We start from the raw sequence: 53,805 nt of genomic DNA, 5'->3' as shown, positions 1-53,805 counted from the left end.
TACGGCTTTGCCACGGCCGAGGAGCGCCAGGCCTTTCGCGAGCTGATCAAGATCTCGGGCGTGGGCCCGCGCACGGCGCTGTCCATCCTGAGCGGCATGGGCGTAGGCGACCTGGCCCAGGCCATCACGCTGCAGGAGGCGGGGCGCCTGGTCAAGGTGCCCGGCATCGGCAAGAAGACCGCCGAGCGCCTGCTGCTGGAGCTCAAGGGCAAGCTGGGTGCCGACATGGGCAGCGCGCACAGCCACGCCACCAGCGACGCGCAGGCCGACATCCTGCAGGCGCTGCTGGCCCTGGGTTACAACGACAAGGAAGCGGCCGCCGCATTGAAGGCGCTGCCGGCCGACGTGGGCGTGAGCGACGGCATCAAGCTGGCGCTCAAATCGCTGGCCAAATAGTTACTGGGCTTCGCGCACCAGGCGGCCGTTGGTGGCCTGCACGGGGCGCGCGTTGGGGGGCGACACGCGCTGCAGCAGGCGCAGCTGTTCGAGCCCCACGCTCACCGGGGTCTTCATCACGATGCGCAGCACGCCCTCGGTGCAGGGCGGCGTGCTCAGCGAGCCCGCGTACTGGTAGTAGCGCCGGTCCTGCGGCAGCAGCTCGCCCACCGAGAGCACCGGCAGCGGCAGGCGCACGCGGTCCTGGGCATCCAGCGGCATGTGCGTCCAGATGCGGGTGATGAAGGCATTCGGGCTGCCGATCTGCATGGGCACGCTCACCACGGCCATCTGGCCGTTCGGGCCCTGGTACACCATTTCGGTGGCCATGGGGTAGTTCTGCAGGTGCACGCGCTCCTCCGCCGGGTGGCGGAACTGCAGGCGCACCAGGCGCCAGGGGGCTCCGCGCAGGGGCAGGATGCTGGCGCCCTCCACCTCCAGCACCAGGCCGTGCCCCGTGTCCCCCAGCGTGCCGCCGAAGAATTGGTTGCCGAAGGGCAAGGGATCGGCCGGGCCGAGCGCCACGTCCTGGTTCGTGATGTGGATCGGCGATTGCCGCGTGCCCTGGCTGCAGGCCGAAAAATCCGGGTGCAGGCTGCCCCAGGCCTGTGGTCCCTTGTCGCCGCTGGCATGGTCCCAGCGCACCGTGCGCGGGTCGGCGGGTGGTGGCGCGGGGGCCGGCGGCGCGGCGGCTGCCAGCTCGGCCGCCCGCGTCTGGATGTAGCGGCGGCTGGCGCCAGGGTCCTGCACGGCTGGCCGGGGCGGTGCGGGATGGGGCGCTTCGGCCTTGGCCGGCTTGTGCGGGCGTTCCGGTGGTATGCGCACTTCCACGCTGGGCAGCGGCTCGGCCTTCCTGCGCGCGCCCGGCGTGGCGGGGGCGTCATTCCTGGCCTTGGCGCGCTGGATGGCCTCGTCGATCCGGGTGGCCAGGGTGGCCTTGTCCTGCGGGTTCTCGATGCGGATGGTGCCGCTGGCGGCCCGGGAAGGCGGGGGCGGCGTGGTCTGGGCGGTCGCGTCAAAGGCGGCGCCGCCGCAGATGGCCAGCGCGGCCAACAGGGGCAGCGGCCTTGGCAGGCGGGTGGGCGCGGGCATCATCTGTTTCATGGTGTGCGTCATGTATCGGCACAGTACCCACTTACTTTACCCCTGCGGCGTCGCCCGGGCGATATAGTTCCTGTCGGCCCGCCCGCGCGGGCATTCGACCCCGGACAAAACCACCGTGACCATCCAGACCGACGACTTTGCCCCCGTACCGCCGCCCAAGCGCGTCGTGTCCGCCGCGCCCGCCTCCCCGCAGGAAGAGGCCATCGAGCGCGCCCTGCGCCCCAAGCTGCTGCAGGAGTACGTGGGCCAGGCCAAGGCGCGCGAGCAGCTGGAGATCTTCATCGGAGCGGCGCGCAAGCGCGGGGAGGCGCTGGACCACGTGCTGCTGTTCGGCCCACCCGGCCTGGGCAAGACCACGCTGAGCCACATCATCGCGGCCGAGCTCGGGGTGAACCTGCGCCAGACCAGCGGCCCGGTGCTCGAAAAGCCCAAGGACCTGGCCGCGCTGCTGACCAACCTGGAAAAGAACGACGTCCTGTTCATCGACGAGATCCACCGCCTGTCGCCCGTGGTCGAGGAAATCCTCTACCCCGCGCTGGAGGACTACCAGATCGACATCATGATCGGCGAAGGGCCGGCGGCGCGCAGCATCAAGCTCGACCTGCAGCCCTTCACCCTGGTGGGGGCCACCACGCGCGCCGGCATGCTCACCAACCCGCTGCGCGACCGCTTCGGCATCGTTGCGCGGCTGGAGTTCTACACCGCGCAGGAGCTGGCGCGCATCGTGCAGCGCAGCGCCGGCCTGCTCAATGCGCCCATGGACGAGGCCGGCGGCTTCGAGATCGCGCGCCGCTCGCGCGGCACGCCGCGCATCGCCAACCGCCTGCTGCGCCGCGTGCGCGACTATGCCGATGTCAAGGGCGATGGCCGCATCACCCTGGATATCGCCAACCGCGCCCTGGCCATGCTCGACGTGGACCCGCAGGGCTTCGACGTGATGGACCGCAAGCTGCTCGAGGCCGTGGTGCACCGCTTTGACGGGGGCCCCGTGGGCCTGGACAACATCGCCGCCAGCATCGGTGAGGAGGCGGGCACCATCGAGGACGTGATCGAGCCCTACCTGATCCAGCAGGGCTTCTTGCAGCGCACCACGCGCGGCCGCGTGGCCACGCTGGCCGCCTACCGGCACCTGGGCGTGACGCCGCCCAAGACCGGCGGGCAGGACCTGTTCGAAAGCTGAAGGCCGGCGGGGGCTGTTCGTCCATGGCACGCTCCAGCAAACGCCGCAAGCAGCTGCGCGAAAGCGCCACCAAGGCGGCGCCCGTGCGCCGGAGCCCTGGGATGCCCTGGACGCCGGCCTTGCGGGCCCTGTGGGATGCCCTCGCGCCAGGGCGCAGGTACATGGGTTCCGGCGGCCTGGCCCTGGTCGTGGGCACCATGCTGCTCTACGGATTGGGCGGGGTGGTCTATGGCCAGCTCACGGTGTTCATGTTCGAGGGCTTCGAGGACCTGCCCGGCTGGGTGGCTGTGGGGGGCACAGCCAGCGCGTGGTGCCTGGCGGCAGCGTGGTCCAGCTACCTGGCGGGGCGCCACTGGCCCGCCATGGCGTCCGAGCGTTGCCAACGCTGGCGGCTAAGGGCCTACGCGGCCACGGCCGTGCTGGCGGGTATCACCTTGCTGCTGTGGCTGCTGAGCGCGCCGGGCATGTGGGGCGCCCTGGGGGCCTGGCCCGGGTTGGCGCCGCAATCCGAGTGGCTGCTGGCCCCGCTGCCCTGGGCATGGGAATGGGTGCTGCCTCTGGCGCGCGATGACCTGCAGCCCTGGTGGACGGGCACGGCCGTGGTGGTGGGCGGTCTGTCGGCATGGTTCTTCTTTGTGGGGCACCGACCGCGCGCCGGGCTGGCCTGCATGGGCCTGGCGCTGATGTTCGTCGGCATGTGGGCGCTGGGCGGCGCGGTCTACCACTACGTGGCGGGCCGGGGGCTCGCCGGGGTGCTCGAAGAGGTGGCGGCGCTGAACCTGCAGTCTCACCCGGGCCAGCGCAATGCCGATACCTTCCTGTGGTTGCTGATGGCCTGGTTCCTGCTGGCCCTGGGGGCCTTGCTCATGGCCTGGGCGTCGCATATCCCGTCGGCGGCACTGCAGCGCTCGCAGCAGGACCTTCCTCGCCGACCGGGTTGCGGCGGGGGCCGCCGGCCCCGTCCAGCATGCCAGCCACGATCAGCACCTGCGCGATGTAGTAGGTGGCCAGCACCCACAGCTGGGCCAGCGGCAGGGGCTGCACAAAGCGGTTGGTGGCCAGCGTGGCGTCGCTGAGCATGAAGAAGCCCGCGCCGATGGCGACCAGCCAGGCCCCGCGCCCGCCGAGCACGGAGGCACGACCAATGGCCTGGGCGGCCATGAGCGCGATCACCAGCACATAGGCCGCCACGGGCCCGCGCAGGGCCACCGGCAGGCCACCGAGCCACAGGAAGGCATACATGCCTACGCCGATGGCCAGCGTGACCAGCAGCGCGCCGCGCCGCGCGAACCACGGCACGCCCTTGCGGAACAGCACGATGTAGCACAAGTGGGCGAGCAGAAAGCTCACCAGCCCGGGGATGAAGAAGCCGCCGAACATCAGGAACACATCGCCCGCGAGCGAGCCGGCCAGCGCGGCGATGAGCCAGCGGCCCTCGGCCCGGTCGAGTCCGCCACCCGGGACGACTGCGCGCAGATGCCCGGCGACCACGGCGATGGCGATCACCATGGTCAGCGGCTTGAAGAGCCAGTGCCATTCCTGCAGCCCGAGCACGCTGGTGGCCGTGGCCAGCGCCGCCGATTCGATCACGAGCGCCATCCCCATGCCGATGCGCCCCTGTACCGCTGCACCCAGCGCCCACTGCGTGGCCAGCAGCGTGGTAAACCAGACCGCGTTGTCCACCAGCGGCGCCGTATCGGCCTGCCACAGGAAGGCGGCCACGCCTGCCAGCATCAGCGCGAACTGCACGCCCGCAAACCATTGCAGCGCGCGCGACATGGGCGGGTGGTACAGCGGCATCCGGGCGATGTCGAAGGCAGGCTTGGGAAAGCGCTCGGCCACGTCGGCCGGGCGCCAGCCCGGGGGCTTGATCCAGACCCTGAGCTTGTCGGCGCAGCTGCGCGCATGCCAGCTGTCGTGCGCCAGGCCCGCGTACACCTGGGCATTGGCCCACAGCGGGTCCCAGCTGTTGAGCAGGCCGCGCGTGCCGTAGACGCACTTCTCCCGGTCATCCTCGTCCTTGAAGGTGCCGAACATCCGGTCCCACAGGACCAGGATGCCGCCGTAGTTCTTGTCCAGGTAGACGTCGTTCACCGCATGGTGCACGCGGTGGTTGCTGGGGCTGCAGAACCAGCGGTCGAACCATCCCAGGCGCCCCACCTGCTCGGTGTGCACCCAGAACTGGTAGAGCAGGTCCACCAGCGCCACGATGGCAAACACCAGCGGCGGCACGCCCGCCAATGCCATGGGCACATAGAACACCCAGCCCAGCAGCGCACCGGAGCTGGTCTGGCGCAGCGCGGTCGAGAGGTTGTAGTCCTGGCTCTGGTGGTGCACCGCGTGCGCGGCCCAGAGCACGGCCGATTCGTGGCCCATGCGGTGCAGCCAGTAGTAGCAGAAGTCGTAGAACACCAGGGCCAGCAGCCAGCCCGGCACACTCAGCCAGAAGGCATCATTGCGCCACAACGCTACATGCTCGAACACGGCGGTGTAGATGCCGATGCGCAACAGCCGGGTGAACACCGCGCTGGTCTGGCTCAGCATCCCGAGGCTGATGCTGCTGATGGCATCGGCCATGCGGTAGGTCACGCGCTGGCGCTTGTAGCCCACCGCCAGTTCTATGGCGATCAGAACGAAGAAGACGGGTGTGGCAAGGACGATGATCTGGCTGGGGCTCATGGGGCGAATGCAGTGTTTCGCCGATTCTTGCCCCAATCAGGTCAGCGCGCCTCTGGCATCAACCCTGATGATGCGCTCCACCGTGCCCAGGGCCAGCCCTCCGCGCACGCCGATCAGGTGGTCGTGCAGGTTCACCGTGGGGTCGCAGTGGCCGGGGATGAGCCACAGCATGCGGCCCAGGGCCGGCAGCCGCGCCTTGGGCGATTCGGTGAAAAGCAGGCCATGCTCGTCGCCGCCGTTGCCGTAGCGCAGCGCGCGTTCGACCGGCAGCATCGCCACCACGGGCAGGCCCGAGTCGATGGCGTGGCTCTTGTGCCCGGCATCGCACACCGCATGCGTGTCGCGCACGGAGATCACCTGGGTCTTGAGGAACAGCGCGTGCTCGAAGCTGGGCTGCGCAGGCTCACGCTCGTTGCGCGCGTAGTCGGCATCCATGAACAGGAACGAGCCGGCCTGCAGCTCACCATAGACCCCACTGGCCGCCTCGTGCACTAGGGTGCCCGTGCCCGACCCGGTGACGAGGGGCACGGGAATGCCCGCTGCCTCGATGCGGTGGCGGGTGTAGGCGGCTGCGCGCACCACGCCGGCAATGGTCTCGCGCCGCTCGGCCATGCCCGGCAGGTGCTGGGCGCGGCCGTGGTAGGCCTGCAGCCCGGCAAAGCGCAGGCGGGGGGCGTGGCGCACGATGGCCTGGGCCAGCGGCACGGCCTCGTCACCCGGCGGTACTCCGCAGCGGCCCTGGCCCACGTCGATTTCCACGAACACGTCGATGCCGGCCTCGCTGCCCGCCAGCGCCATGGCCTCGGCCAGGCGTTCGATGCCCTCGGGGTGGTCCACCGCCAGCGCCAGGCGCCCGCCGCGTGCCGCCAGCTGGGCGGCCAGCCGTGCCACGCGCAGCAGCTTGGGGCCGGCCACGACCTGGTTGCTGATGTAGATGTCGTTCACGCCGCCAGCGGCCAGGGCTTCGGCCTCGGCCACCTTCTGCACGCACACGCCCTGAGCGCCGGCCTGTTGCATGAGCAGGGCGAGCTCGGCGCTCTTGTGCATCTTGGCGTGCGGGCGCCAGCGCACCCGGTGCTTGCGCGCGAACTCGGCCATGCGCTGGATGTTGCGCTCCATCGCGTCGAGGTCCACCACCAGCGCCGGGGTGTCGATCAGGTCCACCCGCATGCCGATGCTGGCCCGCAGGGCTTCAAGTAAAGGTTTCATCGCGGGCCGCGTTGTCCAGGTGTTGGGTATCGGCCCAACCGACCAGCGTCAGGCCGTCGGGGGTCCACAGCAGGCGGTTGATGGCCGCGTTGGACAGCTGCCAGGTGCGCGGCGCCTGGATCTCCTGGCGCGTGGCCAGGCGGTAGAGCACGTCGAGCACGCCACCGTGCGCCACCATCAGCACCTGCTCGCCAGGGTGCCTTTCCGCCAGCGCGAACACCGTGCGCTCGATGCGCTCACGCAGCATCACTAGCGACTCCCCGCCCTCGGGCGTGTAGTGCGGGTCGCGCTTGCGCCAGCGCCGTGCGTCCTCGGGCAGCTCGGCCTCGATCTCGGCGAAGGTGCGGCCCTGGAAGTGGCCGAAGCTGCGCTCGCGCAGCCCGGTCTCGGGCGTGATGGGTGCGCCTGTGGCGTCGGCCACGGCCTGGGCCGTGGCAAAGGCGCGCTGCAGGTCGCTGGCGTAGATGGCGTCAATGGCCTCGCCGGCCAGCGCCTGCGCCAGTTGCCGGGCCTGCCACTGGCCGGTCTCGTTCAGGGGGATGTCCAGGTGGCCCTGGATGCGGGTGTCGACGTTCCAGGCAGTTTCGCCATGGCGTACGGCAATGATGCGGGTGGCTTGCATTCAGGTGGGATCAGGGTGGGGGCGGCAAGGGAATGCGCACCTGGCGGGGGCCGCCGGAGGGTTTGGGAAAGCCGGTGAGCGCCGCGTCGAAGAGGATGCCGAACACGGCGGGGTCGGCCACCCAGATGTCCTCGTGCACGGCCGAGGTTTCATAGACACTGGCCTGCGTGGTCGCATCGCGCATCACCAGGCTCACCGCACGGCGGTGCAACGGCGTGGGCTCACCCATGCGCCACAGTCCGCCAACGCCCCAGCCGCGGCCATGCCATCCGGCATAGCCCCAGCCGCCATAGGCTCGGTAGGGGCCGTAGAACCCATAAGGCCCATAGGGCCAGTACGGGTCGTAGCGCGGCACGGTGCCGGCCTGCACGCCGATCTGCACCAGCAGCCGCGGCGCGGCATCGTCGCGCTGCAGGCCGGCGCGGGACAGCGATTGTTCGGCCAGGGCGGCGATGGCGTCGAACGCCGGGGTCTGCTGCGAGGGCAGGCGCTCGATGCGGTAGGTGGCCGGGCTGGGCACGGCCGCCAGGGTGGAGAAGCTCTGCACCTGGCCTTCCACCACGCGGGTGGTGCTGCAGCCGGCCAGGGTGGCTGCAGCGGCGCAGAGCAGCAATGCGGGAATCCAGTGACGGGTCATAGGTGTCTCCCAGGATGGGTCAATCCACCTTGGAGTGTGCTCCTGCCGCCGCAGTTCACGACAGCTGCACCACCTGCACACCTGGTAACGAGGTGGCTGGCGCCGAAAACTCTTCCTTGTCGAAGGCCTTGTCGCCGTGCTCGCTGGCGACGCCGGTGGCGCGCGCGTTCTTGAAGTCGTACTGGCTGCCGTCCAGCAGGTGCGAGGGCACCACGTTCTGCAGCGCGTTGAACATGTTCTCCACGCGGCCGGGGAACTTCTTCTCCCACTCGCGCAGCATCTCGCCCACCTGCTTGCGCTGCAGGTTCTCCTGGCTGCCGCACAGGTTGCAGGGGATGATGGGGAAATTGCGCTGCGCGGCCCAGCGTGTGGTGTCCTTTTCGGTCACGTAGGCCAGGGGGCGGATCACCACGTGGCGGCCATCGTCGCTGACCAGCTTCGGCGGCATGCTCTTCATCTTGCCGCCGAAGAACATGTTGAGCAGCAGGGTCTGCAAAATGTCGTCGCGGTGGTGGCCCAGCGCGATCTTGGTGCAGCCCAGCTCGTCGGCCACGCGGTACAGGATGCCCCGGCGCAGGCGGCTGCACAGGCTGCAGGTGGTCTTGCCCTCGGGGATCAGGCGCTTGACGATGCTGTAGGTGTCCTCGTTCTCGATGTGGAAGGGCACGCCCGTGCTCGCCAGGTACTCGGGCAGCACATGCTCGGGAAAACCGGGCTGCTTCTGGTCCAGGTTCACGGCCACCAGGTCGAAATGGATGGGGGCACGCGCCTTGAGTTTCTGCAGGATGTCCAGGAGGGCGTAGCTGTCCTTGCCGCCGGACATGCAGACCATGACCTTGTCGCCCTCTTCGATCATGTTGAAGTCGACGATGGCCTTGCCCACCTCGCGGCACAGGCGCTTTTCGAGCTTGTGGGCCTCGCGTTCGATCTTCAGGCGCGCAGGGCCCGATGCAGCCGCGGCCGCATCGGCGCCGGTGTCTGCCAGTTCGGGGGGCTCGGCGGTCCAGCCGGCCCGTTGGGGTTCGTTCATCACTGCGCTCATGGAAGGGACTCTGGGGTCTGGTGAAAGCGGTGGCCACCGGCGCCCGGATCGGGGGCGCACGCTTTGGGGCCAAAAAAGACGGAAATAGCCCCCAATTGTCGGTGAAACCGCCCGCCCATGGGCTGGGGCGGGCTCTCCAGTGCGAACGGGGCCTCGCCTGGAGCGCTATTTTCCCGCTTCCGGGGCCCCGCCGCCAGGGGCCGTACCCGCTTCGGGCCCGGGCACGGCCCGCTCGGCCAGCCACAGCCGCAGGTCGCGCTTGCCCTGGGCATTGGCCTGGCGCCATGCCTCGCGTGCCAGTGCCATGAAACGCTCCTCGGCAGGGTCGGGGTGCTCGGTGGCATGTTCGGCGTCGAGCCAGCCGAGCTCCATCTGCGCGTGGCGCTCGATCTGGCGCGCCAGCGTGTTGCCGATGGGGCGGGAGCTCTTGATCTGGCTCCACATGCTCGGGGAAATCTCGAGCGATGCGGCAAAGGCCTGGTCCAGCCCCTTGGCCGGCTTGCCGGCAGCGATCTCTTTTTCGAGGAAAAGGCGGTGCAGCGCCAGCACGTTGGTGCGGCGCAGGACGGTGAGGGGGGGAAAGGTCACAAGGAAAAAAACAACAAACGCGAAAAAAGATTGTGCCGGGTGTTGACCGCAGCGTAAAGACTATTTACATTCTCCATCCATCAGGACAGCTTGTCCTTTTCACTACCAAGCACCCAACCACCTTTTCGCCGAAAGCCCACCGTGAACGCCGCCCGCACCGCCATCTTCCGCCGCCCCTGCCAGGGCGCTGTGGCCGTGCGCGGGTCGTCGCTGTTCCATGCGCATTCGGCGTCCATGCCATCCCTGGCCAAACGACTGGCATCGCAGCAGCGCATGGCGTCCAGTGCGTATTTGCAGGGCAATGGCAACCAGCCGCAGTGGCTGGGCAATGGTTTCGAGGATACCGCTCCACCACCGGGCGGAGGTTGCAACGCAAGGCAGTAGCCCCAGAGCGTTCTCCCTCCCGATCTCTCCAGCAGAGGCCCGGCAACCAGGTGGTTCCGGGCCTTTTTCATTGCCGCTTTCCTTTCCACCTTTTTCGCAGCGCTTGCGCTGCCCCCAGGGCATCGACCCACCGGGGACCTCCGTTCCTTAACAGTTTGCTGCAGGCGGCCACGCTCCACCGGAGCCGTGGCCGGCCTGCCCATCGAAAGCAGAGAGGCCGGCGTGCGACGCACCCCCAAGCCTCTCTCCATTTCGGGTGTGCCTTTGCTTTCACCGCCGGACCCGGCCGCATGCGCGGCCCGGCGGGATGTGCTGGGATTGATCACCCAGTGCAGCGACGTGCATGCGCGGTTTCATCGGAGCCGCGGTCGCGTGAAGACACAACCGAAATGGAGATGCGCTCCGGCAGGAGTGCCCGATATTTCGCTTTCTACGCGTGTAGCTCAACTGGCAGAGCACCGGCCTCCAAATCCGACGGTTGAGGGTTCGACTCCTTCCGCGCGTGCCAATCTTTTTCCTGGCCATGGCCAGGCATGCCGTAGCAGCCCTGTCGGATTGGGGCGCCTGGTCTTCGTGCCGGGGATTGCAGGTTCGACTCCTGTCTGCGGCTCCTCTCTTTCCCCGTTTGTCGACCGGTCGCCAAGTGGTAAGGCAGCGGATTTTGATTCCGCCATTCGGAGGTTCGATCCCTCCCCGGTCTGCCCCCTTTCCTCAACCCACCTACCCCATTCCATCCATCCAATCACCCTTCAGGAGACCACCATGGCCATCCAGCATTCCTTTTCCCCTGGCGTCCAACGGCGCCGTTCCGGCCTTGCCGGCTGGCTGGCCCGCCTGGCATCCATGCGTGCCCGGCTGCCCGTTGCGGCCGTCCGCGCTGCTCCTGCCGCCCGCAGGCTGGAGCACATGGACCTCGACCAGCGCGTGCGCGAGGTCGGCGAGTGGTAGCGGCGTGCGCGCTCGTGCGCCCGCTGCCTGCACCACAGCATCCACCAGGGCCTCCATCGATTGCCGATGGACGGCCCCATCTGCCATTGACTGACTGTTGTTGAAACGGGGCGTGCGCTTGGCTGGGCGGCTGCGCCCTCCATTGCCAAGCAAGAAAGGAAGCACCCATGCCCCGCACCGAACCCGAAACCCTCTACCGAAAGCCCCAGGCGCCCGCGCCCCGCGTGCTGCAGCTGGACCTGCAGGGCACGCCCCAGTCGTGGATGCCGCTCGAGCAGGCCGCCGTGCACTACGCCAGCGGTGCCATCGCCTGGGATGCCGGCCTCGAAGCCCTGGCCACATTGCGTGGCGGGCACAACGCGGCGACGGGCCGGCAGTCGGTGCTTCAGATCGCGCCCATCATCGCCCTGCGCGGCGTGTCCCGGGTCAACCTCTTTGACGTGGTGCCCGGGCTCACCAAGCGCCGCCTGCTGCGTCGCGACCGCCATACCTGCGCCTACTGTGGCGGTGTTTTCGGCGAAGAGGTGCTGCAGTGCGAGCACATCGTGCCGCAGTCGCGCGGCGGCGCCACCTCGTGGACCAACCTCGTGGCGGCCTGTGCTGGCTGCAATGGCTACAAGGCCGACCGCCTGCCCGAGGAGGCCGGCATGCGCCTCCTGTACCTGCCCTACGTGCCCAGCCGCTACGAGTCCTTCCTGCTCGACGGGCGCAACGTGCGCGCGGACGTGCACGAATGGCTGGCGAAGAGGCTGCCCCGCAACTCCAGGCTCCATTGAGGAAACCTGGGGTTAGGATGGCAACTTCCAACTACCGATGAGGGAGCTGCCATGAAACCACTCGTGCTCTGTGCCTGTGTCCTGGCCCTGCATGCCGTGCCCGCGCTGGCGGCAGATGCCTCGCCCGCCTGCGCCGCCAAGCAGGCGCGCATCGAATCCCAGCTGGCGGAGGCCACCGCGCAAGGGCGCAACCGCGAGGTCGCGGGGCTCAAGCAGGCCTTGCGCGGCAACAAGGCGCATTGCACCGATGCCTGGCTGGCCAAGGAGCGCGATGCACAGATCCGCCAGGCCACGAAGAAGGTGACCGAGCGCGAGAAAAGCCTGGCCGCAGCGGAGAAGAAGGGCGATGCCAAGAAGATCGCTGCGCGCAAGGCCAAGCTCGATGAAGCCCAGAAGGCGCTGGCCGAGGCGCAAAGGCCGCTTCTCTGAACCCTGACAGGGCCGTGGTCATCGACCACGGCCCTTTCTTTTTGCGCCGGGGCCGGCGGGCTTCAGCTCACCACTGCCCGGTCTCGATCCGGATCGCCACCTCGCAGTCGTCGAAGATCTCCAGCTTGGCGATCTTCACGCGCACGCCCAGCACGCCGGGCAGCTGCATCAGGCGGTTGGCGAGCTTGCCGATCAGGCTTTCGAGCAGGTTCACATGCTCGGCGCGGCACTCGTCGATGATGATCTGGCGCACCTTGCGGTAGTCCAGCACGTGCAGGATGTCGTCGTCGCGCGGCGTCAGCGGCTGGGCGCCCAGGCTCAGCTCGGCGTCCACCTGGATGGGCTGGGGGGCGGTCTTCTCGTGCGAGAGGATGCCCAGGTTGGCGTCGAAACGCAAACCGGTGAGCGTGAGGATCTGGGTGCCTGTGGCGTGGGTGGTCGTCATGGGGTTTCCTGCGTGAGCGGGTGGGTGCTCACATCAACGAAAAATCGCGCTCGAATTTCATCAGGTGCTGCCCGCCGTCCACCATCAGCGTGGTGCCGGTGAGAGATCGGTTCTCAAGCGCAAAGCGCACGGTGGCGGCCACGTCTTCGGGGGTGGAGGAGCGGCCCAGCGGGCTCAGGGCGTGCAGCTGGGCGAATTTTTCGTCGCTGAGCATGTGGCTCGTGAGCGTGAGGCCCGGGGCCACGCCGACCACCCGCACGCGCGGCGCGAGGGCCAGGGCCAGCATGGTGCCGGCCGCTTCCAGCGCCGCCTTGGACAGCGTGTAGCTCATGAAGTCGGGGTTCTGGTTCCACAGCTTCTGGTCGAGCAGGTTGACCACGGCGCCCTGGGCATCGGCCTCGCCGGCCGCCGCGCGCGCCTGCAGGTGCTCGTGCAGGGCCTGCGCCAGCAGCACCGGGGCCCCGGCATTGCTGCGCAGGTGCTTCTCCAGGCTGGCAAAGCCCAGCGTGGCAGCGTTGTCGTGCTCGAACAGCGAGGCGTTGTTGACCACGGCGTCGAGCGTGCCGAAGCGCTCCACCACGCGCGGTACCAGGGCGCGCACGGCGGCCTCGTCGTCGAAGTCGCCGTCGAAATGTGCGCTCTGGGCCGAGGACAGGCGTGCGCACTCTGCCGCCGTGTCGATGGCATCCTGCTCGGAGCTGCGGTAGTGCACGGCCACCTGCCAGCCGCCGGCTGCCAGCGCCAGCGCAATGCTGCGGCCCAGGCGCTTGGCGGCACCGGTGACGAGCACCGTACGGGGGCGGGGAGAAGAGGGCATGAGGGACAATGCGGGCCGTGACGACGAAAACACCCGACAGTTTAACGACCGCCCTCACGGCGCACATTGCCGATGCCATTGCTGCCGCCGGTGGCTGGATCGGCTTCGACCAGTTCATGGCCCTGGCCCTGTACACGCCCGGCTTGGGCTACTACGCCAACGATTCCACCAAGTTCGGCCTGCTGCCCGAATCCGGCAGCGACTTCGTGACCGCGCCCGAGCTCACGCCGCTGTTCGGCCAGACCCTGGCCGTGCAGGTGGCCGAGGCCTTCGAGAAGACCGGCACCAGCGAGGTCTGGGAGTTCGGCGCCGGCTCGGGCGCGCTGGCGCTGCAGCTGCTCGACGCCCTGGGCGACCGGGTGCAGCGCTACACCATCGTCGACCTCTCGGGCAGCCTGCGCGCGCGCCAGCAGACGCTGCTGGCAGCGCACGCGCACAAAGTGCGCTGGGTCGATGCACTGCCCGAGCGCTTTCAAGGCGTGGTGGTGGGCAACGAGGTGCTGGACGCCATGCCCGTCAAGCTGCTGGCCCGCCACGGAGGCCAGCACGGCGGCGTGTGGCACGAGCGCGGCGTGGCGCTGCACGAAGGCGCGTTCACCTGGGCCGACCAGGCCACCGACCTGCGCCCGCCGGTGGAGGTGGAAGGCCCGCAGGACTACCTGACCGAGGTCCATCCCCAGGGCGAGGGTTTCGTGCGCATGCTGGCCGACCGCCTGCAGCGCGGCGCGGCCTTCCTCCTGGACTATGGCTTTGGTGAGAGTGAGTACTACCACCCCCAGCGCCACATGGGCACCGTGATGTGCCACCAGGGCCACCTGGCCGACAGCGACCCGCTGGTGGAGGTGGGGCGCAAGGACATCACCGCCCACGTCAACTTCACCGCCATCGCACTGGCCGCGCAGGACGCCGGCCTGCAGGTGCTGGGCTACACCACGCAGGCGCATTTCCTCATCAACTGCGGGCTGGCGCAGCGCATGGTGGAGCTGCCGCCGCTGGAACGCGCCACCGCTGCCAAGCTCATCATGGAGCACGAGATGGGCGAACTGTTCAAGGTCATCGCCCTGGGCGCGGGCGAGGCCTGGGAGCCCGTGGGCTTTGCCCAGGGCGACCGCTCGCACCGCCTCTGACGCCCATGTCGGTTATCCCCAAGCGCTGAACGCAACCCGCAGGCTACGAAACTGGCACGGCCAAGGCCAGTGCTCCCGCGCAAGGGCCGCCCCGCCGCGCTGGGAGCGTCCCCCTCCCGACCCGCGCAGCGGGTCGAGAGAGGGGTGAAGGCGCGAAGCGACTCAGGGGGTGAATTTCAATTCAGGCGTGCCCCGCTGGCCGCGTCGAACAGGTGCGCCTGCGCCGCCACGGGCCGCAGCCACAGCGCATCGCCGGGCCGCACGTCGATGCGGTCACGGAAGGCGGCGAGGATGTCCTGCCCGCCTTCCAGCCGAACGGCGACCTGCGTCTCGGATCCCGTGGGCTCCACCACCCTGACCTGGGCAGGCAGGCCGTCGCCGCTGGCCTCCAGCGCGAAATGCTCGGGGCGTGCCCCGTAGAGCACGCTGTCGCCGTGGCGTCCCTGGGGTGCCTGGGCCAGCGGCAGGTGCAGGCCATCGTCGGTCACCACGCGTGCCGCGCCGTCCAGGTGCAGCCGGCCGGGAATGAAGTTCATGGCCGGCGAGCCGATGAAGCCTGCCACGAAGGCATTGGCTGGCCGGTCGTAAAGGGCCAAAGGCGCGCCCACCTGCTCCACCACGCCGTCCTTGAGCACCACGATGCGGTCGGCCAGCGTCATCGCCTCCACCTGGTCGTGCGTGACATAGACGGTGGTGGTGCGCAGGCGCTGGTGCAGGGCCTTGATCTCGGTGCGCACCTGCACGCGCAGCTTGGCGTCGAGGTTGGACAGCGGCTCGTCGAACAAAAAGGCATCGGGCTGGCGCACGATGGCGCGGCCCATGGCCACGCGCTGGCGCTGCCCGCCCGAGAGCTGGCGCGGCGTGCGGTCCAGCAGTTGCTCCAGGCCCAGGATGGCCGCCACCTCACCCACCCGGCGCTGGATCTGGGCCTTGTCCTCGCCCTGCAGCTTGAGCGAGAAGCCCAGGTTCTGCGCCACCGTCATGTGCGGGTACAGCGCGTAGTTCTGGAACACCATGGCGATGTTGCGGTCCTTGGGGGCCACGTCGTTGATCACGCGCCCGCCCAGGCGGATCTCGCCGCTGCTGATGGCTTCGAGCCCAGCGATGGCGCGCAGCAGGGTGGACTTGCCGCAGCCCGATGGGCCGACCAGGGCGACGAATTCGCCGTCCTGGATGGCGATGTCCACGCCGTGGATCACCGGCGTGCTGCCGTAGTGCTTGACGATCTGGTGAAGGGAAAGCGCGGCCATGTCAGTCAGTCCTTGACGCCGCCAGCCGTCAGGCCGCGGACGAGGTAGGTGCGCACCAGCACCGTGAAGATCACCACAGGGAACATCACCAGCGTGCCGCTGGCGGCGATCTTGGTCCACTCCCAGCCCTCGTACTGCAGGAAGTTGACGATGGCCACGGGCGCGGTGACGGCGTTGGTGCGCGTGAGGATGAGGGCGTAGAAGAAGTCGTTCCACGAGAAGATGAAGCACAGCACGGCCGTGGCCGCCAGCCCGGGCGATGCCAGCGGCAGCGTGATGCGCCAGAAGGCCTGCCAGACGCCGCAGCCATCGATGTAGGCCGCCTCTTCGAGGGCCGTGGGCACGGCCTCGAAGAAGGTCTGCATGAGCCAGATCACGATGGCGAGGTTGAAGGTGAGGTAGACGATGGCCAGGCCGGCGATGGTGTCCTGCAGGCCCAGCCAGCGGTAGGCCAGGAAGAACGGGATGGTGAAGGCGATGGGCGGCGCCATGCGCGTCACCAAAATCCACAGCGCCACATGGCGCCGCCACTTGAACTGCCAGCGCGTGAGCGCATAGGCGGCCGGCACGCCGATCAGCAGCGACAGCGCGGTGGACAGGGTGCTCACCGCCAGGCTGTTCCAGAAGGACTTGAGGAAGTTGCCCTGCAGCAGACTGCGAAAGCCCTCCAGCGTGGGCATGAAAAGCAGGCTGTCCTCGAAGATCTCCGCACTCGGCTTGAAAGCCAACTGCACCAGCCACAGGAAGGGGAACATCACCACCAGCAGCAGGGCTATGGCCACCAGGCCGCGGGCATGGCGGCGCAGCCAGCCCGCGCGCCGCGTGGCGGGCAGCGGCAAGGCGGCAGAGGTTGCCGCAGCGGGTGGTGCCGGCAGGGGCAGGGTGGCGTCAGCGCTTGTCATGGTCATTCCATCCAAGTCGGCCCACCAGCCAGCTGAGTGCGAACACCCCCGCGAGGATCACCATCGCGATGGCACTGGCATAGCCCCAGTAGGAGAAGTTGAAGGCCTGGATGAAGCCGTAGTAGTTGGTCACCTCGGTCACCGTGCCCGGGCCGCCGTCGGTCAGCACATAGATCAGCGGAAAGGCCTTGAAGCTGTCGATCAGCCGGAACAGCCCGCACACCACCAGCACCGGCCGGATGTAGGGAAACACGATGTAGATGAACAGCTGCCAGCGGTTGGCACCGTCCAGGCTGGCGGCTTCGAGCGGCTCGTCGGGCACCATCTGCAGGGTGGCCAGCACCATCAGCATGGTGAACGGGAACCACTGCCAGGTATCGGCGATGGAAATGGCCCACAGGGCCGTGTCGGGGTTGGCGATGAGCGAGCGTACGGGCAGGCCCACGGCTTCGAGTGCGCGGTGCAGCGGGCTCACGTCGGGCGTGTACATGATCTTCCAGATCAGCGCCACCACGATGGGGGGCAGCACCATGGGGATCAGGAACACCGTGCGCGTGGCGCCCAGCAGCTTCGAGCGCCCGTTGAGCAGCAGCGCCAGGCCCAGGCCCACCGCCAGCTGCAGCGCCACGCTGGACACCGACAGCTTGAGCTGCGTGGCGATGGAGCGCAGGAATCGCTCGTCCTCCAGCAGGTGGCGGTAGTTGACCAGCGGGTCCTTGAAGTGGAAGGTGGCGGCCGCGTCGGTCAGGCTCAGCGGCGTGAAGCTGGCCACCAGCAGTGCCGTGGCCGGCGCCAGCGTGATGACCAGCAGCACCGCCAGCGAAGGCAGCAGGCCCCAGAGGAAGGCACGCCGGCGCGCGGCCTCCCAGCCCACGCCGGGTGGGGCGGTCAGGGTGCTCACGGCCGGCCCGTCACAGGTTCTGCCCGGCGCGCTTGAGCTCGGTGATCGACTGCGCCTGGGCCTGCTGCAGCGCTTGCTTGGCGCTGGCCTGGCCCGAGGCGATCAGCGCGATCGCCTTGTTGAGCTGCTGGTCCACCTGCGGGTAGACCGACACCGTACGGTACTTCATGTGGCCGGTCTTGGAGGCCAGCTCGATCGAGTCGAGCGCCAATTGTGCCAGGTCGTTGCCGTTGATGATCTGCTTGGAGCGAAACTCCTTGGAGTCGATGTCCGAGCGGCGTGCCGGCGAGCCGTAGCCTGCGGCCACCGCCTTGCGCGTGGTCTGCTTGGACAGGGCCCACTGGATGAAGGCCCAGGCGGCTTCCTTGTTCTTCGAACCGGTCGGAATGCCCAGGCCGTGAACGGCCGTCCCCGGGAAGCGCCCGGCAGGCCCCTTGGGCACCTGGCCGAACTTCAGCGTCTTGATGGTCTTGCTGGTGGCTGCGTCACCGAGTTGCGCCAGGTGCAACTGACCGGCATCGGTGAAGTTCACGCGGCCGAGCTTGAGGGCCTGGGTCACCTGGTCGGGCGTGTAGGTGATGGCGCCATCGGGTCCGAACTCGCGCAGCAGGCTGGCGTAGTACTCGGCCGCGGCAATCGCCTCGGGCGTGTCGAGCGTGGGGTACAGGTCGTCGGGCGCCTTGCGGAACACGTCGCCGCCAAAGGCGTGCAGGTAGGGCACGAAGGTCCAGCCGTAGTGGCTGTCGGAGACGAAGCCCGCCACGCGCTCCTTCTTGTTCACGGCGCGCAGCACCTTCACCAGGTCGTCCGTGGTGTCGGGATAGGCCAGGCCGGCCTGCTGCACCAGGTCGAAGCGCGACGATGCGGACAACAGCGCCTCGGCCGTCCATGGAATGCCGTAGAGCTTGCCGTCCTTGCCGGTCTCGGGCGCGCGGGCGCCGGGCAGGAAGTCGTTCACGTCCCAGTCGGCGGGCGTGAGGTTGGGGTTCTTGATGAAATCGTCGAGCGGCGTGAGCCAGCCCGAATTGATCCAGCGGCTCGAGTAGATGAAGGTCACGTTGACCACGTCGTAGGCCGAGCCCTTGGTGGAAAGCTCCAGATCGGCGCGCTGGTTGTAGACCGGGAACGAGGGCGCGTCGAAGTTCACCTTGGCGCCCGTGAGCGCCTCGAACTCGGGCAGGAACTGCTGCAGCAGCTTGGGATAGGCCGCGCTGAAGGTCGAAACGTTCAGGGTTACGCCCTGGAACTTCTTGGCGCCGCTCTGGGCGTGGGCAAAGCCGGGCAGCAGGGCGGTGGCGCCCAGGGCCGATGCAGCCTGGAGCAGTTGGCGTCGTTGCGTCATGGGGATGGTTCCGTGGGGTCAGGCCGTGGCCGTGATCAAGGTGTCGATCTGCGCGTCGTTGGTGGCTTCGGGGCGCGTGCGTGTGCGGCTCTTGCGGCCGTCCACGGCCACGGCCGGGTCGCCGTGCACGGTGACGCGGCGCACCAGGCGGGCCTGGTTGCCGTAGTCGTTGATGGCGAAATGCTGCGTGGCGCGGTTGTCCCAGATCGCCACATCGTCCTGCTGCCATTGCCAGCGCACCGTGTTCTCCAGGCGGATCACGCGGTTCTGCAAAATTTCGAAGATGCGCGCCGATTCGGTGCTCGAAAACCCAGCGATCTTCTTGACGAAGTGGCCGAGCAGCAGCGCGCGCTCGCCCGACACCGGGTGCACATGCACCACGGGGTGCTCGGCCTCGTACACGGCCGAGACGAAGACCTTGCGGTGGTGGTTCAGGCGCTCTTCCTCGACCACCACGCGCTCGGCGCCATAGTCGTAGTCGTTGCTGTGCACGGCCCACAGGCCGTCGGCCAGGCGCTTGAGGTCCTCGGGCAGGCGCGCATAGGCAGCCGCCGTGTTGGCCCACACCGTGTCGCCGCCATAGGCCGGGATCTTCACGCCGCGCAGGATGCCGTACTTGGGAAAGGCATCGAGAAAGGTCACGTCGGTATGCCACGAGTCGGCGCGGCCGCCGCCCTTGGAGGCGTCGAGCTCGAAAATGCGCGTGCCCGTGGGCGAGGGCACCGTGGGGTGGGCCACCGTCTTGCCCAGGCGGGCGCCGAAGGCCTGGTGGCTGGCGTCGTCCAGGTGCGCCTGGCCGCGGAAGAACAGCACCTTGTGCTGGACCAGCGCGGCCGTGAGATCGGCGACGGTAGCGTCGTCCAGCTCGCCCGACAGCTTGAGGCCCAGGACTTCACCGCCCAGGCTGCCCGCCACGCGGCGGATGCGGAGTTGGCCAAAAGAGGTGTCGATGTTGGATGGGGACGAGGTTTCGCTCACGGGCAGGCTCCAGCGGTGGGGGGAGCGCTGGATTTTGCGCATGCACGCCAGGCCTGCGAAGCAAGGAAAACCGATATCCACGCTACCGGAACATTCGGCAATATCGAAAGCAGCGAAAGTTGGGAGGAGGTTGCGGGTCCTTCGCCTCGTTTCAGCCGCCGGTCAGGTGGCTGCCGGAGGGCTCGGCCTGCAGGGTGACTGCATCGCTGCGGTCCTTGAGGCCAATGCCCGTGAGCCCCAGGCGCCGCGCCTCCACGCACAGCCACCACAGGCGCGCGGCAGCGGCGGCGGGCGCCAGGCCTTCGGGGCGCACGTTGGAGATGCAGTTGCGCTCTGCATCGCTGCGGCCCACCTGGGGCTGCCAGGTGAGGTAGATGCCCAGGCTGTCGGGCGAGCTCAGCCCCGGGCGTTCGCCGATCAGCACCGCCACCAGGCGCGCACCCAGCAGCGCCCCCACCTCGTCGCCCAGCGCCACGCGCGCCTGGGTGGCGATGGCCACCGGGCCGATGCGCCAGCCCTGCGGGGCATCCTGCACGATGGCCTGTACCAGCGGCAGGGCATTGCGCTCGACGGCCAGGGCCGAAAGACCATCGGCCACCACCAGCAACAGGTCGCAGTCTGCCTGTGGTGCATCGCCGAGCCGCCGCGCGTCGGCTGCGTCCAGGCGCCGGCCCAGGTCGGGGCGCAGCAGGTAGGTGGCGCGGTCGGGTGCGGCGCTGGCTATGCGCAGCGTGGTGCAGCCCAGCCCGGCGAGCTGTGCTGCCAGCGCATCGGCGTCGAGCGGCAGGTGCACGGCATCGCGTGCCTGGGCGTGGGCCAGGCCGAAGTCCAGCAGTTCGCGCGTGGGGATGGCCGTGCCGGCACGGCCCAGTGCCAGCCGCGCGGCCGTGTGGGCGCGCAGGTCGTCCCAGGGGTCGGGCAGCGGGCCGGTGGTGGGTGCGGGGTGGCTCATGCCCGCATGCCGATCTGCCGCAGCTGCGCAATGGCCGCCTGCTGCTGCGCCGCGGGCAGCAGCCGGCCCGCATCGTCGGCCAGCTGCATGCGCTGCAGCCAGGCATCGAACTCGGGGGCGCGTTTCAGGCCCAGCACTTCGCGCAGGTACAGCGCGTCGTGGAACGAGGTGCTCTGGTAGTTGAGCATGATGTCGTCGGCGCCCGGCACGCCCATGATGAAGGTCAGTCCCGCCACGCCCAGCAGCGTCATCAGCGTGTCCATGTCGTCCGAATCGGCCTCGGCATGGTTGGTGTAGCAGACGTCGCAGCCCAGCGGCACGCCCAGCAGCTTGCCGCAGAAATGGTCTTCCAGCCCGGCGCGGATGATCTGCTTGCCGTCGTACAGGTACTCTGGCCCGATGAAGCCGACCACCGTGTTGGTGAGCAGCGGCGAGAAGGCGCGCGCCACGCCGTAGGCCCGCGCCTCGCAGGTCTGCTGGTCCACGCCATGGTGGGCGTCGGCCGACAGGGCGCTGCCCTGGCCGGTCTCGAAATACATCACATTGTCGCCCAGCGTGCCGCGCTTCAGGGACAGGGCGGCCTCGCGGGCCTCGCGCAGCAGGGCCAGGTGGATGCCGAACCCGGCATTCGCCTTCTCGGTGCCGGCGATGGACTGGAACACCAGGTCCACAGGCGCGCCCTGCTCGATCATCTGCACGGTGTTGGTCACGTGCGTGAGCACGCACGATTGCGTGGGGATCTGCAGCGTGGAGATCACGCCGTCGAGCATGTGCACCAGGCCGGTCAGGGCGGCGATGCTGTCCGTGGCCGGGTTGATGCCGATCACCGCGTCGCCTGCGCCATAGAGCAGGCCATCGACCATGGAGGCCGCGATGCCGCGCAGGTCGTCGGTGGGGTGGTTGGGCTGCAGGCGCACGGCCAGGTGGCCCGGCAGGCCGATGGTGTTGCGAAAGCGCGTGACCACCCGGCAGTTGCGCGCCACGGCCACCAGGTCCTGGTTGCGCATGAGCTTGCTCACGGCGGCGGCCATCTCGGGCGTGAGGCCGGGTGCCACGGCGGCAAGTGCAGCCGTGTCGGCCGCCAGCAGCCAGTCGCGCAGCCCGCCCACGGTGAGGTGGGCAATGGGCGCAAAGGCCGCAGCGTCGTGCGTGTCGATGATCAGGCGCGTGACCTCGTCGGTCTCGTAGGGCACCAGCGTTTCGCTCAGAAAGCGGGACAGCGGCAGGTCTGCCAGGCACATGCGCGCGGCCATGCGCTCCACCGCCGAGCCGGCCGCAATGCCTGCCAGCGTGTCGCCCGAGCGCGCGGGCGTGGCCTTGGCCATGAGCTCGCGCAGGTCGTCGAACAGCCAGCGGTGGCTGTTGATGGTGTGGTGGTAGGTCGCCGACATCGGTCAGTGGATGGATGGGCCGTTGGCAATGATGGCATGCGCTTGCAAGCGATGTGCCACATGCCTGCAAATGCAGTCTTAGCTGTTTTTGTTGTTAACAACTGAGAAAACATTCGTTCTCAGAATAAGTCGCGCCACCTAGAGTCCAGACCTCAGGGCATGCACGCCCCATTCCCACGAGGTTTTCCATGTCGGCTGTTCTGTCCCCCGCTTCCGTTTCCCCATCCGCCACGGTCGATGCCGATGCGGCGCCGCAAGGCCTGGTGATCCGCCCCGTGGCCGGCTCCGCCGGTCCGCTGGGGGCCGAGGTGCTGGGCCTGGACCTGTCGCGCCCGCTGGGCCGCGAGGATTTCGCACGCATCCACCGCGCGCACCTGGACCACCATGTGCTCGTGTTCCGCGACCAGCGCATCACGCCGCAGCAGCATGTCGACTTCAGCCGCCGCTTCGGGCCGCTGCAGATCCATGTGCTCAAGAACTTCCAGCTCGCGGGCCACCCCGAGATCCTGATCGTCTCCAACATCAAGGATGCCGCCGGCCAGCCCATCGGCCTGGGCGATGCGGGCCACTACTGGCACTCGGACCTGTCGTACAAGGACAAGCCCAGCCTGGGCTCGCTGCTGCACGCGCAGGAGCTGCCGGGCGAGGGCGGGGACACCCTGTTCGCCGACCAGCATGCCGCCTACGACGCCTTGCCCGAGGCACTCAAGGAGCGCATTGCACCGCTCAGGGCCGAGCACAGCTACCTGGCCAAGTACGAGGAATTGCGCGCGCGCAGCCCCTGGCGCCCCAAGCTCACCCAGGCGCAGATCGACGAGGTGGCGCCTTCCATCCACCCCGTGGTGCGCACCCACCCCGAAACGGGCCGCAAGGCCCTGTTCGTGAGCGAGCACTTCACCACGCGCATCGTCGGCCTGCCCGAGGACGAAAGTCAGGCCCTGCTGGCCGAGCTGTTCGCCGCCAGCGTGCGCCCCGAATTCACCTACCGCCACCAGTGGCAGCCGCACGACCTGGTGTTCTGGGACAACCGCTCGGTGACCCACCTGGCGGCGGGCACGCCCGACAGCGAGCGCCGCAAGCTGTACCGCACCACGATCGAAGGCGACCTGCCGTTCTGAGGCGGGGCTTCCCTAAGCGCTTGCAGCATCTCTCTTTCTGACCACACAGGATTCCATGACCATGTTCCAGACCACCCGCCGCCGCCTCGTGCGCAAGACCATCGCCGCCCTGGCCACCGCCGGGCTGCTGGCCGGCGGGCTGAGCGCCACGGCCCATGCGGCCGAAGGGCAATTGCGCATCGCCCAGCAGTTCGGCATCGTCTACCTGCTGCTCAACGTGGCGCAGGAGAACAAGCTCATCGAGAAGCACGGCAAGGCCGCGGGCGTGGACATCAAGGTCGAGTTCCTGCAGCTGTCGGGCGGTTCGGCCGTCAATGACGCGCTGCTGTCGGGCAACATCGACATCGCCGGTGCCGGCGTTGGCCCGCTGTTCACGCTGTGGGACCGCACCAAGGGCCGCCAGAACGTCAAGGGCGTGGCCTCGCTGGGCAACTTTCCCTACTACCTGGTGAGCAACAACCCGGCCGTGAAGACCATTGCCGACTTCACCGAGAAGGACCGCATCGCGCTGCCGGCCGTCGGTGTCTCGGTGCAGTCGCGCGTGCTGCAGATGGCTTCGGCCAAGCTCTGGGGCGACAAGGAGTTCAACCGCCTGGACAAGAACCAGGTGGCACTGCCGCACCCCGATGCGGCGGCGGCCATCATCAAGGGCGGCACCGAGATCACCGGCCACTTCGGCAACCCGCCCTTCCAGGAGCAGGAGCTGGCCGGCAACCCGAAGGCGAAGATCGTCCTCAATTCGTACGACGTGCTGGGCGGCCCGGCATCGGCCACCGTGCTCTACGCCACCGAGAAGTTCCGCGCCGAGAGCCCCAAGACCTACAAGGCCTTCGTCGATGCGCTCGACGAGGCCGCCAAGTTCGTCGCCGCCAACCCCGAGAAGGCGGCCGACATCTACCTCAAGGTATCGGGCGGCAACACCGACCGGGGCCTGCTGCTCAAGATCATCCAGAACCCCGAGGTGCAGTTCAAGGTGCGCCCCGAAAACACGCTGGGCATGGGCCAGTTCCTGCACCGCGTGGGTGCCATCAAGAACCAGCCGACCGCGCTCAAGGACTATTTCTTCGAAGACGCGCACACGGCGTCGGGCAACTGAGAGAGCCTCCTGGCATGAGCGAGCACACCATCCGCCTGGGCCCTTTCTCGCCGCCGCTGCAGAGCGAACGCACGGCGCTGGAGGCCGAGGCCGAGGCCCAGGCGCTGGGTCAGGCTGCGGGCGAGGGCCGTGCCGCCCCCGTGTCCACCCAGCCAGGCGCCGCCTTGCTGCAGGTGCAGGGGGTGAGCATCGACTACCGCACGCGCGAGCGCGTGGTGCGTGCCACGCACCGCGTGGGTTTCGACGTGCATGCGGGCGACCGCTTCGTGCTGCTCGGTGCCTCGGGTTGCGGCAAGTCCACCTTGCTCAAGTCGATTGCTGGCTTCATCGCGCCCAGCGAAGGGCAGATCCTGCTCGACGGCCGTGCCGTCACACGGCCCGGGCCCGACCGGGTGGTGGTGTTCCAGGAGTTCGACCAGCTACCGCCGTGGAAGACGGTGCGCGACAACGTGATGTTTCCGCTGCTGGCCTCGCGCAGCGTGGGCCGCAAGGAGGCGGCCGAGCGCGCGGCGCTCTACATCGACAAGGTGGGGTTGTCCAAGTTCGCCGACGTGCACCCGCACCAGCTCTCGGGCGGCATGAAGCAGCGCGTGGCCATTGCCCGCGCGCTGGCCATGCAGCCCCAGGTGCTGCTGATGGACGAGCCCTTTGCCGCGCTCGACGCCCTCACGCGCCGGCGCATGCAGGAGGAACTGCTCTCGCTGTGGGACGAGTTCCGCTTCACGCTGATCTTCGTCACGCACTCCATCGAAGAGGCGCTGGTGGTGGGCAACCGCATCGCCATCCTTTCGCCTCATCCGGGGCGGTTGCGCGCCGAGGTCAACAGCCACCAGTTCGGGCTGCACAGCCTGGGCGGCACCGAGTTCCAGGCCACGGCCCAGCGCATCCACCGCCTGCTGTTCGACGAGCCCGCCGCCGGCGCCGTGCCAGGATCGGTACAGGCCGATGCCGAAGCCCTGGCGCCCGGCCGCCAAGGTGGCGTGCTGCTCATCCCCCCCCAGCGGCGCGCGGGCGCGCTGCCTTTCCAGATTTCCGTATGAGCGCTTCGTTGTTGACCCCTCCCGTGCGCCCCGAGTTCGAGCGCAGCCTGGAGCCGCTGGGCGGCATTGCGCACGTGCAGCCGCTGCCCCTGGCCGCGCGCATCTGGCAGCAGGCCTGGGTGCGCAAGCTCGTGATCCTGGCGGTGCTGGCCGTGCTGTGGGAGGTGGTGGCGCGCTGGCAGGACAACGACCTGCTGCTGCCCACCTTCCTGCAGACCGCCAAGGCGCTGGTGGAGGGCCTGGCCTCAGGCGAGCTGATCGCCAAGACGGCGATCTCGCTGTCGGTGCTGCTCAAGGGCTATCTCGCGGGCATCTTCGGGGCCTTCGTGCTCACCACGCTGGCCGTGTCCACCCAGTTCGGGCGCGACCTGCTGTCCACGCTGACCTCCATGTTCAACCCCCTGCCGGCCATCGCGCTGCTGCCACTGGCGCTCTTGTGGTTCGGCCTGGGGCAGGGCAGCCTGGTGTTCGTGCTCATCCACTCGGTGCTGTGGCCGCTGGCGCTCAACACCTATGCGGGTTTCCAGTCCGTGCCCGAGACGTTGCGCATGGCCGGCCGCAACTACGGCCTCACCGGCATCCGCTACGTGCTGCAGATCCTGGTGCCGGCCGCGCTGCCCTCCATCCTGTCGGGACTGAAGATCGGCTGGGCCTTTGCCTGGCGCACACTGATCGCAGCCGAGCTGGTGTTCGGCGCATCATCGGGCAAGGGGGGGCTGGGCTGGTACATCTTCCAGAACCGCAACGAGCTCTACACCGACAAGGTGTTCGCGGGCCTGGTGCTGGTGATCCTGATCGGCCTGGCGGTGGAGAGCCTGGGTTTCCACACCTTGGAGCGCCTGACCGTGCGCCGCTGGGGCGTCCAGCGCTGAGGTCAGGACAAGCCGCACGCCCTACACTCCGGGCATGTTCCGCTGGTTCCTCGTTGTCTTTCTTGCGCTGATGTTCATCAGCTGGCTCTCGCCCATGCTGCGGCGCATCGGCTTTGGCAAGCTGCCGGGCGACCTGCGCTTCCGGTGGCGGGGGCGCGAGTGGGATATCCCCCTTGCCTCCACGTTGCTGCTGAGTTTCGTGGCCAGCCTGATCGCCAAATTCATCTGAAGGACGGTTGATCAGTCGCCCGCGGTCTGCAGCGCGGCCAGGAAGGCCTTGCGCCACCAGTGCACGTCATGCTCGCGGATGCGCGCCATGAGCTTGCCGTGCCGCGCCTGGCGCTCGGCCAGCGGCATCTGCAGCGCGTGCTGGATGCTGTCGGCCGTGCCCTGGGTGTCGTAGGGGTTCACGAGCAGGGCTTCCTTGAGCTGCTCGGCCGCGCCGGCAAAGCGCGAGAGCACCAGCACGCCCGGGTCCTCGGGGTCCTGTGCGACCACGTATTCCTTGGCCACCAGGTTCATGCCGTCGCGCAGCGGCGTCACCAGGCCCACGGCCGCGGCGCGGCACAGGCCGGGTACGCGCTTGCGGGCCACGGTGCGGTGGATGTAGCGCACCGGCATCCAGTCGAGTTCGCCATAGTCGCCGTTGACCGATCCGCACAGGCCTTCGAGCTCCTGGCGCAGGTCCGAGTAGGCATGCACGTCGTCGCGCGAGGGCGAGGCGATCATGATCATCGTGGCGCTGTTGCGATTCTCGGGGTAGCGGTCGAGCAGCTCGCGGTAGGCGCGCACGCGGTGCGGTATGCCCTTGGAGTAGTCGAGTCGGTCGATGCCCAGCAGCAGGCGCCGGCGCGAGTACTCGTCGCGCATGTTCTCGTAGGTTTCCACCGCGTCGGGGGCCTGCGCCAGGCGCGTGAATTCGTCCACGTCGATGCCGATGGGAAATGCCTGGACCTGCACCGTGCCGCCGAAGGCGCGCAGCCGCTGGGCGCCCACCTCCTCGGCACTGCCCTCGTTGCGCACATAGCGCGTGAAGTGCGAGACATCGGCCTCGCTCTGCAGGCCCACCAAGTCGTAGGCGAACAAGGAGCGCATCAGCCACTCGTGCTGCGGAATGGCTGCCATGATGAGCGGCGGCGGCATGGGGATGTGCAAGAAGAAGCCGATGCGCTGGCGGCAGCCCATGGCGCGCAGCTCGGCAGCCAGCGGGATCAGGTGGTAGTCGTGCACCCAGATGACATCGTCGTCGCGCAAGAGCGGCAGCAGCTTGCGCGCGAACATCTGGTTGACGCGGCGGTAGCCCGCGATGTAGCTGGCGTTGAAATCGGCCAGGTCCAGCCGGTAATGGAACACTGGCCAGAGCACGCTGTTGCTGTAGCCCTGGTAGTAGGCGTCATGGTCTTCGTGGCACAGGTCCACGGTGGCCAGGGTCACGGGCCCCGCCTGGCGGGTGTGCAGTTCGCCTTCTCCTGGCGTGCCGCCTTCGACGACGGTGCCACTCCAGCCGAACCAGAGCCCTCCGGTCTGGTTGAGGGCTTCGCCCAGCGCAACGGCCAGGCCGCCTGCAGCCGCCTTGCGTGGATCGGCAAGGCGGTTCGATATCACAACAAGTCGACTCATCCCGCCATCATCCCTGCGGATGGCGGCGCGGCCTGTGGGACAGGGCCGCGACCGGTGTTCAAATCACGCTGTCCCACTTGGCCGACAGGCGCACTGCTGCGTTGATCACTCCCACCATCGAGTAGGTCTGCGGGAAGTTGCCCCACATCTCCTGGGTCTCGGGGTGTGTGTCTTCCGACAGCAGGCCCAACGGGTTGCGTGCGGCGAGCATGGTCTCGAAGATGGCCCGTGCCTCGTCCTTGCGGCCGATACGCGCCAGCGCGTCGATGCGCCAGAAGGTGCAGATGTTGAAGGCCGTCTCGGGCTTGCCGAAGTCGTCGGCGGCCTCGTAGCGGCGCATGTAGGGGCCGTCGCACAGGCTCTTTTCCATGGCCTCCACGGTGCTCACGAAGCGCGGGTCCTTGGGGTCGATCAGGCCGACCTCGGCCATCAGCAGCACGCTGGCGTCGAGCTCGTTGCCGCCAAAGCTTTCGGCAAAGGCCTGGCGCGATTCGCTCCACGACTTGGTGATGATCTCCTCCTGCATGCGCTGGGCATGGCCGTGCCAGTATGCGGCACGGTCGGGCAGGTTCAGGACGGTGGCGATCTTGGCCAGGCGGTCGCAGGCCGCCCAGCTCATGAGGGCCGAGGAGGTGTGCACCCGTGCCCGCGTGCGCAGCTCCCACATGCCGGCATCGGGCTGGCCGTACACGCGCACCGCGTTCTCGCCCACCTGCTCGAGCCGCGTGAACTCGCCCAGGCCCGCGCGGTGCAGAAGCCGGTGGTCGTGGAAGGCCTGGGCCGCACCGAGCACGATGTTGCCGTACACGTCGTGCTGGAAATGCTCGGCCGCCTGGTTGCCCACGCGCACCGGGCCCATGCCGCGGTAGCCGGCCAGCTGCGGCATCATGGATTCGGGCAGCTCGCGCTCCAGGCCGATGCCGTACAGCGGCTGGATGTGGCCGCTGCCGGCATCCACCACCACGTTGCTCAGCCAGCGCAGGTAGTCCTCCATGGTGCCGACTTCGGAGATGCTGTTGAGCGCGCGCACCACGAAGAAGGCGTCGCGCAGCCAGCAGTAGCGGTAGTCCCAGTTGCGCCCGCTGTGGGCCGACTCGGGGATGCTGGTGGTCATGGCCGCGACGATGGCGCCCGTGTCCTCGTACAGCGAGAGCTTGAGCGTGATGGCCGCACGGATCACCGCGTCCTGCCACTCCAGCGGCACGGCCAGCGCCCGGCTCCAGCCGCGCCAGTAGGAGGTGGTCTCCTGCTCGAACAGGCGCGCCGTGTCGGCGATGCCGTCGAGCAGGCTCTCATCGGCCCCCAGGATGAAGTTGTGCTCGCGCGTGAGCACGAAGGGCTGGCCCGAGAGCACGTGCGAGACCGGTGCGTCGGTGGACAGGCGCAGCGCCATGCTGCCGCCCACGTAGCGGATGTGGTTGCTGCCGCGCGTGATCTGGGGCTCGCTCTGACCCCAGTCGTAGCGCACCTTGATGGCCACGCGGATGCGCGGCGAGCCTTGGATGGGCCGCACCCGGCGAACCAGCGTCATGGGCCGGAAGAAGCGCGAGCGGCTGAAGAAGCGCGGCGCGAAGTCGGTGATCTCCACGCCATGCCCGGCCTTGTCGAACAGCTGCGTGCGCAGGATGGCGGTATTCGGTTCGTACCACTGGTGCGCCGACGCCATGTCCTCGATCTCGATGGCGAAGTGGCTGCCCTCGTCGCCCGGCTGCAGCAGGGCGTTGAAGACCGGGTCGCCATCGAAGCGTGGCAGGCAGCACCAGACCATGCGCGCATGGTTGTCGATCAGGGCGCTGATGGCGCAATTGCCGATCATGCCCAGGTTGAGCGAGCCCTGCTGCGGGTCCACGGCTGCGGTGTTGTGGTCGTTCGTGGTGGTCATCGTGCGCGCTCCCAGGAGGTTCGTGCCGCCGACAGCCAGCCGCGCAATGCGGCCGGCGTCATGCAGCGGTGGTGTGCCTGCGTCGGGCCTTCGCCCACCTTGATGCCCCAGCCGCCCAGGGCATGCACGGCGGCAAAGCCGGCTTCGTCGGTCACGTCGTCACCCGCGAAGACGGGCACGCGGCCGGCGAACGGCGGCTGGGTCATGAAGTCGGTGATGGCCTGGCCCTTGTCCACGCCCCGGGGCTTGGCTTCGAACACGAACTTGCCCTCCATGAGCTCCAGGCCGTGCACCTTGCGCAACGCAACGAGCATGGTCTCGCGGCACAGGTCCTCCAGGTGCGGTGCCAGCCGGTAGTGCAGGGCCACGCTGGCGCGCTTGGGTTCGACCAGCAGGCCGGCGTACTGCACGGCCAGTTGCGTGGCGGCCTGCAGCACGGGCTCCAGGTTGGGCGGGGCGATGGCCGGGCGCGAGCCGTCGGCCAGGCGGTACTGCGATCCGTGCTCGCTGGCCACGGGCAGGCACAAGGGATCCAGGAAATGGTCGATATCGCTCTCGCGCCGGCCCGTGACGATGGCCAGTGCGCCATCGAGGTGCGTGCTCAGCGCCGCGAGGGTGGGTACGAGGCCCGAGGAGATGCGCACGGCCTCGGGCCGGGGCGCCATCTCGGTAAGGGTGCCGTCGAAATCAAGGAAAAGCGCATGGGCTGTTGTCAGGGATGGGAGCAGCTGCATGTGGCGGCACCTTAGCAGACGGGTAGGTGCCTTGCCAGCGTGCCACAGGTGCGGTGCGGGCACCTCGACAGCGCCCCGTTCGCGCCGCAAAGCCGCGCCAGGCTTGGGCCCGTGCGCAATGGGGGCTTGCAAAGCGCGCGCTGCATCCCCATTGTCACAAGATGAAAATGGCCATTTGTCTTACAAGCAGCACTACCCGCCCAGCGCACGCTGCGGCGTGCCCCACGGAGATTTTTGCGTGACCGAAGAAGCATCACCCCACATCGTCTGCCCCCACTGCCACACCACCAACCGCGTCAAGCGCGCCGACTTGGAGCAAGCCCCCGATTGCGGTAGTTGCCACCAGCCCCTGTTCGCCGGTGCGCCCGTGGCACTCGACGGCACCTCGTTCGACAAGCACATCGGCCGCAGCCACCTGCCGGTGGTAGTGGATTTCTGGGCACCCTGGTGCGGCCCCTGCCTGCAGATGGCACCGGCCTTCGCCCAGGCCGCGCGCGACCTGGAACCCCAGGTGCAACTGGCCAAGCTCGACACCGAGGCCCACCAGGCGATCGCGGGCCGCTTTGGCATCCGCAGCATTCCGACCATGATCGTCTTCAAGGAAGGGCGCGAGGCCGCTCGCGTCTCCGGTTCTATGAACGCCAGCGACATCGCGCGCTGGGTGCGAAGCGTGGCCTGAAGTGAGCACCCCCTGAGTCGCTTCGCGCCTTCACCCCTCTCTCGCATTGCTGCGCAATGCGGGAGGGGGACGCCCCCAGCGCGGCGGGGCGGCCCTTGCGCGGGGGCGCTGGCTTGGGCCGCGCCAGTTTCCATGCGTCCCGGGTGGCGCGAGCGCATTGAATCAACAACCGGCTCCTCAGCGGACGCCCAGGGCGTGGTCCAGCGAGATGCTGCCGGCACCGCGCCCCGCCAGGTACAGCAGCAGCCCGGCCCATGACAGGTGCGTGGGCCAGGCATCCGGGTAGACGAAAACCTGGATCACCAGCGTCATGCCCAGCAGCGCCAGTGCCGACAGGCGCGTGCACAGGCCCAGCATCAGCAGCACCGGGAACGCGTGCTCGGCCACGGTGGCCATCTGCGCGGCCAGCTCGGGCGGCAGCAGGGGCAGCTTGTACTCCTCGCGGAACAGCAGGTAGGCGCTGTCCGAAATGGTGAACCAGCCCTCGACCTTGGTGCGTGCCGACAGCCAGAAGATCGCCGCGATGCCGAACCTGCTGACCAGGCCCAGGAGGCTGTGCGGGGTGAGCCAGGTGAGCGCATCGGCCAGCCGGCCCAGCCAGTGGCGCGGTCCGGTGGCGGGTACGGTGGGTGTGACCTGGGGAAATGGGGTGGTGCTCATGGGGTCTCCTCGTCAATAAGGGATGGGGCGCACAGTGCGCCGGCCTGCAGCAACTGCGCCATCAATGCGCTCAGATCGGCTCCAGGGTCTGTCTGCAATGCGCTGGCCGCGGCCAGCGCAAGGGGTTGTGCTGCAGCGCAGGCATCCATGAAGGCCATGCCTGCCCGTGGCAGCGGCATCCACTGCACGGCGCCCTCGGGGCGGGTGAGCAGCGCGCCATCGCCCTGCCAGGCCAGGTCGGCATCCATCGGCGCGCCCTCGCGCTGGCGCTGCCACAGGGCGCTGGCCGGGTGCTCCTCGCTCCAGGCCCAGCGCGCGGCGGGGTGGGGCGCCAGGCACAGCCCCGCCAGGTCCTCGGGGGCCTGCCGGGCCAGCCAGCCTGCGTCGGGCACCGGCGCGTCGGCGGCCAGGTGGCTCTCGGTCCAGCAGCGGTCCAGCCGCGCCACGCCGGGCAGGTAGGGCAGGCCAGCCGCAGGACCGAAGCGGTGCAGGAAGGCGGCGAAGCCTTCGCCATAGGCCATGAGCCGGCCATCGTGTGGCGGCTGGTCGCGCACGAAGCGGTCTGCCGCCGCGCGGAACCAGGGCTCGCCCACGAGCGCGCAGACGGTGGGGTAGTTGGCCTGCAGCGCGTCGATGCAGGCCTTGCGCACGGTGTTGCGGTACACGGCAAAGCCGGTTTGCGCCTGCAGCGCGGCCAGCCAGGGTGCGGCCTGCGCGGGGTGGCTGGTCGTCGGTGGCAGCAGCGCTGTGGACAGGCCGTCCTGGAAGGTGCTCAAGCGCATGGCAGGACCTCCTTGGTGAGCGTTGCATGGGCACGGCCGCGCTCGGCAAGCAGCACCTCGAACACCGGCAACTGGTCGTCGCGCTCGATCAGCGTGGGCAACGGGCCCGTGGTGGCGATCACACGCTGGTACAACGCCCACACGGCGTCGGCCACCGGGGCATCGTGGCTGTCGATCAGCAGCGCGTCGCCCAGCGCCGGGTCGGCATGGTGGCCCGCCAGGTGGATCTCGGCCACGGCATGCAAGGGAAAGGCGCCGAGGTAGTCCTCGGCGCGGGTGCCCAGGTTGTGGGCGCTGATGAAGGCGTTGTTCACGTCCAGCAGCAAGGCGCAGCCGGTGCGCCGCACCAGCTCGGCCAGGAAGTCGGTCTCGGCCCAGTCATGGCCATCGATGTGCAGGTAGTGCGTAGGGTTCTCGATGGCGATGGGGCGCTGCAGCACGTCCTGCGTGCGCGCGATGTTGGCGGCAATGCGTGCCAGCGCCGCGTGGGTGCGCGGAAACGGCAGCAGGTCCGGCAGGTAGTGGCCGCGCCAGGTGGACCAGGCCAGATGCTCGGAAACGATGGCCGGCTCGATGCGCCGCGCCAGGGCTGCCAGGCGCGCCAGGTGCACCTCGTCGGGCGGCGCGTCGGCCGCCAGCGACAGCGATACCCCGTGCAGAGCCACCGGGTGCTGCGCGCGGATGGCCTCGAGCCAGGCCAGGCGCGGACCGCCCTCGGCCAGGTAGTTCTCGGGGTGCACCTCCCACCACAGGCCCGGCTCCTTGCAATGCACGGCGTCGGTGTAGTGCTGGGGCTTGAGCCCCAGGCCGGCGGTGAGCGGCGCAGCCATGGCGGGCGGTCCTGCGGGGTGAAATCAGCTCTTCATGGGCGTCAGCGTGCCCATGCCCTTGGGCGTCTTGATCGATGCGCAGGTGCCGGCGGGCACGAACTTCCAGGCGTTGGCCTGGTAGTCCACCTTGGAGGTGCCGGCGCAGGTGGTGCCGGCGCCAGCGGCGCAATCGTTCTTGCCGGCCATGGACACGCCATAGCACTTCTCCATGGCGGGCTTGGCTGCGGCATCGGGGGCGGGCTTGGTCTGGGCCAGGGCAGCGCCGGAGGCCAGGGCTGCGAGTGCCAGGGCGCCGAGGGTGAGGGTGGGTGAGGTCATGGCGGGTTCTCCGTGGATGCTGAAAGGGGTTGTGGAAAGGGACAGGCAAACAGACCGGAGGACGTGCGGGATGCGCCATGGCCGCCGATCTGCGTTGTAATTCGCGCAGGCAGGCTGGCGGGTTACACCGCCGCAGAAAAAATGGGCAAAGACTTTTTTTGCCTCCGCTGTAACCCGGCGGCCCGTGGCTGCGAATACATGTCAGGGAGAGAACATGGACATCGAAGAAAGGCTGCGCGGTTTGTTGCTGCTGGGGCTGGCTGCCGATGCGGCGGCCTACCAGCGGTTTCTGAAGGAACTGAGTGCGCACCTGCGCGCGTTCCTGCGGCGCCGGCTGGCCCAGCGGCCCGACGAGGTCGAGGACCTGGTGCAGGAGACGCTGCTGGCGGTGCACAACCAGCGCCACACCTACCGGCCCGAGATGCCGGTGACGGCCTGGGCGCATGCGATCGCGCGCTACAAGCTCATCGACTGGCTGCGCTCGCACCGGGTCAAGGAAGGGCTCAACGACCCGCTGGACGATGCCAACGAGATGTTCTCGACCAGCGACAGCGATGCGGCCCAGGCCCGGCGTGACCTGGGCCAGTTGCTGCAGACGCTGCCGGACCGCCAGCGCTTGCCCATCGTGCATGTGAAGCTCGAAGGCCTGTCGGTGGTGGAGACGGCGCAACTCACGGGGCTGTCGGAATCGGCAGTCAAAATCGGCGTGCACCGGGGGCTCAAGGCCCTGGCCGCCAAGATCAGGGGAATGGCATGAGAACCGAAGAATTGATCCAGTTGCTGGCCACCGATGCCGGCCCGGTGCCGGCCCGGGCCATCGAGCGCCGCTTTGCCATGGCCTCGGTCGCCGGCATCGCCGGGGCGGCCGTGCTCATGGCCGCGGTGTTCGGCGTGCGGCACGACCTGGTGCAGACCATGGGCCTGCCCATGTTCTGGGGCAAGCTGGTGTTTGCCGCCGCGCTGGCTGCCGCCGGTATCGCCCTGCTGCGCCGCATGGCGCGCCCGGGCATGGCGGTGGGCCGTGCAGCGGCCTTGCTGGCCGTGCCCCCGCTGCTGCTGTGGGGCATGGCGGCGGGCGCCCTGTCGCAGGCCGATCCGGCCGAGCGCATGGCGCTCATCCTGGGCAGCACCTGGCGCAGTTGCCCGTTCAACATCGCGCTGCTGTCGGTTCCGGCCTTCATCGCCAGCTTCTGGGCCTTGAAGGGTGCGGCCCCCACGCGCCTGGGCTGGGCCGGAGCGGGTGCCGGCCTGCTGTCGGGTGCACTGGGGGCGCTGGTCTATGCGCTGCATTGCCCCGAAATGGCCTCTCCCTTCATCGCCGTGTGGTACCTGGCTGGCATGGCCTTGCCCACGGCGCTGGGCGCCGTGCTCGGGCCCCGCCTGCTGCGCTGGTAGCCCAGGCCCTCAGGCGGGGTTGGCGGCCAGCCACTGCGCCACGGCCTGCACGCGTGCCTGGTGGATCAGGTCGCCGACCTGCGGACCGGCCAGGCCTTTCGCAGCGGCCTTGGCTGCAATCTCGCGCGTGACCACCGACTGCGCGGCTGCCAGCACGGCCAGCAGGCGCGGGCGCTGCGGGTAGGGGTTGTCTTCCATGCCCAGGCGGCCACGCGCATCGCATTCGCAGGCCAACAGGATGTCGGGCAGCCGGCTTGGCTTGCGCAGCGCGTCGCAGCGCTCCAGCAGGCGCACCAGTGGGGCGGCAGCCAGATCGCCGCTGCGGTGGATGTTGCCGTGCTCGCGCGCCACCACGTCGGCGATCTCGCGGCAGTCCACGGGCACGCGCAGGCGCTCGGCCAGGTCCTGCAGCAGCTCGGCGCTGCGCCGCTCGTGGTCGATGTGGCGTGGCAGCACGTCGACTGGCGTCGTGCCCTTGCCCAGGTCGTGCGCCAGGCAGGCAAAGCGCACGGTGAGGGGCGCATCGAGCCGCGCCGCCATGTCCAGCACCATCATCAGGTGGATGCCGGTGTCCACTTCGGGGTGGTGCTCGGCGCGCTGGGGCACGCCCCACAGGCGTGCCACTTCGGGCAGCAGCACCTGCAAGGCGCCACACTCGCGCAGCACCTCGAACATGCGCGAGGGTTTCGCTTCCATCAGCCCGCGTGCCAGTTCCTGCCAGACGCGTTCGGGCACCAGGTGGTCCACTTCGCCCTCGGCCACCATCTGTCGCATCAGGTCCAGGGTTTCCGGCGCCACGCTGAAGTCGGTGAAGCGCGCGGCGAAGCGCGCCAGCCGCAAGATGCGCACCGGGTCTTCGCGGAAGGCATCGGTCACATGGCGCAGCAGGCGCGCCTGCAGGTCCTTCTGGCCGTGGTACGGATCGATCAGGGTTTCCGGATCTTCGGGGCTTTGGGCGATGGCATTGATGGTCAGGTCGCGCCGCGAGAGGTCTTCCTCCAGCGTCACCTCGGGCGAGCTTTCCACCACGAAGCCGCGGTAGCCGCGCCCGCTCTTGCGTTCGGTGCGCGCCAGCGCATACTCCTCGCGCGTCTCCGGGTGCAGGAAGACCGGGAAATCGCGGCCTACGGGCAGGTAGCCCTCGGCCAGCATCCGTTCGGGCGTGGCGCCCACCACCACCCAGTCGTGGTCATTCACGGGGCGCCCGAGCAGCGCGTCGCGCACGGCGCCCCCTACCATGTAGATTTGCATGGCGGCAGTGTAGGGGAGCTGCCGGCAAGAGCGCCAATACGTTGTCAGGCCGTATAGTGCGTCCCTCACCAGCCCACGGTCGGCGCCATGTCCATCTCCTCGTCCCTCACCATCGCGCAACCCAACCCCGACGGCAGCATTCCCGTGCCCACGCCGCCCGATGCTGCGGCCAATGCCGCGGCCGAGGCCCTGCAGCGGGAAGCGCAGTTCGAGGCGATGCAGGCCCAGCTGGAGACTCTGCAGGAGATCCTGGCCAAGCCGCTCAATGAGATCCTGGCCGACCGCGACAAATTCAGGGAGACCGCCGCGGCCTGGGATTCCTTTGGTGCCATGTGGATGCTGTCGCAGCGCGCCATGAAGCGCGTCGCGCTGGACCTGGCGGCCCAGCAGGGCGTGGACGAGGAGGAGGTGGTGGCCCGCGCCATGCGCCACGCCAATGCAGTGCTCAATGGCGATGGCGAGGACCTGGGCGGTATCGTCGCCCAGGTCCAGCTGGCGCACATCGCGCGCCACCGGGCGCTGCTGCGCAAGCAGTTCCGGTAGGCAGCTCCTAGGAAAACACCGGGCGGAAGAAGCTGCGCTCGTAGCTGATGATGCAGCCGGTCTCTTGCGCATAGCGGAAGGCCGCCTGGCAGTCAGCATCTTCCATGGACCGCTGGCGGTAGACCTCGTACGAGGCCAGGCTCTCGAAGGTGAACAGCGCCAGCGCGATGTTGTTGGCGCCCTCGCTGGGCATGAAGTAGCCGTGGTGCTGGCCGCCGAATTTCTCGACCAGCGGGATCCACAGCTTGCCGTAGTGCTCGAATTCCTTGAGCTTGGACGTGTTCAGCACGTAGCGCAGGTAGATGGTGACGGCCATGCGCTGCTCCTCAAACGTGGCGCAGGCGGTAGGGCTCCTCGAAATCGAGGAAATCCTTCTCGGCCAGGGCACCGTCGATCCAGGCCTTCACACCGGGCAGGGCGCGCACGCGCTGCACGTAGGAGGCGATCTGCGGTGGCAGGGGCAGGGCGTAGCTGTGCAGGCGCATGCACACGGGGGCAAAGTAGGCGTCGGCAATGGTGAACTCGCCGAACAGCAGCGGCCCGCCATGCTCTTCGAGCAGGGCACTCCACATGGCCACCAGGCGCTCCACGTCGGCGCGCACGGCGGCCTTGTCGCGCCAGATCAGCGCGCCGGTCTCGGCCAGATCGGCCTCGACGTTCATGGGGCAGTTGCCGCGCAGGGCGGTGAAGCCGCTGTGCATTTCGGCACACACGCTGCGGGCGCGGGCGCGCGCCTTGGCGTCCGCAGGCCAGAGCTTCTTGTCGGGATGGGTCTCGGCCACGTACTCGGCGATGGCCAGGGTGTCCCAGACGACCAGGTCCGCGTCCACCAGCACTGGCACCTTGCCTGTGGGGCTCACGGGGCTGATGGCCCGCTTGAACTCCGAGTCGGCTTCGAAACTGTCGAAGCGCACGCGGATTTCTTCAAAGTCGATGCCGGCCTGGCGCAGCAGCACCCAGGGGCGCATGGACCACGAGGAGTAATTCTTGTTACCGATGTAGAGCTTGGGCATGGTGGCACTCGGATGGTGATTGCAAAGGGAGGCAAGACTTCCATGCTAACGCTCCCCAGGAGCCTGCATCAATGACCGATGAGAGGGCTTTTGATGCAATTCATGCATCAAAGCCGAACTTGTCCCCTTTTTTGCAACGCTTGAAAACGGGGTGGTGCGGCACAATCGATGGTTTTGCGGGCAGTGTTCTCTTTCGATCCCTCTGGGTCGGTGTCGTTGATGCGGTCGTCGTCTTTTTTGTATTTTTTCTTCAGGGCCCTGTGCCTGCTGATGCTGGTGGCCGTGCTGCCCGCTGCCGCCCAGGCGGCGGAGCGCGATGTGCCGGCCTCCCTCTCCGTGAAGGCTGGCGGCATGCCCATCGTGCCGTTCATGGGCATGTTCGAGGACAAGGGCCGCACGCTGGACATCGAACAGGTGCGCACCCCGGAGCACGAGGCCCGCTTCGCTTACCCGGACAACCCCCTGAAGGGCGCCGAATCGGACCGGGTGCTCTGGTTCCGTGTGCGCCTGCAGCTGGCCGATCCGGCCGATGCCCTGCGCGAGTTTCTGCTGCTGGTGCCCACCGTGTCCACGCACGAACTGCGCTTTTACGGCCCCTACAACGCCCAGGGCCGTGCGCTGGCCGAGCCCGTGGTGACCGGCATGCGCCACCCCTGGGCCACGCGCCCGGCGGATTCGGAACAGATGGCCTGGCGCTTCAGGCTGCCCGACGACCAGGTGTACACCGTGTACTTCCGGGTCGAATCGACCTTTGCCCGCTTCTACGCAGCCCGTGTCTGGGACCTCGCGGACTACCTGCAGGACACCCAGGACAAGCGCATGTTCGATGGCGTCTGCTATGGCCTGCTGATGGGCCTGGCGGTCTTCAGTACGGTGATGCTGCTGGTGTTCCGCGAGAGCATCTATGCCTGGTATCTGGTGTCGTGCATCGGCGCGCTGCTCGCGCTCGCGGGCTTCAACGGGCACACGCTGCGCTACCCGTTCGCCCACTGGCCCGCGGCCGCTGGCTTCTTCTACAGCATGGCGCCGCCCCTGTGGGCCATTTCCAAGCTGATGTTCGGCCGCAGCCTGTTGCGCCTGGCGGACTATGCACCGCGCGTGGACAAGGTGGTGCTGGCCATGGTGGCCGCGCTGGCGCTGGCGGCGGTCTATGGCCTTCTTGGGGCCCATCCGCTGTGGCTCTTCCGCTTGGTGCAGGCCTCGGTGGTGGCCTCCACCGTGGTGCTCACGGTGGGCGCCGTGCTGGCCATGCGGCGGCGCTACTGGCCGGCCGTGTTGTACAGCCTGGGGGTCACCATCCTGCTCCTGGGCATCTGCGCCATCATCGTCGCCAGCTGGGGCTGGGTGGCCTGGACACCCCAGCAGATGGACATGACGCAGACCGTGCTGGTGGCCGAATCCATCGTTTTCGCGGCGGCCATGGCCTCCCGGGTGCGCCTGCTGCGCCGGTCCGAGGAAGCGCTGACCGTGCGCACCCAGGAATTGGTCGAGGCCCTGGGCACCGATGCGCTCACCGGCGCCGCCAACCGCGCGGGCCTGACCAGCCATGGCGAGGCCGCCGTGCGCGCCGGCCAGCCCTTTGCCCTGCTGTTGCTGGACCTCGATGGTTTCAAGGGCGTCAACGACACTTACGGCCACGCCGCGGGCGACGCCGTGCTGGTGGCCATGGTGCGCCGCCTGCGCACCCAGCTGCGCGCGGGCGATCTGGTGGCGCGCCTGGGCGGTGACGAATTCGCGGTGTTGATCGCCGGCAGCCCGCCGCGCGAGGTGATCGCCGCCATGGCCCGGCGCATGGCCGCCAGCGCCGCCGAGCCCCTGGCCTTCGAAGGCCGCTCCCTGGTGGTGGGCATGAGCCTGGGCATCGCCTGCCACCCCGCTGATGGCAGTACCCTGGCCGAACTGTTGCGCGCCGCCGACAGCGCCATGTACACCTGCAAGCGCCGCCCCGAAGGCGGAGACTGCTACGCATTCGCCTCGGAACTGCAGGCAGGCTGAGCCTTTTTGGGGGCCAATTCGTCACCGGCCATGAAAAAGGGCGCACACCCATGCCAGGGCCACCGTTGAACTGGCTTTGCCAGGCCAGGGGTGGCGCGTCCCCCTGGGGGGAAGGCGCGAAGCGCCTCAGGGGGGGCCGCCTAGACAGGCCAGACCACCCCGTTGTCGTTCAGGATCGCGTCCAGCGGCGCATCCCAGGATTCCGGCTCGAACTCGTCCAGGTAGCCATTGGTGAAGCCCAGGCCCACGGTGAAGGGCTTGGGCTGCAGCGTGGCCAGGGTGCGGTCGTAGAAGCCGCCGCCATAGCCCAGCCGGTAGCCGCCGGGCGCATAGCCCACGCAGGGCACGAACAGCAGGGTGGGCACGATGACCTCGGTGTCCTTGGGTTTGGGGATGCCGTAGGCATCCTCTTCCATCGGGCAGCCGGGGTACCAGGCGTGGAAGGTCAGGGTCTTGTGCTGCTTGTTGACCACCGGCAGGCCGATGCGGCGCAGCTGTGGCTCGTCTAGCAACTCACCGTCTTCCTTCCAGCGGTGCAGGGCGGGCAGCGGGTCGAACTCCCCCTTGATGGGCCAGTAGGCGCCGATTACCGTGTCGGGCCGGTTCACCAGCCAGATGCGCATCACTTGCTGTAACAAATCGGCCCGATGTAACCGATCTGGCAAATTCAGGCGTTCTTCTATCAAGGCGCGCCGCAGGGCTGCTTTGTCCATCAGATAATTCCCCCATGCAATTGACTCAGATTCTGACACCGCTGCTGGTCAGCGCCTTGCTGGCCACTGCCGCGCCCCTTGTCCAGGCGCAAACCAAGGCCGACGATACCCTGCTGGAGATGCAGCAGGCGTTCAAGCGCGGCGACCGCAAGAAACTCGAGCAATTGTTGCCCGCCGCGCGTGGCCACGTGCTCGAACCCTGGGCCGGCTACTGGGAGCTCAAGCTGCGCCTGGGCGAGGCACCGCCCTCGGAGATCCAGTCCTTCATGCAGCGCTATGCCGGCAGCTACCAGGAAGACCGCATGCGCAATGACTGGCTGCTGCTGCTGGGCCAGCGGCGCGACTGGGCACAGTTCGCCGAGCAGCACCCGAGCTACCGCATGTCCGACGACCGCGAGGTGCGCTGCTATGCGCTGTTGATCGACGACATCAAGGGCAGCCCCCAGCCCGGGGCCGCCGAGGACATCAAGCGCAGCTGGTACGCGCTGCGCGATGCCGACGATGGCTGCACCCATGCGGCCAGCCAGTTCTACGCGACCAAGAAGATCAGCGCCCTGGACGTCTGGCGCAAGGCGCGCTTCGCGGTGGACGCCAACCGGCCCCGCGTGGCCCGCAATGCGGTGGAAATCGTCGCCCCCGATGCCGTGGCCCAGGTCAAGGAGCTCATGGACGCACCCACCAAGTACCTCACGGCCCGTGCCACGGCCCGGGGCCAGGTGCGACAGGAACTGGTGACGCTGGCCCTGATCAAGCTCGCCGCCGGCGATCCGGACAACGCCGCAGCCCAGCTCGACGGCAAGTGGGGCGTGCACCTCTCGCCCGAGGAGCGCAACTGGGTCTGGGGCGTGATCGGCAAGCAACTGGCGCAGAAGCTGTCGACCGAGGCCAATGGCCAGTTCGCCAAGATCACCCGGGATGCCGACCTCAACGACGACCTGCTGGGCTGGAAGGTGCGCGCCGCCCTGCGCGCCGGCCAGTGGAAGGTGGTGCGCAAGGCCATCGACGCCATGAGCGAGGAAGGCCGCCAGGACAGCACCTGGGTGTACTGGAAGGCCCGCTCCCTGCTGGCCGGCAAACCGAGCGAGGCCGAGCGCGCCGAAGCCCGCCAGCTGCTCGAAGGCATTGCCAGCACGCGCGGCTTCTACGAGCAACTGGCCACGGAGGAACTGGGCCAGCGCATCACCATGCCGCCGGCACCCACCCCGCTCACGCCCGAGGAAAAAGCGGCTGCGCGCGCCAACCCGGGCCTGAACCGCGGGCTGTACGCGATCTTCCTGGGCCTGCGCGCCGAGGGCGTGCGCGAGTGGAACTACGCCACCAACCTGCATGTGCCAGGAGGCATGCCGGACCGCGAATTGCTGGCCGCCGCCGACTTCGCCTGCGCGCGCGAGGTCTGGGACCGCTGCATCAACACCAGCGAGCGCACGCGCAGCGTGATCGAGACCAGCCAGCGCTTTCCCACGCCGTTCCGCGCCGCCGTGGTCGAGCGCGCCACCGGCATCGGGCTGGACCCGGCCTATGTCTACGGCCTGATCCGCCAGGAAAGCCGCTTCATCATGGATGCGCGTTCGCACGTGGGCGCCTCGGGCCTGATGCAGGTGATGCCCGCCACCGCGCGCTGGACGGCCAAGAAGATCGGCATGAACAACTTCACGGCCGACCAGATCAACGACCGCGACACCAACATCGCCATCGGCACGGCCTACCTCAAGCTCGCGCTCGATGATTTCGCGGGCTCCATGCCCATGGCTGCAGCCGCCTACAACGCCGGCCCCGGCCGGCCGCGCAACTGGCGCAACGGCCCGGTGCTCGACGCCGCCATCTGGGCCGAGAACGTGCCCTTCGGCGAAACCCGCGACTACGTGAAGAAGGTGCTGGCCAACACCACCAACTATGCCGCCATGCTTACCGGCCAGCCCCAGTCGCTCAAGGGCCGCCTGGGAACGATCGGCCCGCGCGACGCCGCCGCGCCCGAGGTGAACAAGGATCTGCCGTAAGCAGCAGAACGGCCCCCTCGGGGGCCGTTCCTTTTCAGACTTCCGACCACATTCGCAGCAGGTTGTGGTACTGGCCCGTGAGGGCCACGGTTTCCTCGGTTTCGCCCAGGCGCCCCCGCAGCTTCTGGATGGTCTGGTCCAGCTCGAACAGCATGGCGCGGCGCGCATCGTCGCGCACCATGCTCTGCACCCAGAAGAACGAGCACACGCGCTCGCCGCGCGTGACCGGCTCCACGCGGTGCAGGCTGGTCGAGGGGTAGAGGATCAGGTCGCCCGCGGGCAGCTTGACCTCGTGCGCGCCATAGGTATCCACCACCACCAGCTCGCCCCCTTCGTAGTCCTCGGGTTCGCACAGGAACAGCGTGCACGACAGGTCGGTGCGCAGCGCCGCCCCGTGGGGCAGGGGGCGCATGGCGCCATCGACGTGCAGGCCATAGGTCTCGCCGCCCGCGTAGCGGTTGAACAGCGGCGGCACGGCGCGCAGCGGCAGCGCAGCGGCGAAGTACAGGGGATGCGCGGACAGCGCCTGCTGAATGAGGCGCCCCTGCTCCAGCGCCACGGGCGCGTTCTCGGGCAGTTGGCGGTTGTGCTTGACCCGCGCCCCCTGTGCGCCCACGGTGGCCCGGCCGTCCACCCAGTCGGCCGCATCGATGGCCGCGCGCATGGCGCGCACCTGCTCGGGCGTGAGGACGTTGGGGATGTGCAGCATCATGGCAAATGTCTCCAGAAACGGGAAGGCCCCGGAGTTGCCGGGGCCCTTGGATGGTAGGCAGCTTTCAGGCGGTCATCTTGCGTTCGATCAGAACGTGAAGTTGGCCGTCAGGCGTGCCGAACGGGGGATGCCCGGCGTATAGCGATAGCCGCTCTTGTTGATGGCGGCCACATAGTCCTTGTCGGCCAGGTTGTACACGTTGAGCTGGATGTCCAGGTTCTTGTTGATGCGGTAGGAGGCCATGGCATCGAAGACCCAGTAGGCCTCGGTGTAGGCGGGCGTGCCCACGGCGCCGTCGGTGCCGCGCAGCAGCTTGCCGGCATAGCGTGCGCCGCCGCCGATCGTCACGCCGAAGGGCAGGCGGTAGGTGGTCCACAGCGAGAAGGCGCTCTTGGGCGTGTAGGCCAGCGCGGTGCTGCCATCGGCCGTCTTGGGCGCGCCGCTGAGCACCTTGGTGTCCATGGTGGTGTAGCCCGCGCTCAGCGACCAGTCGTTGGTGATGGCGCCGATGGCGGTCAGCTCCAGGCCTTGCACGCGCTTCTTGCCGGTCTGCACGAAGTTGGCGGCGTTGGTCGGGTCGGTCTCGATGTCGTTGGAGACATCGGTGCGGTACACCGCGCCGGCCAGGGCCAGGCGGCCGCCCAGCACGTCCCACTTGGTGCCGACCTCGATGGTCTTGGCCTTCTGCGGGTCGAACTTGGGGTTGGCCGCGTTGTTGGCGGCTGCGCTCAGCTGGTTGTTGGCACCGCCCGGGGGCTGGGCCGAGGTGGCATATAGCGCATACACGCTGCCGTTGCTGGCAGGCTTGTAGACCACACCGAGCTTGGCGCCGATGAGCGTGTCCGACAGGCTGACCGACGAGGGGGTGAGCACGCCGGCCGGAAGCGCGCCCTGCGTCACGGCGTCGAAGTCGGTCTTGAAGCGGTCCACGCGCAGGCCGCCCGTGACCTGCCACTCGGGCGACAGCTTGGCGGTGTCGAACAGGTAGGCGGCCACGGTGTTGGTCACGCCCTTGGACCAGGCGCCGTTGGCGATGCGGTTGAAGCCCGCCACGTTCGGGTTGGGGTTGTACAGGTTGGCCGCTGGCAGCGAACCGGCCGGCGCATACGTGGTGTTCACGCTAGCAAAGCCCTGGCCGTAGTAGCCCAGGTTGGTCTGCTCCTCGCGCGACAGCTCGAGCCCGGCCGCCAGGTCATGCTGCACCGAACCGGTGTTCACGGTGGTGGTCAGGCTGGTCTGGTTGACGGCGATCTTGTTGACCTGGTTGACGTTGGTCGGCAGGTTGCGCGTCACGGTCCAGGTGGACGGATCGTTCGGGTTCGGCGTGGCCAGCAGGGCCGAGGCGGCCGTGAGCGCACCGGTGGCCGGGAAGCCGCCGCCCATGAAGGCCGTCAGCCGGTAGTCGTTGTGCGTGCGGCCGAAGCGCGTGGTGTTGCGCAGCTTCGTGCCCGAGGCGAAGTCGTGCTCGATGCGCGCCGTGACCATGTCCATGTCCACGTCCGCATAGTCCGAGGTCGTGCCATAGAAGTTGCTCGAATCCACGCGCGCCGCGGTGTTCAGGAAGGGGCGGCGGTTGGCCAGGGCCAGCGCATCCGGCGAGGTGTAGCCGGGCAGGCCGATGGTGGGCACGCCGCCATCGGGCATGTTGTCCTGCTTGACGTGCAGGTAGTTCAGGAACACGCGGGTGGGCGAGTTCAGGCCCAGGGCCAGCGAGGGCGCCACGCCCCAGCGCTTGTTCTTGACCAGGTCGCGGCCGGCGACGCCGGAGTCCTCGGTCATCACGTTCAGGCGGAAAGCGGCGCCGGGGTAGGCTTCCAGGGCCTTGTTCCAGTCCACCGTGCCGCGCTTGTAGGAGGCGCTGCCCGCGCCCAGCGAGGCTGCGAAGCTGTTTTCCAGCGTGGGCTGCTTGCTCACCAGGTTGATGGCGCCCGTGGGGGCCGTGCGGCCGTTGTCGGTGCCGGCCGGGCCCTTGACCACTTCGACCTGCTGGATGTTGAACACGTCGCGCGAGACCGCGCCCAGGTCGCGCACACCATCGACGAAGATGCTGCTGGAGCTGTCGAAGCCGCGCATGTAGATCGCGTCGCCGGTGCTGGTGTTGCCGTTCTCGCCCAGGAAGAAGGTGCTGGCGCCGGGGGTGTTGCGCAGGGCTTCGGTCAGGGTCGAGGCGGCTTGCTCGCGCAGCACCTGCTCCTTGACGACCGAGATGGTCTGGGGCGTGTCCAGCAGCGGCTGGGTGAACTTGGGCGAGGAGACCGTGCCGGCCTTGTAACCCGCATCGCCTGCCGATTCGACCTTGACCTCCGGCAGGGTGGCGCTGGAGGCGGTCTGTGCCTGGGCGGGCATGCCCAGTGCCACGAGGGCCGCTGCTGCAGCCATGCCGACGGGGGTGACTCGCGCGCCCGCGGCGGGGTGTTTGCGGCTCTTGATGTATGTAGTGTTGTGCGCCATGAAAGGTCCGTAGGAGTGAGAAACCGGAACTTGGCTGGCTACAGGGACTACATACAGGAGCGCGCGGCAAAAGCTGCTGCTGCCGCGGGTGTCGGTCGGTGTTGGCTGGCTGGGAACCCGCGCAGCCGAACATGCAGAAGGCTTGCAGGAATGTCAAATGATAACAATTATCATTTGATGGTAGTTACATCTAGCTGCAATGGAGCCCGTGGGCTGGCCAAAAAGTGGCCCGATGTGGCACCGTGGCAACATGCCGAGGTGCGGCAGGGCGCGCAGGCGCGGCCCGCGGGTCTTCAGGCGTTGTGCAGCATGTCGCCCCGGCGCATGGCGGCTCCCGAGCGGACCAGTTCGTCCATCAGGCCTGCGAGCCATTCGCCCTCCGCCTGGTCAGCGAAATGCCGGTTGTGCAGCATGCCGAAGTAGGGCGTGGCCTGTGTCCAGGACCGGAGGTCGGCCAGGCTGATCTGCTGCCACTCGAGCAGCTTGTACTTGAGCAGCACCTTGGCGGCGTAGAGCGCATGCTTGGGCGGGTTGCGCACGAAGCCGTCGAGCCGGCGGCGTGCGCCCTCGATGGCGCGCGGTGCATCGGCGAACACTGGGCCGTGGCCCGGTATCACGGTGCGCGGCGCCAGGCGCTCGATCAAGTCCAGCGTGGCACCCACCTGGGCAAAGGCGTCCTCGCCCTCCAGCTCGGGGAAGACCACGCCGAAGCCGTTCTCCCAAAGCGCGTCGGCCGAGATCAGGATGGCGTCGCGCGGCTCGAACAGCACGATGGAATGGGTGTCGTGCCCCGGCGCGGCATGCACCTGCCAGGTGCGGTCGCCCAGCAGCACGCAGGAACCGGGGTCCAACAAGGTATCGGCACGGAACGGCGGGCACTGCTGGCCGGTGGGCGTGTAGCTCAGGGCATAGGCGTCCCACTGGCGCACGTGCCGGGCCTGGCCGGGCGGTATGGAGGTGAGCGCGCGCGGCCAGGTCTTTTGCAGGGCAGCGTTGCCGCCGCAGTGGTCGCTGTGCAGGTGGGTGTTGAGCACGCGGTCCAGCGGCCTGCCGCCCAGGGCTGCCTGGACCAGCGCCACCGTCTGCTCGGCATGGCTGCAGTAGCCGGTGTCCACCACGGCCGTGTCATGGTGGCCGATGAACAGAATGTTGTTGGCCGACAGCCAGCCGCGTTCCAGCACGGCGATTTCAGGGGGCAGAAAGGGCGTGGCAGAGGCTGGCGTGGACATCGGGAAGGGACTGGCAGATGGCATGGCGCAGCGGGTGGCCCGCTGCTGCGATCTGCCAGCCTAACCCAGCGCAAGCGCCTGCCGGGTTATCCAAAACCCGTGCGTTGCCGCGCAGATTGCTTCAGAACGTCACACCGGCGCACAGGATCACGTTGGCGTAGGGCGTGCATTCCCCCGTGCGTACCATCACGCGGGCCTCGCGGCACAGGCGTTTGAATTCCTCGTGCGGCAGCGCCTCGGGTGCCACGGGCAGGGTGCACCAGCCGGGCAGGGCACCACCTGCGCGCTCCACGGCCTCGGTGGCGATCACCGCGCGCTCGACCTGCATCTCCGCCAGCACCGCCTGCAGCACGTCGGCCAGCGCCGGGATGCCGGGCGTGAGCGCCAGGTCGATGCGCCGCGGGCCGGGCGGAATGGGCAGTCCGACATCTCCGATCACGAGCATGTCGCCGTGGCCCAGGCAGGCAATGGCGTGGGAGAGCTCGGCATGCAGCAGGGTGGTGCGTTTCACAGCGGAATCCAGTCGGGTGGTTGCGGGCTGGCCGCCACGGCGGCCCGGGTGGGTATGGAGGGCTGGGCCCCCGCCTGCGTCACGCACAGGGCGGCGGCGCGGATGCCCTCGCGCACGGCGGCGTTGAGCGGCCCGCCCTGCGCCAGCGCCACGGCCAGCGCACCGAGGAAGGTGTCGCCCGCGGCGGTGGTGTCCACGGCTTGCACGGCCATGCCGGGGTGGTGTGTGCTGCCCAGGGTGTCGGCGGCCACGGCGCCCGCGGCGCCCAGCGTCACCACCACCTGGGCCGGCCCCAGGCCGCGCAGCATCTGCGCGGCCACGGCGGCATCGGCCACGGTCTCCACGGCCGTGCCCGCCAGGGCGGCGGCCTCGACCTCGTTGACCACCAGCGTGTGCACCAGCGGCCACAGACCCCCGGGCAGGCTCTGGATGGGCGAGGGGTTGAGCAGCACCTGGCAGCCCGCCGCATGGGCTTGCTGCGCGGCGGCCAGCACCTGGGGCAGGGGGGTCTCGAACTGCAGCACCAGGCTGTGGGCCTGGTCCAGCACGGCGGCAAGCGCCTGCGTGTCGAGTGCGAAGCGGCCATTGGCGCCCGGCACCACGACGATGCGGTTCTGCCCCGTGGCCTCCACGGTGATGGCTGCCACGCCCGTGGTCTCGGTCGGGTCGGTCTGCACCCCGGCATGGGCGATGCCGTCCTGGTCCAGGCCCGCGCGCAGCGCGCGGCCGTACGCATCGTTGCCCACGCGGCCGAACAGGTGCACCCGGGCACCCTGGCGCGCGCAGGCCACGGCCTGGTTGCCGCCCTTGCCGCCGGGCACCAGGTGCAGCGCCTGGGCCAGCACGGTCTCGCCGGGCCCGGGGGCCTGGGTCACCTGCAGCACCAGGTCCATGTTGAGGCTGCCCACCACGGCGATGGTGGGGGTGTCGTCGTGCTCCGTCGCTCCCGTCATGGCCGTGCCTGTGCGGTGGAGGCGCGCACGCGCAGCTCGGGTTGCAGCATGACCTTGCGCGCGTCCTGGCGCTTGCCGTCGATGCGCTCGAGCAGCATGTCCACCGCCAGTGCGCCGATGCGCTGCTTGGGCTGGGCCACGGTGGTCAGCGGCGGGCTGGTGAAGGCGGTGAGTTCAATGTCGTCGAAACCCACGATGGACAGGGCCTCGGGTACGCGCAGGTCGCGCTCGTGGGCCGCGCACAGTGCGCCCATGGCCATCAGGTCGTTGCAGACGAAGACGGCGGTGGGCGGCTGCTGCGCGCGCAGCACGGCGTGCATGGCCTCGTAGCCGCCCTGGCTGGTGAAGTTGCCGTGCCACAGCAGGCCGTCACCGGTGCCGCAGCCGGCATCGACCAGCGCGGCACGCCAGCCGGCGATGCGCTGCTCGCTGGGCGCAATGCCCTCGGGCCCGCCGATGCAGGCGATGCGCCGGTGGCCCAGCGACAGCAGGTGGCGCGTGGCCAGCAGGCCGCCCTGCATGTGGGCGGTCTCCACCAGGTCGCAGGGTTGCTGTTCGGCCAGTTCGATCTCGCGGTCCACCAGCACGGTGGGGATGGACAGGCCCGCGAGCTGCGTGGGCAGTGTGGCGTCGTGCCCGGTGGAGACGACAATCAGCCCGTCGATGCGGCGCTCGGCCAGCACCTGCAGGTAGCTGCCCTGGCGGTGCGCCTCGTCATTGGTGTTGCACAGGATGAGGTTGTAGCCTGCGCCGAAGCAGCGGTCTTCGACCGCGTGCACGATCTCGGCGAAGTAGGGGTTGGAGCTGTTGGGGATCAGCATGCCCAGCGTGCGTGTGTTGTTGCTTTTCAGGCTGCGGGCAATGGCGCTGGGCACGTAGCCCAGTTCGCGGATGGCTTTTTCCACACGCGCGCGCCCTTCGGGGCTCACGTGGCGTGTGCCGTTGACCACGTGAGACACCGTGGTGACCGATACGTCGGCATGCCGCGCAACGTCCTTGATAGTAGCCATGGAGAAAATCTGGAAACAGGGAATTCGTGGGGATATGGGGGGGGGTCAGGCCGCCGCGCGCCGCTGGCGCAAGGTGTCCACGATGACCGCCGCGACGATCACCACCCCCGTGATGATGCGCTTGCTGGGCTCGCTGGCACCCACCTGGGCCAGGCCCGCCTCCAGCACCGCGATGATCAGCACGCCGAAGGCGGTGTTCACCACCGAGCCGCGCCCGCCCATGAGGCTGGTGCCACCGATCACCACCGCGGCGATCACCTGCAGCTCCATGCCGGTGCCGGCGTTGGGATCGGCCGCCTCCAGCCGTGCGGACTGCATCAGCCCGGCCAGTCCGGCGAGCAGTCCGGTCACGGCAAACACGATGACGCGCAGGGGCCGCGGGTCGACCCCGGCCAGGCGCATCGCCTCCTCGTTGGTGCCGATGCCCACCACGCAGCGGCCGAACACCGTGCGCGTGAGCACCAGCTGCGCTACCACCACCAGTACCAGCGCGATCAGAAAGGCCACCGAGATGCCGCCGAACATGGGTGCGGCCAGCCACGAGATCGCGTCGCCCACGTACTGCGTGCGCGAATCCGTGACCACGTAGGCCCCGCCGCGCACGGCCTCGAGCATGCCCAGCGAGACGATGAAGGAGGGCAGGCGCCAGGCCACCGAGACAGCCCCGGTCACCGTGCCGCAGATGAGCCCCGTGGCCAGTGCCAGCAGCGCGGCAGCCGGCACGCTCCACTTCCACTGCACGATGGCAGCGGCCGAGGTGGCGGCGGACAGCGCCATCACCGATCCCACCGAGAGGTCGATGCCGGCGATGATGAGCACGAAGGTCATGCCCACCGCCATCACGGCCAGCGCCGGGATCTCGTTGGCGATGGTGACGAAGGTTTCCACGCTCCAGAAGTATTCGGAGAGGGTGGAGAACAGCGCCACCATGCCCGCCAGCACGGCCAGCAGCCCGAGGTAGGTGCCGAGCTGGCTGCGCCAGGCGGGCGTGGGGCGGGGTGCCATGGCGGCGGGGGATGCGGGGGCGTTCATGCGGTGGCGGGAGTGGAAGGGGAAGAATGGCCAGGGGCTTCGCGGCCACCCGGCTCGGAGAATGCAGCGGCCAGCAGCGACTGCTCGGACCACTGGCCGCGCTCGAACACGGCCACCAGGCGCCCGACGCTCATCACGCCGATGCGGTCGGCCATGGCCATCAGCTCGCGCAGGTCCGACGAGACCATGAGCAGGGCGCGCCCGCTGGCGGCCATGCGATCGAGTTCGCCATAGAGTTCGGCACGCGCGCCCACGTCCACGCCACGTGTGGGTTCGTCGAGCAGCAGCACCCGGCCTTCGCGGTGCAGCCAGCGCGCGAACACCACCTTCTGCTGGTTGCCGCCCGACAGCGTGCCCACCGCCTGCTCGGGGCTGCGGCAGCGGATGCCCAAGGTCTGGACGAAGCCCTGCACCAGGCGGTTTTCCTTGGCGCGCTGCAGCCAGCCCGCGCGCGAGATCGCGGACAGGTCGGACAGCGTGGCGTTGACGCGGATGGGCTGGGCCAGCAGCAGGCCCTGGGACTTGCGGTCTTCCGTGACCAGGCCGACGCCAGCGGCAATGGCCTGCAGCGGCGAGGCAAAGCCGCGCGGCAGCACGTGCGGGGCGCCACCCGCAGTGGACTCATCGGGGTGCAGCGTTACGCTGCCCCGGTCGGCGCGGTCCGCGCCGAACAGCAGGCGCACGAGTTCGGTGCGGCCCGAACCCACCAGTCCCGCCACGCCGAACACCTCGCCCGCGCGCAGCTCCAGGCTCACGTCCTGCACCGCCGTGCCGCGGCCCATGCCCTGGGCGCTCATCACCACCGGGCCGGCCTTGCGGCGCGGGCGGTGCTCGAGGTCGCTCACGGAGCGGCCCACCATGCGCTGCACCAGATCGTCCTCGCTCAGGCCGGCCATGGGGCGTGCATCCACCAGGCGGCCGTCGCGCAGCACGGCCACGCGGTCGGCGATGCGGCGCAGCTCTTCCAGGCGGTGCGACACATAGACGATGGCCACGCCGCGCGCGGTCAGGCGCGCGATCTGGTCGAAAAGATAGGCGGTCTCGCGCGGGGTGAGCATGGCCGTGGGCTCGTCGAGCACCAGGATGCGCGTGTCGTCCTGCAGGTTGCGCGCGATCTCCACCATCTGCTGCTGGCCTATGCCCAGTTGCGACACGGGCGTGGCAGGGTCGATGCTGTCCAGGCCGATCTTGGCCAGTTGCGCGCGTGCAGCGGTGTGCAGCGCATCGCGCTGCAGCCAGCCCGCGCGGTGCGGCAGGCGGCCCATGAGCAGGTTCTCGGCCACGGTGAGCGTGGGCACCAGGCCCAGCTCCTGCATCACCATGCGCACGCCCAGGCGCTCGGCCTCGCGGCGCGAGGCGGGCGCGTAGGTCTCGCCGGCCAGGCGCATGCCACCGCGAGTGGCCGGCTCCAGCCCGCAGACGATCTTGGACAGCGTGCTCTTGCCCGCGCCGTTCTCCCCCGTGAGCGCCAGCACCTCGCCCGCGTTGAGCGCAAGCGTGATGCCGTCGAGCACGGTGGCGGTGTAATCCTTGCCCACCGCGGCTATGGACAGCAGCGGTGCGGCGGGCGGCGGTGGGAGCGGTCGGTCCATGTCGTCCGGCGGTTGGGTTTTTACTTGCTGCCCTTGGTGACCAGCACCACCTCGGTCTTCACCTCGGCAGGCAACTGGGCCTGGGGCGTCTTGGCGGCGATGGCCTTTTGCGCCAGCTCGATGCCGAACACGGCCTGCTTGGCGGCGTACTGGTCGGCGGTGGCCAGCACGCGGCCATCGGCCAGCATGGGCTTGATGGCGCCGATGTTGTCATAGCCCACCACCTGCACCTTGCCGGTCTTGCCCGCGGCCTTGACTGCGGCCACCACGCCCAGCGCCATGCTGTCGTTGCCGGCCAGCAGGGCCGTGAGGTCGGGGTGCTCGCGCAGCATGCCGGCGGCCACGGTGTTGCCCTTCTCGATCTCCCACTGGCCCGACTGCACGCCCACCACGGTGATGCCGGCGGCCTGCATGGCGTCCTTGTAGCCCAGGGTGCGCTGCTGCGCATTGAAGGTGGTGGACACGCCCTCGATGATGCCCACCTTGTCGCCCGACTTGAGCGACTTGGCCAGGTGCTCGCCCACCAACTTGGCGCCGGCGCGGTTGTCCGGGCCGACGAAGGGCACGGTGAGGTTCTTTTCCTTCAGGGCATCGCCATCCAGGCGGTTGTCGATATTGACCACGATGATGCCCTTGTCCACAGCGGCCTTGACCACAGGCACCAGGGCCTTGGAATCGGCCGGGGCCAGCACGATGGCGCTGACCTTCTGGGCCACGGCCTGTTCGATCATCTTGATCTGGGCGGCCGTGTCGGTCTCGTTCTTGATGCCGTTGGCCACCAGCGTGTATTCGCTGGCGTGGGCCTTCTGGTGCGCCTTGGCGCCGTCTTCCATGGTGCGGAAGAACTCGTTGGCCAGCGACTTCATGACCAGGGCGATCTTGGGCTTGTCCTGCGCCCAGGCGGGGCTGGCAAGCATGCCGCCGAGCACGGCAATGGCGGCGGCGGTCTGAACGGAACGGCGGGTGAACTGCATGGTGTCTCCTGTTGGAATGGTGGGCAAGGCACGGCCACCGAAAAGCCGCGCGAAATTGCGCGAAAGCGCCGGCGGCATGCCGAGCCAGTGCGGTGTCGCCCGGCGATCATATCGTCCGCAATCGTTTGCGCAAACGTTTGCTAATCGGTGTTAACCCTGTATTCTCGGAATCTGGGGGCAGCTTGGAACCTGCCGTGGCGTAGCCGATCGGGCCCTGGCGCCCCCAAAAAAAAGGGCGCCTGGGCGCCCTGGAAAAGGGGGTGCGGCCGGCGCCGGCCGGGGCGTCTAGGCCGTGGGCGCGCGCAGCTCGCGCCGCAGGATCTTGCCCACATTGCTCTTGGGCAGTTCGTCGCGGAACTCGATGTACTTGGGGCGCTTGTAGCCGGTGAGGTTTTCCTGGCAGAAGCGGGCCACGTCCTCCTCGCTCAGGGCCGGGTCGCTCTTGATCACGAAGATCTTGATCGCCTCGCCCTGCTTTTCGTCCGGGATGCCGATGGCCGCGCACTCCACCACGCCGGGGCACAGCGAGACGACCTGTTCGAGCTCGTTGGGGAAGACGTTGAAGCCGCTGACCAGGATCATGTCCTTCTTGCGGTCGATGATGCGCGTGTAGCCGCGCTCGTCCATGATGCCGATGTCGCCCGTGCGCATGAAGCCGTCGGCCG

At 68.7% G+C, this 53,805-nt stretch carries 56 protein-coding genes and 2 tRNA genes (2 of these 58 running past the window's edge); 20 read left to right on the top strand and 38 right to left on the bottom strand.

Annotated features, from left to right (window positions below; genetic code table 11):
* Positions 1-396, top strand: partial view of a Holliday junction branch migration protein RuvA gene (gene ruvA, locus AC07PF_RS03345; protein ID WP_145694782.1) — the 3' portion only. It extends 180 nt beyond the left edge of the window; 396 of the gene's 576 nt are visible here — the last part of the coding sequence; its start codon lies off the left edge, out of view; it ends in the stop codon at positions 394-396.
* On the opposite strand, the gene AC07PF_RS03340 is transcribed toward ruvA, so the two are convergent.
* Entirely contained in the window at positions 397-1,539 is a 1,143-nt protein-coding gene (locus tag AC07PF_RS03340; RefSeq protein ID WP_494610882.1) for a carbonic anhydrase family protein, read from the bottom strand.
* Between the two features lie 115 nt (positions 1,540-1,654).
* Here AC07PF_RS03340 and ruvB point away from each other — a divergent pair, with 115 nt between their 5' ends.
* The gene (gene ruvB, locus AC07PF_RS03335; protein WP_007849548.1) at positions 1,655-2,719 is read left to right on the top strand and encodes a Holliday junction branch migration DNA helicase RuvB; all 1,065 of its coding nucleotides are present in this window, start codon (positions 1,655-1,657) and stop codon (positions 2,717-2,719) included.
* Between the two features lie 864 nt (positions 2,720-3,583).
* Here the strand turns inward: ruvB and AC07PF_RS03330 are convergent.
* The 6 genes from AC07PF_RS03330 to AC07PF_RS03305 all read right to left on the bottom strand — a co-directional run bounded on the left by AC07PF_RS03330 (position 3,584) and on the right by AC07PF_RS03305 (position 9,496).
* The gene (locus AC07PF_RS03330) at positions 3,584-5,398 is read right to left on the bottom strand and encodes a lysoplasmalogenase family protein (protein ID WP_494610881.1); all 1,815 of its coding nucleotides are present in this window, start codon (positions 5,396-5,398) and stop codon (positions 3,584-3,586) included.
* A 36-nt stretch (positions 5,399-5,434) separates the two neighbouring features.
* Complete coding sequence (locus tag AC07PF_RS03325) at positions 5,435-6,607, bottom strand: DSD1 family PLP-dependent enzyme (RefSeq protein ID WP_494610879.1); 1,173 nt, start codon at positions 6,605-6,607, stop codon at positions 5,435-5,437.
* A complete protein-coding gene (locus AC07PF_RS03320; protein ID WP_494608383.1) occupies positions 6,591-7,229 on the bottom strand; it encodes a histidine phosphatase family protein in 639 nt (212 codons plus the stop codon). Before AC07PF_RS03320 ends, AC07PF_RS03325 begins: the two co-directional genes overlap by 17 nt.
* Before the next feature lie 10 nt (positions 7,230-7,239).
* The gene (locus AC07PF_RS03315; protein ID WP_494610878.1) at positions 7,240-7,866 is read right to left on the bottom strand and encodes a DUF4136 domain-containing protein; all 627 of its coding nucleotides are present in this window, start codon (positions 7,864-7,866) and stop codon (positions 7,240-7,242) included.
* A gap of 55 nt (positions 7,867-7,921) precedes the next feature.
* Positions 7,922-8,908 (bottom strand): tRNA 2-thiocytidine(32) synthetase TtcA, encoded by a 987-nt coding sequence (gene ttcA, locus AC07PF_RS03310; RefSeq protein WP_007856506.1) that lies wholly within the window; start codon positions 8,906-8,908, stop codon positions 7,922-7,924.
* Between the two features lie 165 nt (positions 8,909-9,073).
* Positions 9,074-9,496 carry a hypothetical protein gene (locus tag AC07PF_RS03305; RefSeq protein ID WP_494610877.1) on the bottom strand — a complete coding sequence of 141 codons (423 nt, stop codon included), beginning with the start codon at positions 9,494-9,496 and terminating at the stop codon, positions 9,074-9,076.
* A gap of 141 nt (positions 9,497-9,637) precedes the next feature.
* Here AC07PF_RS03305 and AC07PF_RS03300 point away from each other — a divergent pair, with 141 nt between their 5' ends.
* The 6 genes from AC07PF_RS03300 (at position 9,638) to AC07PF_RS03275 (ending at position 12,033) form a co-directional block, all read left to right on the top strand.
* Positions 9,638-9,880 (top strand): hypothetical protein, encoded by a 243-nt coding sequence (locus AC07PF_RS03300; RefSeq protein ID WP_494608379.1) that lies wholly within the window; start codon positions 9,638-9,640, stop codon positions 9,878-9,880.
* Positions 9,881-10,312: 432 nt separating this feature from the next.
* Positions 10,313-10,388 (top strand) — tRNA-Trp (locus AC07PF_RS03295).
* Between the two features lie 121 nt (positions 10,389-10,509).
* Positions 10,510-10,581 (top strand) — tRNA-Gln (locus AC07PF_RS03290).
* 61 nt (positions 10,582-10,642) lie between these two features.
* The gene (locus tag AC07PF_RS03285; RefSeq protein WP_145694773.1) at positions 10,643-10,828 is read left to right on the top strand and encodes a hypothetical protein; all 186 of its coding nucleotides are present in this window, start codon (positions 10,643-10,645) and stop codon (positions 10,826-10,828) included.
* A 167-nt stretch (positions 10,829-10,995) separates the two neighbouring features.
* Positions 10,996-11,604 (top strand): HNH endonuclease, encoded by a 609-nt coding sequence (locus tag AC07PF_RS03280; protein ID WP_007856511.1) that lies wholly within the window; start codon positions 10,996-10,998, stop codon positions 11,602-11,604.
* Positions 11,605-11,655: 51 nt separating this feature from the next.
* A complete protein-coding gene (locus AC07PF_RS03275; RefSeq protein WP_494608377.1) occupies positions 11,656-12,033 on the top strand; it encodes a DUF1090 family protein in 378 nt (125 codons plus the stop codon).
* Between the two features lie 67 nt (positions 12,034-12,100).
* Here AC07PF_RS03275 and AC07PF_RS03270 read toward each other — a convergent pair whose 3' ends face one another.
* Both AC07PF_RS03270 and AC07PF_RS03265 read right to left on the bottom strand, forming a co-directional pair.
* Entirely contained in the window at positions 12,101-12,478 is a 378-nt protein-coding gene (locus tag AC07PF_RS03270) for a dihydroneopterin aldolase (RefSeq protein ID WP_007856513.1), read from the bottom strand.
* A gap of 28 nt (positions 12,479-12,506) precedes the next feature.
* The gene (locus tag AC07PF_RS03265) at positions 12,507-13,295 is read right to left on the bottom strand and encodes an SDR family oxidoreductase (protein WP_494608376.1); all 789 of its coding nucleotides are present in this window, start codon (positions 13,293-13,295) and stop codon (positions 12,507-12,509) included.
* 8 nt (positions 13,296-13,303) lie between these two features.
* Here AC07PF_RS03265 and AC07PF_RS03260 point away from each other — a divergent pair, with 8 nt between their 5' ends.
* Positions 13,304-14,422 carry a class I SAM-dependent methyltransferase gene (locus AC07PF_RS03260; RefSeq protein WP_494610876.1) on the top strand — a complete coding sequence of 373 codons (1,119 nt, stop codon included), beginning with the start codon at positions 13,304-13,306 and terminating at the stop codon, positions 14,420-14,422.
* 176 nt (positions 14,423-14,598) lie between these two features.
* Here the strand turns inward: AC07PF_RS03260 and AC07PF_RS03255 are convergent, their stop codons facing one another.
* The 7 genes from AC07PF_RS03255 to AC07PF_RS03225 all read right to left on the bottom strand — a co-directional run bounded on the left by AC07PF_RS03255 (position 14,599) and on the right by AC07PF_RS03225 (position 22,138).
* Positions 14,599-15,672, bottom strand: a complete 1,074-nt coding sequence (locus AC07PF_RS03255) for an ABC transporter ATP-binding protein (protein WP_494610875.1) — start codon at positions 15,670-15,672, stop codon at positions 14,599-14,601.
* Positions 15,673-15,677: 5 nt separating this feature from the next.
* A complete protein-coding gene (locus AC07PF_RS03250) occupies positions 15,678-16,574 on the bottom strand; it encodes a carbohydrate ABC transporter permease (RefSeq protein WP_494610874.1) in 897 nt (298 codons plus the stop codon).
* Positions 16,561-17,475 carry a carbohydrate ABC transporter permease gene (locus AC07PF_RS03245; protein ID WP_494610873.1) on the bottom strand — a complete coding sequence of 305 codons (915 nt, stop codon included), beginning with the start codon at positions 17,473-17,475 and terminating at the stop codon, positions 16,561-16,563. Before AC07PF_RS03245 ends, AC07PF_RS03250 begins: the two co-directional genes overlap by 14 nt.
* A gap of 10 nt (positions 17,476-17,485) precedes the next feature.
* Positions 17,486-18,817, bottom strand: a complete 1,332-nt coding sequence (locus AC07PF_RS03240; protein ID WP_007856521.1) for an ABC transporter substrate-binding protein — start codon at positions 18,815-18,817, stop codon at positions 17,486-17,488.
* A gap of 18 nt (positions 18,818-18,835) precedes the next feature.
* The gene (locus AC07PF_RS03235; protein WP_494610872.1) at positions 18,836-19,837 is read right to left on the bottom strand and encodes a TauD/TfdA dioxygenase family protein; all 1,002 of its coding nucleotides are present in this window, start codon (positions 19,835-19,837) and stop codon (positions 18,836-18,838) included.
* 109 nt (positions 19,838-19,946) lie between these two features.
* Complete coding sequence (gene eutC, locus AC07PF_RS03230) at positions 19,947-20,747, bottom strand: ethanolamine ammonia-lyase subunit EutC (protein WP_494610871.1); 801 nt, start codon at positions 20,745-20,747, stop codon at positions 19,947-19,949.
* Positions 20,744-22,138 (bottom strand): ethanolamine ammonia-lyase subunit EutB, encoded by a 1,395-nt coding sequence (locus AC07PF_RS03225; protein WP_494610870.1) that lies wholly within the window; start codon positions 22,136-22,138, stop codon positions 20,744-20,746. Before AC07PF_RS03225 ends, eutC begins: the two co-directional genes overlap by 4 nt.
* Positions 22,139-22,326: 188 nt before the next feature.
* On the opposite strand from AC07PF_RS03225, the gene AC07PF_RS03220 reads away from it, so the two are divergent.
* From AC07PF_RS03220 to AC07PF_RS03200, 5 genes are all read left to right on the top strand, one after another.
* The gene (locus AC07PF_RS03220) at positions 22,327-23,256 is read left to right on the top strand and encodes a TauD/TfdA dioxygenase family protein (RefSeq protein ID WP_494610869.1); all 930 of its coding nucleotides are present in this window, start codon (positions 22,327-22,329) and stop codon (positions 23,254-23,256) included.
* 61 nt (positions 23,257-23,317) lie between these two features.
* Positions 23,318-24,352 carry an ABC transporter substrate-binding protein gene (locus AC07PF_RS03215; protein WP_494610868.1) on the top strand — a complete coding sequence of 345 codons (1,035 nt, stop codon included), beginning with the start codon at positions 23,318-23,320 and terminating at the stop codon, positions 24,350-24,352.
* Between the two features lie 14 nt (positions 24,353-24,366).
* Complete coding sequence (locus tag AC07PF_RS03210; RefSeq protein ID WP_494610867.1) at positions 24,367-25,392, top strand: ABC transporter ATP-binding protein; 1,026 nt, start codon at positions 24,367-24,369, stop codon at positions 25,390-25,392.
* Positions 25,389-26,264 carry an ABC transporter permease gene (locus AC07PF_RS03205; RefSeq protein WP_494610866.1) on the top strand — a complete coding sequence of 292 codons (876 nt, stop codon included), beginning with the start codon at positions 25,389-25,391 and terminating at the stop codon, positions 26,262-26,264. Before AC07PF_RS03210 ends, AC07PF_RS03205 begins: the two co-directional genes overlap by 4 nt.
* A 34-nt stretch (positions 26,265-26,298) precedes the next feature.
* Positions 26,299-26,493 carry a DUF2905 domain-containing protein gene (locus AC07PF_RS03200; RefSeq protein ID WP_007856530.1) on the top strand — a complete coding sequence of 65 codons (195 nt, stop codon included), beginning with the start codon at positions 26,299-26,301 and terminating at the stop codon, positions 26,491-26,493.
* Positions 26,494-26,504: 11 nt separating this feature from the next.
* Here AC07PF_RS03200 and otsA read toward each other — a convergent pair whose 3' ends face one another.
* The 3 genes from otsA to otsB are packed head-to-tail and all read right to left on the bottom strand — an operon-like array spanning position 26,505 to position 30,500.
* On the bottom strand, positions 26,505-27,884 hold the full coding sequence (gene otsA / locus AC07PF_RS03195) for an alpha,alpha-trehalose-phosphate synthase (UDP-forming) (RefSeq protein ID WP_494610865.1): 1,380 nt from the start codon (positions 27,882-27,884) through the stop codon (positions 26,505-26,507).
* 58 nt (positions 27,885-27,942) lie between these two features.
* Positions 27,943-29,766, bottom strand: a complete 1,824-nt coding sequence (locus AC07PF_RS03190; protein WP_007856532.1) for a glycoside hydrolase family 15 protein — start codon at positions 29,764-29,766, stop codon at positions 27,943-27,945.
* The gene (gene otsB, locus AC07PF_RS03185; protein ID WP_494610864.1) at positions 29,763-30,500 is read right to left on the bottom strand and encodes a trehalose-phosphatase; all 738 of its coding nucleotides are present in this window, start codon (positions 30,498-30,500) and stop codon (positions 29,763-29,765) included. Before otsB ends, AC07PF_RS03190 begins: the two co-directional genes overlap by 4 nt.
* A 238-nt stretch (positions 30,501-30,738) precedes the next feature.
* Here otsB and trxC point away from each other — a divergent pair, with 238 nt between their 5' ends.
* Positions 30,739-31,179, top strand: a complete 441-nt coding sequence (gene trxC / locus AC07PF_RS03180) for a thioredoxin TrxC (protein WP_145694756.1) — start codon at positions 30,739-30,741, stop codon at positions 31,177-31,179.
* A gap of 177 nt (positions 31,180-31,356) precedes the next feature.
* Here trxC and AC07PF_RS03175 read toward each other — a convergent pair whose 3' ends face one another.
* From AC07PF_RS03175 to AC07PF_RS03160, 4 genes are read right to left on the bottom strand one after another with little or no spacing between them, the layout of a single operon-like run.
* Positions 31,357-31,839: a DoxX family protein gene (locus AC07PF_RS03175; RefSeq protein WP_494610863.1), complete on the bottom strand. Its 483-nt coding sequence runs from the start codon at positions 31,837-31,839 to the stop codon at positions 31,357-31,359.
* On the bottom strand, positions 31,836-32,621 hold the full coding sequence (locus tag AC07PF_RS03170; RefSeq protein WP_494610862.1) for an HvfC/BufC family peptide modification chaperone: 786 nt from the start codon (positions 32,619-32,621) through the stop codon (positions 31,836-31,838). Before AC07PF_RS03170 ends, AC07PF_RS03175 begins: the two co-directional genes overlap by 4 nt.
* Positions 32,612-33,451 (bottom strand): MNIO family bufferin maturase, encoded by an 840-nt coding sequence (bufB, locus tag AC07PF_RS03165; protein WP_494610861.1) that lies wholly within the window; start codon positions 33,449-33,451, stop codon positions 32,612-32,614. Before bufB ends, AC07PF_RS03170 begins: the two co-directional genes overlap by 10 nt.
* 24 nt (positions 33,452-33,475) lie before the next feature.
* Positions 33,476-33,769: a BufA1 family periplasmic bufferin-type metallophore gene (locus tag AC07PF_RS03160; RefSeq protein WP_007856539.1), complete on the bottom strand. Its 294-nt coding sequence runs from the start codon at positions 33,767-33,769 to the stop codon at positions 33,476-33,478.
* Positions 33,770-33,983: 214 nt separating this feature from the next.
* On the opposite strand from AC07PF_RS03160, the gene AC07PF_RS03155 reads away from it, so the two are divergent.
* Both AC07PF_RS03155 and AC07PF_RS03150 read left to right on the top strand, forming a co-directional pair.
* Positions 33,984-34,526 carry a sigma-70 family RNA polymerase sigma factor gene (locus AC07PF_RS03155; protein ID WP_007856540.1) on the top strand — a complete coding sequence of 181 codons (543 nt, stop codon included), beginning with the start codon at positions 33,984-33,986 and terminating at the stop codon, positions 34,524-34,526.
* Positions 34,523-35,164 (top strand): DUF1109 domain-containing protein, encoded by a 642-nt coding sequence (locus AC07PF_RS03150; protein ID WP_007856541.1) that lies wholly within the window; start codon positions 34,523-34,525, stop codon positions 35,162-35,164. Before AC07PF_RS03155 ends, AC07PF_RS03150 begins: the two co-directional genes overlap by 4 nt.
* Before the next feature lie 9 nt (positions 35,165-35,173).
* On the opposite strand, the gene AC07PF_RS03145 is transcribed toward AC07PF_RS03150, so the two are convergent.
* Positions 35,174-36,415: a multifunctional CCA addition/repair protein gene (locus tag AC07PF_RS03145; RefSeq protein ID WP_494610860.1), complete on the bottom strand. Its 1,242-nt coding sequence runs from the start codon at positions 36,413-36,415 to the stop codon at positions 35,174-35,176.
* A gap of 87 nt (positions 36,416-36,502) precedes the next feature.
* Here AC07PF_RS03145 and AC07PF_RS03140 point away from each other — a divergent pair, with 87 nt between their 5' ends.
* Positions 36,503-36,958, top strand: coding sequence for a hypothetical protein (locus tag AC07PF_RS03140; protein WP_494610859.1), 456 nt, complete (start codon positions 36,503-36,505; stop codon positions 36,956-36,958).
* 7 nt (positions 36,959-36,965) lie between these two features.
* Here the strand turns inward: AC07PF_RS03140 and AC07PF_RS03135 are convergent, their stop codons facing one another.
* The 3 genes from AC07PF_RS03135 to AC07PF_RS03125 form a co-directional block, all read right to left on the bottom strand.
* Positions 36,966-37,274 (bottom strand): NIPSNAP family protein, encoded by a 309-nt coding sequence (locus AC07PF_RS03135; protein ID WP_494610858.1) that lies wholly within the window; start codon positions 37,272-37,274, stop codon positions 36,966-36,968.
* A gap of 10 nt (positions 37,275-37,284) precedes the next feature.
* Positions 37,285-37,971: a glutathione S-transferase family protein gene (locus AC07PF_RS03130; protein WP_494610857.1), complete on the bottom strand. Its 687-nt coding sequence runs from the start codon at positions 37,969-37,971 to the stop codon at positions 37,285-37,287.
* A 107-nt stretch (positions 37,972-38,078) separates the two neighbouring features.
* A complete protein-coding gene (locus AC07PF_RS03125; RefSeq protein ID WP_494610856.1) occupies positions 38,079-38,342 on the bottom strand; it encodes a hypothetical protein in 264 nt (87 codons plus the stop codon).
* On the opposite strand from AC07PF_RS03125, the gene AC07PF_RS03120 reads away from it, so the two are divergent.
* Positions 38,323-39,966: a sensor domain-containing diguanylate cyclase gene (locus AC07PF_RS03120; RefSeq protein WP_494610855.1), complete on the top strand. Its 1,644-nt coding sequence runs from the start codon at positions 38,323-38,325 to the stop codon at positions 39,964-39,966. The two genes, AC07PF_RS03125 and AC07PF_RS03120, sit on opposite strands and share 20 nt — an antisense overlap.
* Before the next feature lie 140 nt (positions 39,967-40,106).
* Here AC07PF_RS03120 and AC07PF_RS03115 read toward each other — a convergent pair whose 3' ends face one another.
* Positions 40,107-40,679 (bottom strand): 5-formyltetrahydrofolate cyclo-ligase, encoded by a 573-nt coding sequence (locus AC07PF_RS03115; RefSeq protein ID WP_007856547.1) that lies wholly within the window; start codon positions 40,677-40,679, stop codon positions 40,107-40,109.
* A gap of 14 nt (positions 40,680-40,693) precedes the next feature.
* Between AC07PF_RS03115 and AC07PF_RS03110 the strand changes: the two genes are divergently transcribed.
* Positions 40,694-42,676 (top strand): lytic transglycosylase domain-containing protein, encoded by a 1,983-nt coding sequence (locus tag AC07PF_RS03110; protein WP_494610854.1) that lies wholly within the window; start codon positions 40,694-40,696, stop codon positions 42,674-42,676.
* A gap of 34 nt (positions 42,677-42,710) precedes the next feature.
* On the opposite strand, the gene AC07PF_RS03105 is transcribed toward AC07PF_RS03110, so the two are convergent.
* From AC07PF_RS03105 to AC07PF_RS03060, 10 genes are all read right to left on the bottom strand, one after another.
* Positions 42,711-43,388, bottom strand: a complete 678-nt coding sequence (locus AC07PF_RS03105) for a Fe2+-dependent dioxygenase (protein ID WP_494610853.1) — start codon at positions 43,386-43,388, stop codon at positions 42,711-42,713.
* Positions 43,389-43,475: 87 nt separating this feature from the next.
* Positions 43,476-45,839, bottom strand: a complete 2,364-nt coding sequence (locus AC07PF_RS03100; RefSeq protein ID WP_494610852.1) for a catecholate siderophore receptor Fiu — start codon at positions 45,837-45,839, stop codon at positions 43,476-43,478.
* 293 nt (positions 45,840-46,132) lie between these two features.
* The gene (locus AC07PF_RS03095) at positions 46,133-47,092 is read right to left on the bottom strand and encodes an MBL fold metallo-hydrolase (RefSeq protein WP_494610851.1); all 960 of its coding nucleotides are present in this window, start codon (positions 47,090-47,092) and stop codon (positions 46,133-46,135) included.
* A gap of 97 nt (positions 47,093-47,189) precedes the next feature.
* On the bottom strand, positions 47,190-47,579 hold the full coding sequence (gene rbsD, locus AC07PF_RS03090; protein WP_494610850.1) for a D-ribose pyranase: 390 nt from the start codon (positions 47,577-47,579) through the stop codon (positions 47,190-47,192).
* Positions 47,576-48,532, bottom strand: a complete 957-nt coding sequence (gene rbsK, locus AC07PF_RS03085; protein ID WP_494610849.1) for a ribokinase — start codon at positions 48,530-48,532, stop codon at positions 47,576-47,578. The genes rbsD and rbsK overlap by 4 nt, the downstream gene beginning before the upstream one ends.
* Entirely contained in the window at positions 48,529-49,542 is a 1,014-nt protein-coding gene (locus AC07PF_RS03080) for a LacI family DNA-binding transcriptional regulator (RefSeq protein WP_494610848.1), read from the bottom strand. Before AC07PF_RS03080 ends, rbsK begins: the two co-directional genes overlap by 4 nt.
* A 45-nt stretch (positions 49,543-49,587) precedes the next feature.
* On the bottom strand, positions 49,588-50,574 hold the full coding sequence (locus AC07PF_RS03075) for an ABC transporter permease (RefSeq protein WP_494608351.1): 987 nt from the start codon (positions 50,572-50,574) through the stop codon (positions 49,588-49,590).
* Complete coding sequence (locus tag AC07PF_RS03070) at positions 50,571-52,166, bottom strand: sugar ABC transporter ATP-binding protein (protein ID WP_494610847.1); 1,596 nt, start codon at positions 52,164-52,166, stop codon at positions 50,571-50,573. Before AC07PF_RS03070 ends, AC07PF_RS03075 begins: the two co-directional genes overlap by 4 nt.
* A gap of 20 nt (positions 52,167-52,186) precedes the next feature.
* Positions 52,187-53,140, bottom strand: a complete 954-nt coding sequence (locus AC07PF_RS03065) for a sugar ABC transporter substrate-binding protein (RefSeq protein WP_145694742.1) — start codon at positions 53,138-53,140, stop codon at positions 52,187-52,189.
* Between the two features lie 285 nt (positions 53,141-53,425).
* On the bottom strand, positions 53,426-53,805 hold the final stretch of the coding sequence (locus AC07PF_RS03060) for an AMP-binding protein (protein ID WP_145694741.1). Its footprint extends 1,309 nt past the window's final position; only the last 380 of its 1,689 coding nucleotides appear in the window; the start codon falls outside the window, past its right edge — the gene reads right to left on this strand; the stop codon is at positions 53,426-53,428.

The sequence above is a fragment of the Acidovorax sp. GW821-FHT10A04 genome (assembly GCF_059415825.1).
The sequence above is the reverse complement of the archived record's forward strand: the minus strand, read 5'-3'. Positions and strand labels throughout refer to the sequence as shown.

Excerpts from the sequence above, each read along its gene's own strand:
- AC07PF_RS03340 (WP_494610882.1), bottom strand. The coding sequence starts at position 1,539 with ATGAAACAGATGATGCCCGCGCCCACCCGCCTGCCAAGGCCGCTGCCC.
- AC07PF_RS03330 (WP_494610881.1), bottom strand. The coding sequence starts at position 5,398 with ATGAGCCCCAGCCAGATCATCGTCCTTGCCACACCCGTCTTCTTCGTT.
- AC07PF_RS03325 (WP_494610879.1), bottom strand. The coding sequence starts at position 6,607 with ATGAAACCTTTACTTGAAGCCCTGCGGGCCAGCATCGGCATGCGGGTG.
- AC07PF_RS03320 (WP_494608383.1), bottom strand. The coding sequence starts at position 7,229 with ATGCAAGCCACCCGCATCATTGCCGTACGCCATGGCGAAACTGCCTGG.
- AC07PF_RS03315 (WP_494610878.1), bottom strand. The coding sequence starts at position 7,866 with ATGACCCGTCACTGGATTCCCGCATTGCTGCTCTGCGCCGCTGCAGCC.
- ttcA (WP_007856506.1), bottom strand. The coding sequence starts at position 8,908 with ATGAGCGCAGTGATGAACGAACCCCAACGGGCCGGCTGGACCGCCGAG.
- AC07PF_RS03285 (WP_145694773.1), top strand. The coding sequence starts at position 10,643 with ATGGCCATCCAGCATTCCTTTTCCCCTGGCGTCCAACGGCGCCGTTCC.
- AC07PF_RS03280 (WP_007856511.1), top strand. The coding sequence starts at position 10,996 with ATGCCCCGCACCGAACCCGAAACCCTCTACCGAAAGCCCCAGGCGCCC.
- AC07PF_RS03275 (WP_494608377.1), top strand. The coding sequence starts at position 11,656 with ATGAAACCACTCGTGCTCTGTGCCTGTGTCCTGGCCCTGCATGCCGTG.
- AC07PF_RS03270 (WP_007856513.1), bottom strand. The coding sequence starts at position 12,478 with ATGACGACCACCCACGCCACAGGCACCCAGATCCTCACGCTCACCGGT.
- AC07PF_RS03265 (WP_494608376.1), bottom strand. The coding sequence starts at position 13,295 with ATGCCCTCTTCTCCCCGCCCCCGTACGGTGCTCGTCACCGGTGCCGCC.
- AC07PF_RS03260 (WP_494610876.1), top strand. The coding sequence starts at position 13,304 with ATGCGGGCCGTGACGACGAAAACACCCGACAGTTTAACGACCGCCCTC.
- AC07PF_RS03255 (WP_494610875.1), bottom strand. The coding sequence starts at position 15,672 with ATGGCCGCGCTTTCCCTTCACCAGATCGTCAAGCACTACGGCAGCACG.
- AC07PF_RS03250 (WP_494610874.1), bottom strand. The coding sequence starts at position 16,574 with ATGACAAGCGCTGACGCCACCCTGCCCCTGCCGGCACCACCCGCTGCG.
- AC07PF_RS03240 (WP_007856521.1), bottom strand. The coding sequence starts at position 18,817 with ATGACGCAACGACGCCAACTGCTCCAGGCTGCATCGGCCCTGGGCGCC.
- AC07PF_RS03235 (WP_494610872.1), bottom strand. The coding sequence starts at position 19,837 with ATGCGCAAAATCCAGCGCTCCCCCCACCGCTGGAGCCTGCCCGTGAGC.
- eutC (WP_494610871.1), bottom strand. The coding sequence starts at position 20,747 with ATGAGCCACCCCGCACCCACCACCGGCCCGCTGCCCGACCCCTGGGAC.
- AC07PF_RS03225 (WP_494610870.1), bottom strand. The coding sequence starts at position 22,138 with ATGTCGGCGACCTACCACCACACCATCAACAGCCACCGCTGGCTGTTC.
- AC07PF_RS03220 (WP_494610869.1), top strand. The coding sequence starts at position 22,327 with ATGTCGGCTGTTCTGTCCCCCGCTTCCGTTTCCCCATCCGCCACGGTC.
- AC07PF_RS03215 (WP_494610868.1), top strand. The coding sequence starts at position 23,318 with ATGTTCCAGACCACCCGCCGCCGCCTCGTGCGCAAGACCATCGCCGCC.
- AC07PF_RS03210 (WP_494610867.1), top strand. The coding sequence starts at position 24,367 with ATGAGCGAGCACACCATCCGCCTGGGCCCTTTCTCGCCGCCGCTGCAG.
- AC07PF_RS03205 (WP_494610866.1), top strand. The coding sequence starts at position 25,389 with ATGAGCGCTTCGTTGTTGACCCCTCCCGTGCGCCCCGAGTTCGAGCGC.
- AC07PF_RS03200 (WP_007856530.1), top strand. The coding sequence starts at position 26,299 with ATGTTCCGCTGGTTCCTCGTTGTCTTTCTTGCGCTGATGTTCATCAGC.
- otsA (WP_494610865.1), bottom strand. The coding sequence starts at position 27,884 with ATGAGTCGACTTGTTGTGATATCGAACCGCCTTGCCGATCCACGCAAG.
- AC07PF_RS03190 (WP_007856532.1), bottom strand. The coding sequence starts at position 29,766 with ATGACCACCACGAACGACCACAACACCGCAGCCGTGGACCCGCAGCAG.
- otsB (WP_494610864.1), bottom strand. The coding sequence starts at position 30,500 with ATGCAGCTGCTCCCATCCCTGACAACAGCCCATGCGCTTTTCCTTGAT.
- AC07PF_RS03175 (WP_494610863.1), bottom strand. The coding sequence starts at position 31,839 with ATGAGCACCACCCCATTTCCCCAGGTCACACCCACCGTACCCGCCACC.
- AC07PF_RS03170 (WP_494610862.1), bottom strand. The coding sequence starts at position 32,621 with ATGCGCTTGAGCACCTTCCAGGACGGCCTGTCCACAGCGCTGCTGCCA.
- bufB (WP_494610861.1), bottom strand. The coding sequence starts at position 33,451 with ATGGCTGCGCCGCTCACCGCCGGCCTGGGGCTCAAGCCCCAGCACTAC.
- AC07PF_RS03160 (WP_007856539.1), bottom strand. The coding sequence starts at position 33,769 with ATGACCTCACCCACCCTCACCCTCGGCGCCCTGGCACTCGCAGCCCTG.
- AC07PF_RS03155 (WP_007856540.1), top strand. The coding sequence starts at position 33,984 with ATGGACATCGAAGAAAGGCTGCGCGGTTTGTTGCTGCTGGGGCTGGCT.
- AC07PF_RS03150 (WP_007856541.1), top strand. The coding sequence starts at position 34,523 with ATGAGAACCGAAGAATTGATCCAGTTGCTGGCCACCGATGCCGGCCCG.
- AC07PF_RS03145 (WP_494610860.1), bottom strand. The coding sequence starts at position 36,415 with ATGCAAATCTACATGGTAGGGGGCGCCGTGCGCGACGCGCTGCTCGGG.
- AC07PF_RS03140 (WP_494610859.1), top strand. The coding sequence starts at position 36,503 with ATGTCCATCTCCTCGTCCCTCACCATCGCGCAACCCAACCCCGACGGC.
- AC07PF_RS03135 (WP_494610858.1), bottom strand. The coding sequence starts at position 37,274 with ATGGCCGTCACCATCTACCTGCGCTACGTGCTGAACACGTCCAAGCTC.
- AC07PF_RS03130 (WP_494610857.1), bottom strand. The coding sequence starts at position 37,971 with ATGCCCAAGCTCTACATCGGTAACAAGAATTACTCCTCGTGGTCCATG.
- AC07PF_RS03120 (WP_494610855.1), top strand. The coding sequence starts at position 38,323 with ATGCCCATCGTGCCGTTCATGGGCATGTTCGAGGACAAGGGCCGCACG.
- AC07PF_RS03125 (WP_494610856.1), bottom strand. The coding sequence starts at position 38,342 with ATGAACGGCACGATGGGCATGCCGCCAGCCTTCACGGAGAGGGAGGCC.
- AC07PF_RS03115 (WP_007856547.1), bottom strand. The coding sequence starts at position 40,679 with ATGGACAAAGCAGCCCTGCGGCGCGCCTTGATAGAAGAACGCCTGAAT.
- AC07PF_RS03110 (WP_494610854.1), top strand. The coding sequence starts at position 40,694 with ATGCAATTGACTCAGATTCTGACACCGCTGCTGGTCAGCGCCTTGCTG.
- AC07PF_RS03105 (WP_494610853.1), bottom strand. The coding sequence starts at position 43,388 with ATGATGCTGCACATCCCCAACGTCCTCACGCCCGAGCAGGTGCGCGCC.
- AC07PF_RS03100 (WP_494610852.1), bottom strand. The coding sequence starts at position 45,839 with ATGGCGCACAACACTACATACATCAAGAGCCGCAAACACCCCGCCGCG.
- AC07PF_RS03095 (WP_494610851.1), bottom strand. The coding sequence starts at position 47,092 with ATGCCATCTGCCAGTCCCTTCCCGATGTCCACGCCAGCCTCTGCCACG.
- rbsK (WP_494610849.1), bottom strand. The coding sequence starts at position 48,532 with ATGACGGGAGCGACGGAGCACGACGACACCCCCACCATCGCCGTGGTG.
- AC07PF_RS03080 (WP_494610848.1), bottom strand. The coding sequence starts at position 49,542 with ATGGCTACTATCAAGGACGTTGCGCGGCATGCCGACGTATCGGTCACC.
- AC07PF_RS03075 (WP_494608351.1), bottom strand. The coding sequence starts at position 50,574 with ATGAACGCCCCCGCATCCCCCGCCGCCATGGCACCCCGCCCCACGCCC.
- AC07PF_RS03070 (WP_494610847.1), bottom strand. The coding sequence starts at position 52,166 with ATGGACCGACCGCTCCCACCGCCGCCCGCCGCACCGCTGCTGTCCATA.
- AC07PF_RS03065 (WP_145694742.1), bottom strand. The coding sequence starts at position 53,140 with ATGCAGTTCACCCGCCGTTCCGTTCAGACCGCCGCCGCCATTGCCGTG.